The organism is Simplicispira lacusdiani (assembly GCF_003604195.1).
Classification (GTDB): Bacteria; Pseudomonadota; Gammaproteobacteria; order Burkholderiales; family Burkholderiaceae_C; genus Simplicispira; species Simplicispira lacusdiani.
Window position 1 is genome coordinate 1 of the sequence record NZ_QXGR01000006.1, and the last position, 56,131, is coordinate 56,131.

Annotated in this window: 51 protein-coding genes and 1 riboswitch (1 of these 52 cut by a window edge); of the genes, 16 read left to right on the forward strand and 35 right to left on the reverse strand. The window is 68.2% G+C overall.

From position 1 onward, the window contains the following. From D8S75_RS09535 to capB, 13 genes are all read right to left on the reverse strand, one after another. The coding region (locus D8S75_RS09535) for an aldehyde dehydrogenase family protein (protein ID WP_119966118.1) at positions 1 to 317 on the reverse strand (317 nt) is incomplete at its 3' end. A 104-nt stretch (positions 318 to 421) separates the two neighbouring features. Further along, a complete protein-coding gene (locus D8S75_RS09540) occupies positions 422 to 706 on the reverse strand; it encodes a cupin domain-containing protein (protein WP_198673185.1) in 285 nt (94 codons plus the stop codon). Positions 707 to 797: 91 nt separating this feature from the next. After that, positions 798 to 1,613, reverse strand: coding sequence for an ABC transporter permease (locus D8S75_RS09545; RefSeq protein WP_119966120.1), 816 nt, complete (start codon positions 1,611 to 1,613; stop codon positions 798 to 800). A 21-nt stretch (positions 1,614 to 1,634) separates the two neighbouring features. Further along, on the reverse strand, positions 1,635 to 2,894 hold the full coding sequence (locus D8S75_RS09550) for an ABC transporter permease (protein ID WP_119966121.1): 1,260 nt from the start codon (positions 2,892 to 2,894) through the stop codon (positions 1,635 to 1,637). 33 nt (positions 2,895 to 2,927) lie between these two features. After that, a complete protein-coding gene (locus tag D8S75_RS09555; protein WP_119966122.1) occupies positions 2,928 to 3,971 on the reverse strand; it encodes an ABC transporter substrate-binding protein in 1,044 nt (347 codons plus the stop codon). A 43-nt stretch (positions 3,972 to 4,014) separates the two neighbouring features. Further along, entirely contained in the window at positions 4,015 to 5,091 is a 1,077-nt protein-coding gene (locus tag D8S75_RS09560) for an ABC transporter ATP-binding protein (protein WP_119966123.1), read from the reverse strand. A gap of 309 nt (positions 5,092 to 5,400) precedes the next feature. Next, entirely contained in the window at positions 5,401 to 6,612 is a 1,212-nt protein-coding gene (locus tag D8S75_RS09565) for an ABC transporter substrate-binding protein (protein ID WP_119966124.1), read from the reverse strand. A 47-nt stretch (positions 6,613 to 6,659) separates the two neighbouring features. Further along, positions 6,660 to 7,721, reverse strand: a complete 1,062-nt coding sequence (locus D8S75_RS09570; RefSeq protein ID WP_119966125.1) for a branched-chain amino acid ABC transporter permease — start codon at positions 7,719 to 7,721, stop codon at positions 6,660 to 6,662. Between the two features lie 29 nt (positions 7,722 to 7,750). Next, positions 7,751 to 8,665 (reverse strand): branched-chain amino acid ABC transporter permease, encoded by a 915-nt coding sequence (locus D8S75_RS09575; RefSeq protein WP_119966126.1) that lies wholly within the window; start codon positions 8,663 to 8,665, stop codon positions 7,751 to 7,753. Positions 8,666 to 8,693: 28 nt separating this feature from the next. Continuing rightward, positions 8,694 to 9,437: an ABC transporter ATP-binding protein gene (locus D8S75_RS09580; protein WP_119966127.1), complete on the reverse strand. Its 744-nt coding sequence runs from the start codon at positions 9,435 to 9,437 to the stop codon at positions 8,694 to 8,696. Next, the gene (locus tag D8S75_RS09585) at positions 9,434 to 10,213 is read right to left on the reverse strand and encodes an ABC transporter ATP-binding protein (protein ID WP_119966392.1); all 780 of its coding nucleotides are present in this window, start codon (positions 10,211 to 10,213) and stop codon (positions 9,434 to 9,436) included. Before D8S75_RS09585 ends, D8S75_RS09580 begins: the two co-directional genes overlap by 4 nt. A gap of 17 nt (positions 10,214 to 10,230) precedes the next feature. Continuing rightward, positions 10,231 to 12,309 carry a caprolactamase subunit alpha gene (gene capA / locus D8S75_RS09590; RefSeq protein WP_119966128.1) on the reverse strand — a complete coding sequence of 693 codons (2,079 nt, stop codon included), beginning with the start codon at positions 12,307 to 12,309 and terminating at the stop codon, positions 10,231 to 10,233. Positions 12,310 to 12,348: 39 nt separating this feature from the next. Further along, positions 12,349 to 14,097: a caprolactamase subunit beta gene (capB, locus tag D8S75_RS09595; RefSeq protein WP_119966129.1), complete on the reverse strand. Its 1,749-nt coding sequence runs from the start codon at positions 14,095 to 14,097 to the stop codon at positions 12,349 to 12,351. Between the two features lie 276 nt (positions 14,098 to 14,373). On the opposite strand from capB, the gene D8S75_RS09600 reads away from it, so the two are divergent. Then, positions 14,374 to 14,661: a PepSY domain-containing protein gene (locus D8S75_RS09600; RefSeq protein WP_119966393.1), complete on the forward strand. Its 288-nt coding sequence runs from the start codon at positions 14,374 to 14,376 to the stop codon at positions 14,659 to 14,661. 77 nt (positions 14,662 to 14,738) lie between these two features. Here D8S75_RS09600 and D8S75_RS09605 read toward each other — a convergent pair whose 3' ends face one another. Together D8S75_RS09605 and gabT are read right to left on the reverse strand one after the other, a co-directional pair. Continuing rightward, positions 14,739 to 15,707: an AraC-like ligand-binding domain-containing protein gene (locus D8S75_RS09605; RefSeq protein ID WP_119966130.1), complete on the reverse strand. Its 969-nt coding sequence runs from the start codon at positions 15,705 to 15,707 to the stop codon at positions 14,739 to 14,741. A 240-nt stretch (positions 15,708 to 15,947) separates the two neighbouring features. Continuing rightward, complete coding sequence (gabT, locus tag D8S75_RS09610) at positions 15,948 to 17,249, reverse strand: 4-aminobutyrate--2-oxoglutarate transaminase (protein ID WP_119966131.1); 1,302 nt, start codon at positions 17,247 to 17,249, stop codon at positions 15,948 to 15,950. 167 nt (positions 17,250 to 17,416) lie between these two features. On the opposite strand from gabT, the gene D8S75_RS09615 reads away from it, so the two are divergent. The 3 genes from D8S75_RS09615 to D8S75_RS09625 all read left to right on the forward strand — a co-directional run bounded on the left by D8S75_RS09615 (position 17,417) and on the right by D8S75_RS09625 (position 24,541). After that, entirely contained in the window at positions 17,417 to 18,808 is a 1,392-nt protein-coding gene (locus D8S75_RS09615) for an aminotransferase-like domain-containing protein (RefSeq protein WP_119966132.1), read from the forward strand. Between the two features lie 67 nt (positions 18,809 to 18,875). After that, complete coding sequence (gene alaS / locus D8S75_RS09620) at positions 18,876 to 21,524, forward strand: alanine--tRNA ligase (RefSeq protein ID WP_119966133.1); 2,649 nt, start codon at positions 18,876 to 18,878, stop codon at positions 21,522 to 21,524. 56 nt (positions 21,525 to 21,580) lie between these two features. Beyond that, positions 21,581 to 24,541, forward strand: a complete 2,961-nt coding sequence (locus D8S75_RS09625; protein WP_119966134.1) for an HD domain-containing phosphohydrolase — start codon at positions 21,581 to 21,583, stop codon at positions 24,539 to 24,541. Positions 24,542 to 24,576: 35 nt separating this feature from the next. On the opposite strand, the gene D8S75_RS09630 is transcribed toward D8S75_RS09625, so the two are convergent. From D8S75_RS09630 to D8S75_RS09650, 5 genes are all read right to left on the reverse strand, one after another. Next, positions 24,577 to 25,608, reverse strand: coding sequence for a GGDEF domain-containing protein (locus D8S75_RS09630; RefSeq protein WP_119966135.1), 1,032 nt, complete (start codon positions 25,606 to 25,608; stop codon positions 24,577 to 24,579). 20 nt (positions 25,609 to 25,628) lie between these two features. Continuing rightward, entirely contained in the window at positions 25,629 to 26,438 is an 810-nt protein-coding gene (gene trmB, locus D8S75_RS09635; protein WP_119966136.1) for a tRNA (guanosine(46)-N7)-methyltransferase TrmB, read from the reverse strand. Beyond that, entirely contained in the window at positions 26,396 to 27,370 is a 975-nt protein-coding gene (gene gluQRS, locus D8S75_RS09640) for a tRNA glutamyl-Q(34) synthetase GluQRS (protein ID WP_119966137.1), read from the reverse strand. The genes trmB and gluQRS overlap by 43 nt, the downstream gene beginning before the upstream one ends. Further along, a complete protein-coding gene (locus tag D8S75_RS09645) occupies positions 27,367 to 28,425 on the reverse strand; it encodes an NAD(P)/FAD-dependent oxidoreductase (protein ID WP_119966138.1) in 1,059 nt (352 codons plus the stop codon). Before D8S75_RS09645 ends, gluQRS begins: the two co-directional genes overlap by 4 nt. A gap of 82 nt (positions 28,426 to 28,507) precedes the next feature. After that, entirely contained in the window at positions 28,508 to 29,446 is a 939-nt protein-coding gene (locus D8S75_RS09650; RefSeq protein ID WP_119966139.1) for a LysR family transcriptional regulator, read from the reverse strand. Between the two features lie 104 nt (positions 29,447 to 29,550). Between D8S75_RS09650 and D8S75_RS09655 the strand changes: the two genes are divergently transcribed. Further along, positions 29,551 to 30,252, forward strand: a complete 702-nt coding sequence (locus tag D8S75_RS09655; RefSeq protein WP_119966140.1) for a pirin family protein — start codon at positions 29,551 to 29,553, stop codon at positions 30,250 to 30,252. Between the two features lie 31 nt (positions 30,253 to 30,283). On the opposite strand, the gene D8S75_RS09660 is transcribed toward D8S75_RS09655, so the two are convergent. Genes D8S75_RS09660 through D8S75_RS09670 form a run of 3 tightly spaced genes read right to left on the reverse strand, consistent with a single transcriptional unit; the run spans position 30,284 to position 33,630 of the window. Then, positions 30,284 to 31,120, reverse strand: coding sequence for a MinD/ParA family protein (locus tag D8S75_RS09660; protein ID WP_119966141.1), 837 nt, complete (start codon positions 31,118 to 31,120; stop codon positions 30,284 to 30,286). A 10-nt stretch (positions 31,121 to 31,130) separates the two neighbouring features. Continuing rightward, positions 31,131 to 31,904: a GGDEF domain-containing protein gene (locus D8S75_RS09665; RefSeq protein ID WP_119966142.1), complete on the reverse strand. Its 774-nt coding sequence runs from the start codon at positions 31,902 to 31,904 to the stop codon at positions 31,131 to 31,133. Positions 31,905 to 31,938: 34 nt separating this feature from the next. Continuing rightward, positions 31,939 to 33,630, reverse strand: coding sequence for a SulP family inorganic anion transporter (locus D8S75_RS09670; protein WP_119966394.1), 1,692 nt, complete (start codon positions 33,628 to 33,630; stop codon positions 31,939 to 31,941). Between the two features lie 93 nt (positions 33,631 to 33,723). On the opposite strand from D8S75_RS09670, the gene D8S75_RS09675 reads away from it, so the two are divergent. The 3 genes from D8S75_RS09675 (at position 33,724) to D8S75_RS09685 (ending at position 36,105) form a co-directional block, all read left to right on the forward strand. Further along, the gene (locus tag D8S75_RS09675) at positions 33,724 to 34,959 is read left to right on the forward strand and encodes a PLP-dependent transferase (protein ID WP_119966143.1); all 1,236 of its coding nucleotides are present in this window, start codon (positions 33,724 to 33,726) and stop codon (positions 34,957 to 34,959) included. Between the two features lie 112 nt (positions 34,960 to 35,071). Then, complete coding sequence (locus D8S75_RS09680; RefSeq protein WP_119966144.1) at positions 35,072 to 35,854, forward strand: DUF2189 domain-containing protein; 783 nt, start codon at positions 35,072 to 35,074, stop codon at positions 35,852 to 35,854. Positions 35,855 to 35,919: 65 nt separating this feature from the next. After that, positions 35,920 to 36,105 carry a hypothetical protein gene (locus D8S75_RS09685; protein WP_119966145.1) on the forward strand — a complete coding sequence of 62 codons (186 nt, stop codon included), beginning with the start codon at positions 35,920 to 35,922 and terminating at the stop codon, positions 36,103 to 36,105. A 13-nt stretch (positions 36,106 to 36,118) separates the two neighbouring features. On the opposite strand, the gene D8S75_RS09690 is transcribed toward D8S75_RS09685, so the two are convergent. Then, positions 36,119 to 36,766, reverse strand: coding sequence for an arylesterase (locus D8S75_RS09690; protein ID WP_232828999.1), 648 nt, complete (start codon positions 36,764 to 36,766; stop codon positions 36,119 to 36,121). A 15-nt stretch (positions 36,767 to 36,781) separates the two neighbouring features. On the opposite strand from D8S75_RS09690, the gene D8S75_RS09695 reads away from it, so the two are divergent. From D8S75_RS09695 to ribB, 4 genes are all read left to right on the forward strand, one after another. Next, positions 36,782 to 37,477, forward strand: coding sequence for an ABC transporter ATP-binding protein (locus D8S75_RS09695; protein ID WP_119966147.1), 696 nt, complete (start codon positions 36,782 to 36,784; stop codon positions 37,475 to 37,477). 94 nt (positions 37,478 to 37,571) lie between these two features. Then, a complete protein-coding gene (gene rlmB, locus D8S75_RS09700; protein ID WP_119966148.1) occupies positions 37,572 to 38,318 on the forward strand; it encodes a 23S rRNA (guanosine(2251)-2'-O)-methyltransferase RlmB in 747 nt (248 codons plus the stop codon). Between the two features lie 9 nt (positions 38,319 to 38,327). Next, positions 38,328 to 39,110, forward strand: coding sequence for an SIR2 family NAD-dependent protein deacylase (locus tag D8S75_RS09705; RefSeq protein WP_119966149.1), 783 nt, complete (start codon positions 38,328 to 38,330; stop codon positions 39,108 to 39,110). 3 nt (positions 39,111 to 39,113) lie between these two features. Continuing rightward, positions 39,114 to 39,302, forward strand: a riboswitch (FMN riboswitch). 132 nt (positions 39,303 to 39,434) lie between these two features. Continuing rightward, complete coding sequence (ribB, locus tag D8S75_RS09710) at positions 39,435 to 40,112, forward strand: 3,4-dihydroxy-2-butanone-4-phosphate synthase (RefSeq protein WP_232829000.1); 678 nt, start codon at positions 39,435 to 39,437, stop codon at positions 40,110 to 40,112. Between the two features lie 40 nt (positions 40,113 to 40,152). Here the strand turns inward: ribB and D8S75_RS09715 are convergent, their stop codons facing one another. Further along, complete coding sequence (locus D8S75_RS09715) at positions 40,153 to 40,743, reverse strand: c-type cytochrome (RefSeq protein WP_119966150.1); 591 nt, start codon at positions 40,741 to 40,743, stop codon at positions 40,153 to 40,155. A gap of 232 nt (positions 40,744 to 40,975) precedes the next feature. Between D8S75_RS09715 and D8S75_RS09720 the strand changes: the two genes are divergently transcribed. Both D8S75_RS09720 and D8S75_RS09725 read left to right on the forward strand, forming a co-directional pair. Then, positions 40,976 to 42,142: an ABC transporter substrate-binding protein gene (locus tag D8S75_RS09720; RefSeq protein WP_119966151.1), complete on the forward strand. Its 1,167-nt coding sequence runs from the start codon at positions 40,976 to 40,978 to the stop codon at positions 42,140 to 42,142. 174 nt (positions 42,143 to 42,316) lie between these two features. Beyond that, positions 42,317 to 46,675, forward strand: coding sequence for a PAS domain S-box protein (locus D8S75_RS09725; RefSeq protein WP_157982627.1), 4,359 nt, complete (start codon positions 42,317 to 42,319; stop codon positions 46,673 to 46,675). Positions 46,676 to 46,691: 16 nt separating this feature from the next. Here D8S75_RS09725 and D8S75_RS09730 read toward each other — a convergent pair whose 3' ends face one another. The 3 genes from D8S75_RS09730 to D8S75_RS09740 form a co-directional block, all read right to left on the reverse strand. Next, a complete protein-coding gene (locus D8S75_RS09730) occupies positions 46,692 to 47,600 on the reverse strand; it encodes a diguanylate cyclase domain-containing protein (RefSeq protein WP_119966153.1) in 909 nt (302 codons plus the stop codon). A gap of 181 nt (positions 47,601 to 47,781) precedes the next feature. Next, positions 47,782 to 48,375, reverse strand: coding sequence for a chromate transporter (locus D8S75_RS09735; RefSeq protein WP_119966154.1), 594 nt, complete (start codon positions 48,373 to 48,375; stop codon positions 47,782 to 47,784). Further along, entirely contained in the window at positions 48,372 to 48,953 is a 582-nt protein-coding gene (locus D8S75_RS09740; RefSeq protein ID WP_119966155.1) for a chromate transporter, read from the reverse strand. Before D8S75_RS09740 ends, D8S75_RS09735 begins: the two co-directional genes overlap by 4 nt. 157 nt (positions 48,954 to 49,110) lie before the next feature. Here D8S75_RS09740 and D8S75_RS09745 point away from each other — a divergent pair, with 157 nt between their 5' ends. Next, complete coding sequence (locus D8S75_RS09745) at positions 49,111 to 49,956, forward strand: fumarylacetoacetate hydrolase family protein (protein ID WP_119966156.1); 846 nt, start codon at positions 49,111 to 49,113, stop codon at positions 49,954 to 49,956. Here D8S75_RS09745 and D8S75_RS09750 read toward each other — a convergent pair whose 3' ends face one another. Both D8S75_RS09750 and D8S75_RS09755 read right to left on the reverse strand, forming a co-directional pair. Next, entirely contained in the window at positions 49,957 to 50,241 is a 285-nt protein-coding gene (locus D8S75_RS09750; RefSeq protein WP_119966157.1) for a 7(1) septoil knot domain-containing protein, read from the reverse strand. It abuts the gene before it with no gap. Between the two features lie 132 nt (positions 50,242 to 50,373). Continuing rightward, positions 50,374 to 50,778 carry a hypothetical protein gene (locus tag D8S75_RS09755; protein ID WP_198673177.1) on the reverse strand — a complete coding sequence of 135 codons (405 nt, stop codon included), beginning with the start codon at positions 50,776 to 50,778 and terminating at the stop codon, positions 50,374 to 50,376. Between the two features lie 175 nt (positions 50,779 to 50,953). Here D8S75_RS09755 and D8S75_RS09760 point away from each other — a divergent pair, with 175 nt between their 5' ends. Then, positions 50,954 to 51,577 (forward strand): hypothetical protein, encoded by a 624-nt coding sequence (locus tag D8S75_RS09760; RefSeq protein ID WP_119966158.1) that lies wholly within the window; start codon positions 50,954 to 50,956, stop codon positions 51,575 to 51,577. Positions 51,578 to 51,599: 22 nt separating this feature from the next. Here D8S75_RS09760 and D8S75_RS09765 read toward each other — a convergent pair whose 3' ends face one another. From D8S75_RS09765 to D8S75_RS09785, 5 genes are all read right to left on the reverse strand, one after another. After that, entirely contained in the window at positions 51,600 to 51,815 is a 216-nt protein-coding gene (locus D8S75_RS09765; protein ID WP_119966159.1) for a YjfB family protein, read from the reverse strand. A gap of 65 nt (positions 51,816 to 51,880) precedes the next feature. Further along, positions 51,881 to 52,483: an IMPACT family protein gene (locus tag D8S75_RS09770; protein ID WP_119966160.1), complete on the reverse strand. Its 603-nt coding sequence runs from the start codon at positions 52,481 to 52,483 to the stop codon at positions 51,881 to 51,883. A gap of 40 nt (positions 52,484 to 52,523) precedes the next feature. Beyond that, positions 52,524 to 53,879, reverse strand: a complete 1,356-nt coding sequence (locus D8S75_RS09775; RefSeq protein WP_119966161.1) for a phospholipase C/P1 nuclease family protein — start codon at positions 53,877 to 53,879, stop codon at positions 52,524 to 52,526. A gap of 20 nt (positions 53,880 to 53,899) precedes the next feature. Beyond that, positions 53,900 to 55,462 carry an FGGY-family carbohydrate kinase gene (locus D8S75_RS09780; RefSeq protein ID WP_119966162.1) on the reverse strand — a complete coding sequence of 521 codons (1,563 nt, stop codon included), beginning with the start codon at positions 55,460 to 55,462 and terminating at the stop codon, positions 53,900 to 53,902. Positions 55,463 to 55,522: 60 nt separating this feature from the next. Further along, positions 55,523 to 56,131: the end of a glycerol-3-phosphate dehydrogenase/oxidase gene (locus tag D8S75_RS09785; RefSeq protein ID WP_232829001.1), read on the reverse strand. Its footprint extends 987 nt past the window's final position; 609 of the gene's 1,596 nt are visible here — the last part of the coding sequence; its start codon lies off the right edge, out of view; its stop codon occupies positions 55,523 to 55,525.

Consider the following 56,131-nt stretch of genomic DNA (forward strand, 5'->3'; position numbering starts at 1 on the left):
CCCTGCTCGGCGGTCATGATGCGGCCCAGGTCGTCCTGGTTGGCCATGAGCAGGTCATACCACTTGCGCAGCAGGATGGAACGCTCCTTGGCGGTCTTGGAGCGCCAGGCAGGCCAGGCGGCGTTGGCGGCGGCGATGGCGGCTTGGGCGTCCTGGGGGCCCAGGTTGGCGACCTCGGCCAGAAGCTGGCCGGTGGCCGGGTCGTGCACGGCGAAGCGGCTGGCGCCTGCGATCCATTGGCCGTCGATCAGCGCGTCGGTCTTGAGCAGGCTGGGGTCCTTGAGCTGGGCGAGGGGGCTGTGGGCGGTGGGGGACATGAAGGCTCCGACGGTGCGAATAAAAAGGAATGCGGAAACTTACCGCAAATGGCGAGGACCGAAGTAAACACAGGTGACGTTGACCCTGCGTGCCATCGGTGCTTCTACAGGAATTCGATCTCGATGAAGGCCACTTCCTGGCCCGTGGGGTTGATGACGTTGTGCGCCGTGCCCACGGGCCGGGTGTACGACTGGCCGGGCGAGAGCGGAACGCGGCGCTCGCCCTCGGGCGTCTCCAGCAGTAGCTCGCCGCCGGTGGTGGGCACCACCACGTAGTCGTGGCCGTGCGTGTGCCAGCCGGTCTCGGCGCTGGGCGGGAAGCGCCATTCGGTCACCACGGTGCGGGCGTTGCGGATCTGCTCGGTGGCGATGGCGGCGGGGCGCGGCAGGGTGGTGGTCATTGTTTGCTATTAAAAATGTAGCTATTGGCGCTTTGTGGACGAGTGCTGGAGGCCATTTTTGCTTGAAATCCGGCGGGGCTCACTTGCGCCGCCCGCGCAGCCACTCCAGCGTCATCATCAGCGCGGTGGTGAACAGCGTGAGCAGCGTGGCCACGGCGGCGATCACGGGCGAGATGTTCTCGCGGATGCCGGTGAACATCTGGCGCGGCAGCGTGACCTGCTCGGGGCCGGCGAGGAACAGCGTGACCACCACTTCGTCGAACGAGGCCGCGAAGGCGAACAGCGCGCCCGAGATCACGCCCGGCGCGATGACGGGCAGGGTGATCTTGAAGAAAGTGCGCACGGGCCCGGCGCCCAGGCTCAGGCTGGCCTTGACCAGGTTCTGGTTGAAGCCCTGCAGTGTGGCCAGCACCGTGGTCACCACGAAGGGCGCGCCCAGCGCCGCGTGCACCAGCACCAGGCCCAGGTAGGTTTCCGACAGGCCGACGCGGGCGAAGAACAGGTAGGTGCTGACGGCCACCACGACGATGGGCACCACCATGGGCGAGATCAGCAGGCCGCTGATGAGCCCCTTGCCGACAAAGCGCGTGCGCGCCAGCCCCATGGCTGCGAGCGTGCCCAGGGCCGTGGCCAGCAGCGTGGCCAGCGGCGCGACGATGAAGCTGTTGCGCGCGGCGCGCGCCCATTCGGCCGAGGCGAACAGTTCCTCGTACCACTGCAGCGACCAGCCCGGCAGCGGGTACGACAGGAAGGAACCGCTGCTGAACGACAGCGGCACGATGACGATGATGGGCAGCAGCAGGAACAGCAGCACGCCGGCGCAGAAGGCGCGCAGGGCCAGCCAGCCCAGCTTGTCGGCCAGGCGGTAGTGCGCGGGGAAGTAGGCAGTTTTCATGGTGGATAGTCCGCGCGGCGTTCAGCCCAGATTGAGTTCGGCCTTGCCGAACTTGCGGTAGATGGCATACAGCACCAGGGTGGTCACCAGCAGCACCGAGCCGAGCGCGGCCGCCATGCCCCAGTTGACCTCGACGTTGGTGTACTGCGCCACGTAGTAGCTCAGCATCTGGTCCGTGGGGCCGCCCAGCAGCGCCGGGGTGACGTAGTAGCCGATAGCGGTGATGAACACCAGCAGGCCGCCCGCGGCCACGCCGGGGTAGGTTTGCGGCACGTAGACGCGGAAGAACGCGGCCAGCGGCGTGCTGCCCAGCGAGATGGCGGCGCGCAGGTAGTTGGGCGGGATGGACTTCATCACGCTGTACAGCGGCAGCACCAGGAAGGGCAGCAGGATGTGCACCATGGCGATGACGACGCCGAGCCGGTTGAACAGCAGCGGCACGGGTGTGTCGGTGAGGCCGATGGAGATCAGGAAGCGGTTGACCAGGCCGTTGCTTTGCAGCAGCACGATCCAGGCGGCGATGCGCACCAGCACCGAGGTCCAGAACGGCACCAGCACCAGGATCATCATCAGGTTGGCGCGGCGCTCGGGGAGCGTGCTGAGCCAGTAGGAGAGCGGGTAGCCGATGAGGATGGCCAGCAGCGTCACCGTGGCGCTCATCTCGAAGGTGCGCACCAGGATGTCGCGGAACGCGGCCGCCTCGGACGGCACGGCCACCACGTCGCCCTGCGCCGTGCGCTGCAGGTCCACGGCGGCCAGCAGGTAGTCGGGCGTCCAGCGCGAGGCGTTCTTGGCGATGGCCAGCCAGTACGGAAGTTCGGCCCAGCGCGGATCGAGCGCCAGCATGCGCTCGCGCACTTCGGCGTCGGTGAGGCCGGTGCCCAGCGGCAGGGCCCGGTAGGTGCCCATGATGAGCGAGCGCGCGCCGCTGATCTCGCTGTTGAGGCGGCGCGCCAGGGCGCCGGCCTGCGCGGTCTCCTGCAGGGCCGAGAGATCCCGCGCCAGCGCGGCGTAGGCCGCGTCGGGCGGGGCGCTCTGGCGGTCCCAGCGCTTGAGCGCGGTGCCGGTGTGCACCAGCGTGTCGGCCACCTCGGGGTTCTCCACGGCGCGGATCAGCAGCCCCGCGAGCGGCACCATGAACACCACCAGCAGGAAGGCCAGCAAGGGCAGGGTCAGCGCCATGGAGCGCAGGCGGCGCCTGCGTTCGGCGGTGCGCAACTGGCGCCCCAGATCGGGGGGCGTTTCCTGGTCCTGGGGGACGGCCATGGTGGCGGTGCTCATGCGGATGCCTTCATGCGAGGTGCTTGCCCGTGCTTACTGTGCGGCCCAGGCGGCGAAGCGCTTCTCCAGGGCCTCGCCCTGGTCGGCCCAGAAGGCCACGTCGAAGCGCAGCGCATCCTTGCTGTTGGCGGGCGAGGTGGGCAGCAGGGCCTGGGTCTTGGGGTCGATCTTGGCCATGGCCTTGTTGTTGGTCGGGCCGTAGGAGATGTGGCGCGCGTACTCGGCCTGGGCGTCGGCGCTGCTGGCCAGGGCGATGAATTTCATCGCTGCCTCCTTGTTGGCCACGCCCTTGGGCATGACCCAGAAGTCCAGGTCGTAGATGCCGCCGGTCCAGGTGATCTTGAGGTTCTGGCCCTCGCGCTGCGCTGCGTCGATGCGGCCGCTGAAGGCGGTGGTCATGGCCACGTCGCCCGCCACCAGGAACTGCGGGGGCAGCGCGCCGGCTTCCCACCACTGGATATGGGGCTTGAGTTCGGCCAGCTTCTTGAAGGCGCGGTCGGCGCCGTCCTTCGAGGCCAGCACCTTGTACACGTCGGCGGCCTTCACGCCGTCGGCCATGAGCGCGAATTCGAGGTTGTATCGCGCGCCCTTGCGCAGGCCGCGCTTGCCGGGGAATTTCTTCACGTCCCAGAAATCGGCCCAGCCGGTGGGGGCGGTCTTGAGCTTGTCGCCGTTGTAGGCCAGCACGGTGGACCAGACGAAGGCACCCACGCCGCATTCATGCACGGCGGCGGGCAGGAAGTCGGACTTCGCTCCGAGCTTGCTCCAGTCCATGCGCTCGAACAGACCCTCGTCGCAGCCGCGGCTGATGTCCGGACCTTCGACCTCGACCACGTCCCAGGTCACCTTCTTGGCCTCGACCATGGCCTTCACGCGGGCCTGCTCGCCGTTGTATTCCACCTGGGTGATCTTGCCGCCGGTGGCCTTCTCGTAGGCCTCGAAGTAGGCCTTCTTCTGGGCCGCGCCGTTGGCGCCGCCGAAGTTCACGACGGTGATGGTCTGCTGTGCCAGCGCGGGCAGCGCCAGGGCGGCGGCGGTGGCCAGCAGCAGGGGTTGGAAAAGCTTCTTGTGGTTCATGGTTGTCTCCTCGGGGTTGGGTGTGGAAAAAAGGGGCAGGGAGTTAGCGGTACACACGCATGTGCTGCGCCGGCGCGTGCAGGTGGACGGTGCGGCCGGGCGTGGGCACGGCGGCGTGGTTGAGCGAGAGCTTGACCATCACCTCGGACTCGCTGGCCATCTTGCAGCGCAGGCGCAGGTGGTCGCCAAAATAGATCACGTCCATCACGGTGCCGCTCAGGGTGTTGTCGCTGGCGCCATCGGCCAGCTGGATGCGCTCGGGCCGCACGCTGCACTGCACCGCGTCGCCGACGGCGGCACGGTTGACGTTGAGGCCGCGCAGGCGCACGCCGTCCTTCAGAACCACTTCGCACTCGTCGCCGTCGGTGGCATGCACCTTGGCTTCGAGCACCGCGTTGTCGCCCACGAAGTTGGCGACGAAGCGGTTGGTCGGGGTTTCGTACAGGCGGTCCACGCGGTCGATCTGCTGGATGCGGCCGTCGTTGAACACCGCCACGCGGTCGGACATGGTCAGCGCCTCGGCCTGGTCGTGCGTCACGTAGACGAAGGTCACGCCCAGGCGGCGGTGCAGGGCCTTGAGCTCGATCTGCATGTGCTCGCGCAACTGCTTGTCGAGCGCGCCCAGCGGCTCGTCCATCAGCACGAGCTGGGGGTCGAACACCAGCGCGCGCGCCAGGGCCACGCGCTGCTGCTGGCCGCCCGACATCTGCGCCGGGTAGCGCATGCCCATGGTGTCCATTTGCACCATCTCCAGCGCGCGTGCCACCTTGGCCTCGCGCTCGGCCTGGGGCAGCTTGCGCACCCGCAGCGGATAGGCGATGTTCTCGGCCACCGTCATGTGCGGGAACAGGGCGTAGTTCTGGAACACCATGCCGAAGTTACGCTTGTGGGGCGGCGTGCGGGTGATGGGCACGCCGTCGAGGCTGATTTCGCCCGCCGTGGGAGACTCGAAGCCGGCCAGCATCATCAGCGTGGTGGTCTTGCCCGAGCCCGAGGGCCCCAGCAGCGACAGGAACTCGCCGCGCTGGATGTCCAGGTTCAGGTCGCGCACCACCAGGCTGGTGCCGTCGTAGGTCTTTTGCACCCCTCGGAACGTTACGAGTGCGTCGCTTGCGGTCATGGCAGGTGTCAGGTTGTGGATGCGTTGGCGTGAACTGTAGGGCGTTCATGCGCGGGCCGACATATACAGAAGCCCGCCGTGCGGTGCGCACTGTGCAGTACAGCAAGCCTCTACATAGAAACCCTTGGTGCCGCAACAGGGCACCGCAGGCCTCTGGTAGACCACGGTTGCTATATTTTGTATAGCTAAAGGCGCTTTCTGCTAAAAGCTTTTCCGGTGTTCTTGACCTTCCTCAATCAAACCTGCCTCGTGGCCGCACGCCGATGCCAGGGGAGAGGGCCGGCACCGGCATGCGGGTATCCCTGGGGGTCAGCGCTTGAGCAGCACGGGCAGCGGCACCGGGTTGGAGATCGTCCACTCGTCCACGATGCCGGGCTTGCCCGCCTTGACTTCCGAAATCAGCAGGCGCGCCTGGTTCTGGTGGTGGATGTCCTTGCTGAAGGTGCGGGGGCCGAACAGCGTGGGTTCGTTGCGCATCTTTTCCAGCTCGGCGGTGACCTTGTCGGCCTCCAGGCTCTGGGCGCGTTGCACGGCCTTGGCCCAGACGTCGATCAGCACGTAGCCCGGATAGGCATAGGTGTTGGACGGGCGGGCGCCGTAGCGCGTGGCGAAGGTCTTGTTGAAGGCTTCGACCTGGGGGTTCGGGTCGTCGCCATGGACCGAGCCCTGCACGGGAACGGCGAAGTTCGACAGTCCCGGCACCGAGTCGAGCCAGTAGCTGCCATCCACGGCGGCGCCGTTGAGGATCAGTGACTGGATGCCCGCAGCGCGCAGTTGGCGCACGGCGCTGGCGGCTCCCGGAATGTAGGAGCACAGCATGATCGCGTCGGGCTCCTTGGGCAGCGCCTTGATGCGCGAGATCTGCGCGGCGATCGATGCGTCGCCGTTCTTGAAGTTGTCGCGCCCGACGATGGTCACGCCCTTGAGCTGGGGCGCCATCCAGTCGAAGCCGGTGCAGATGCCCTTGTTGTATTCGATGGTGGTGTCCAGCAGCACGTAGGCCTGGCGCATGTTGCGCTTGTTGTAGGCCCATTCGGCCATGGTGGCGCCCTGCACGGCCGCCAGCACCGAGGAGCTGAAGGCGTTCTTGCCCACGCCCTGCACGCCGGCCTTGATGTCCTCGGCGCAGAGGAAGAAGGACACCTTGCCCTTCTTCTGCGCCTCCAGGGCGGCGGGTGCGCCAAAGTCATAGTCGCAGCTCACCACGAGCAGCTCGGCGCCCTGGTCCAGGGCTTCGAGACCCGCCTTGGCGCTCTGCGCGCGGTCGGACTTGGTGTCCGTTTCGATGACCTTGATCTTGCGCCCGAGCAGGCCGCCCGCCGCGTTGATTTCGTCGATGCGGATCAGCGCGGCGCGGCGCGCTGGCGTGTCGTAGGCCTCCACCCAGCCGGACTTGGCATTGGCGAAGCCGATGACGATGTCTTTGCCGGCCTGTGCATAGGCCAGGCCGCTGGCCAGCAGGCCGGCGCACAGGGCCGGCAAGGCGCGGCGCAGGGGGGATGAAATGGGGGGGCTTGTCATGGAGGGTCTCCTGGTGGTTGTCGTTGAAAAAAGGGGGGGCGGGATGCTCATCGGGCCTGCATCTCCAGCGGCGCGGAGGAGGCGGGCGTTGTCGGGCGGGCCAGGCGCGGCCATTGCCAGTCGCGCCCTTTCATCAGGCCGGTGGGGCGCCGGATGAGGGCCAGCACCATGGCCAGGCCGGTGACGATCTCTTGGCTGCCGCCGGGCAGCTGGACGGCCATGCCGCCGAGCGAAACGCCGGTTTCCAGGCGGATCAGCAGTTCCATCAGCACCGACAGCGCCAGCACGCCGGTGACGGCACCGCTCAGGCTCGCGCTGCCGCCGATCACCAGCATGGTCAGGCAGGTGAAGGTGCGGCCGAGGTAGTAGGCATCGGGGTTGACCACGCCGAGGAACTGCGCGTCCAGCGCGCCGCCCAGGCCGCAGACGAAGGCGCTGAGCACGAAGGCCACCAGCAGCTGGCGCCAGGCATTGATGCCGCAGCTGCGCGCGGCCACGGGTTCCTCGCGCACCGCGCGCAGGGCCAGGCCGAAGCGCGAGATGCCATGCCAGTGCGCCAGCGTGATCGCCAGCGCGGCAAAGGAGAAGGCCTGCCACACACCCACTGGCGTGGGAATGCCCACGATGGAGCTGGAGCCGGCGGTAACGCTGTCCCAGTTGGAATACACCACGTTGAAGATGGCCAGCAGCGAGAACGTGGCGATGGAGGCCGCGATGCCGTTCAGCCGCAGGATCACCGCGCCCGCCAGCAGCGCCACGCTGGCGGCCAGCACGCCGGCCAGCAGCGAGGCGGGCACCCAGGGCAGGGCGGCCTGCTGCAGGAAGTCGGGCAGGCCCGTCAGCACGTACTGCTTGATGGAGGGCTCCATGGTGGTCCAGGCCACGCCATAGGCGCCGATGCCGACGAAGGCCATGTGGCCGAAGCTGATGAGCCCCGAGTGGCCGATGAAGATGAACATGCCCACCACCATCACGACGCGCACCAGTACTTCGGTGACGGTGCGCTGCAGGCCGCTCGACCCGGCCAGGGACAGGGCGGCCAGCACCGCCAGGGCCAGGCACAGCAGAGCGGGGGTTTCGAGGCGATGGCGCTGCAGGAAGTTGTTCATAGCGTTCGGAGGGGATTGGGGGGCAGACATCAGACGCGCTGGCGCGAGGCGCCAGTGATGAAGAGGCCGTTGGGGCGCCACAGCAGCAGGGCGATGACGCCGAGGTAGACGAAGGCGTCGCGGAAGGCGCGGGCGTCGAGCGGTAGCCAGGCCTGGAGGGCCGTGCTGACGAAGCCGATGAGGAAGCCACCGAGCACGGCGCCCATCAGGCTGCCCAGGCCGCCGATGACGGTGGAGACGAAGGCCACGAGCATCATGGGCGCGCCCATGCGGATGTCCACCAGCCCGGTCTGGTTCACCATGAACAGGCCGATGAGCGCGGCCAGCGCACCGCTCATGCCGAAGGCCACCAGGATGACGCGGTTGGCCTTCACGCCCAGCATGCGCGCCATGTCGAAATCCTCGGCGGCGGCGCGCATCTCCAGGCCGGCACGGGTGTGCCGCAGCATCCACGCCAGGCCCAGCAGCAGCGCCATGGTGATGCCGATCATCAGCAGCTGCAGCGCCGGCACGCGCGCGCCCCACAGGTCCACCGGCAGGTTGAGCTGCGGCCACAGGTTCACGGCCTTGGCGCGGCTGCTGTGCAGGGCCAGCAAGGTGTTCTGGATGACGAAGCCCAGTGCGAACGCGGCCATCATGGTGGCCGCGGGCGTGGCATGGCGCAGGTGGCGGAAGACGGCCAGTTCGGCCAGCACCGCCAGGGCCGCGCCCACGCCCAGCACGGTGAGAACGATCAGTGGCGTGGCCCAGGCGCCCACCCACAGGGGGGCCACGGCCTCGGTGGTGGGCGCGATCAGCACGAAGATGGCGAAGGTCATTACGTCGCCATGGGCGAAGTTGACCAGGCGCATGACGCCGAAGATCAGCGCGATGCCCAGGGCGCCCAGCGCGTAGAGGCTGCCCAGACTCAGGGCGTCAAACAGGTATTGGAGTGCGGCGGTCATGGTGTGGTGCGGCGTGGGGTGGGGAGCTTTAGGCGTGTATGGCCGCTGGCGTGGCGTCGTAGCCGAAATAGGCCTGCTGCATCTGCTGCGCCGTGATCTGGCGCGGGTCGCCTTCGAGGACGATGCCGCCCTCGTGCAGCATGACCATGCGGCCGCCGGTCAGGAGGGCGCGGCTGGCGCTCTGCTCGACGATCAGCAGCGTCAGGTCGCGCTCGGCGCGCAGGCGCAGCAGGGCCTCGTACACCTGGTCGGTCACGCGCGGCGCCAGGCCGAGCGAGGGTTCATCGATGGCCAGCAGGCGCGGCGCGGCCATCAGGGCGCGGGCGATCACCAGCATCTGCTGCTGTCCGCCCGAGAGCAGTCCGGCCTGCCCGTGGGCGCGTTCGCGCAGCAGGGGGAACACGTCGAGCAGGTATTCCAGGTCGGCGGCCACGGCCAGGGCGTTGCGGCGCAGGCCGGTGCCGATGCGCAGGTTTTCCAGCACGGTCATCGAGCCGAAGACCTGCCGGCCCTCGGGCACCAGCGAGAAGCCGCTCGCGGCCACGGTCTCCGGCGCGCGGCCGGTCGTCAGCTGGCCGTCGAAGACGATGCGGCCCTGGCGTGGCTTGACCAGGCCGGCGATGGCCTTCATCAGCGTGGACTTGCCCGCGCCATTCGGTCCGGTGACCATGACGGTCTCGCCGGCGTGGATGGTGAGGTCGAGACCGCGCAGCGCGGCGATGCCGCCATAGCGCACATGCAGGTCCTGGATGCTCAGCAGGGGCGTGGTCATGCGCAGGCCTCCTCGGTGGTGGGCGCGGGCAGCGCGGCGTCGTCGCCATCGGCCGTGCCCATGTAGGCGTGGCGCACGCGCTCGCTGCCTCGGATGGCGTCCGGGTCGCCCTGGGCGATCACCTCGCCCGCGTCCATCACCACGATGTGGCTGCAGATGCTCAGCACCAGGCGCACGTTGTGCTCGATCAGCAGCACGCCGCAGCCGATGTGCTCGACGAGCTGGGCGATCGTGGCGCGCAGGTCGCTGGCCTCGTGGTCGTTCATGCCGGCCGCCGGTTCGTCCAGCAGCAGGAATGCTGGGCCACCGACCACGGCGCGGGCAATGCCCACGCGGCGTTCGTCGGTGTAGGGCAGGGCGCTGGCGGGCATGGTGGCCAAATGCCCCAGACCCAGCCATCGCAGGATGCGCCGCGCCTCGGCGCCGGCGTCGCGGCGCGACATGCCCAGGCCGACACCGGCGGCCTCCAGGTTGTCCTGTACCGACAGGTTGCGAAAGAGGCGCCCCCCCTGGAAGGTGCGGGCCACGCCCAGGCGCCGGAACATGTCCGCACCCAGTCCATGCAAGGGGCGATCGTCCAGCAGCACCTGGCCGGCGCCCGGCGGGTTGAAGCCGCTGAGCACGTTGACCATCGTGGTCTTGCCGGCGCCGTTGGGACCGATCAGGCCCAGTACCTTGCCGCGTTCGAGCGACAGGCTCACGGCCTTGAGCGCGCGCACGCCCGAGAACGTGAGGCTGACCGTATCGGCGCGCAATTGATGGGGAAGGGCGGACATGGCGGCGGTGCGTGGCATCAGAGCGCGTTCCGGGTGACGACGTAGGTGCCGCTCTCGTCGAGGCGGGCCGTCCAGCCGGGAGAGATCACCACGGTGGTGGTGGGCTCCTCGATCACGGCGGGGCCGGTGACGATGTCCCCCGCGCCAAGCTGTTCACCGTCGTACACCGGGGTCAGGGTGGCGCAGCCTTCGGCGCTGAAGATCATCTGCCGGCGCGTGCGGATGGCTTGCAGGGCCTGGCCACCGGGCTGCATGCGCGGCGGCGGCATCAGCGCGCCCTTGCCGTACACGGTGGACTCGATGTTCACCACCTCGACCAGGCTGTCGGGCTCGTCGTAAGTGAACAGCTGCTTGTGCAGGTTGTGGAACAACTGCTTGATGTGCTGCAGGTTGGCGGCGTTCACCGGGGTGTTTCCGATATCCACCGTGCATTCGTGCACCTGGCCGACGTAGCGCATGTCGATGCTGCGCTTGAAGGCGATGCGGTTGAGCGGGATACCCTCGGCCTGCATGGCGGTGATGCCGTCGTGCTCCAGCGAGCGGAAGCGGTTTTCCAGGTCCGCCAGCAGGGCGCGGTCGTCCAGCCTCATGGGGGTGGCCGCCATGTAGTTGTATTTGATGTCCGACAGCAGCTGGCCGAAGGCGCACAGGCCCGAGGCCAGCTTGGGCACCAGCACGGTGCGGCAGCCGATCTCCTCGGCCAGGGCCGTCAGGTGCAGGCCGGTGGCACCGCCCGCGCCGATCAGGGCAAAGTCGCGCGGGTCGTAGCCGCGCTCGATGGACACGCGGCGGATGCCGTTGACCATGTTGTTGTTGACGATGCTGAAAATGCCGTAGGCGGCTTTTTCCACGCTGATGTAGAGCGGCTCGGCCAGGTGGTGCGAGATGGCCTGGCGTGACGCCAGGGCATCGATGGGCAGGCGGCCGCCCAGCAGGGATTCCGGGTTCAGGTAACCCAATGCCACATTGGCATCCGTCACCGTGGGCAGCGTGCCGCCGCGCTGGTAGCAGGCCGGACCGGGCATGGCTCCAGCCGACTGCGGGCCGACGTTGAGCACGCCCATCTGGTCGATCCAGGCGATGGAGCCGCCGCCCGCGCCCAGCGTCTCGACCTGGATCATCGGGGTGCCGATGCGGTAGCGCAGGAAATCGATGTCCTTGTCGATGTTGGTCTTGTCATCGTGCGTGAGCGTGATGTCGAACGAGGTGCCGCCCATGTCCACCGTGATGAAGTTCCGGATGCCCAGTGGGCGCGTGATGTAGCGCCCGGCCATCGGGGCCGATGCCGGGCCAGAGTTGATCGCGTTGACGGCGCGCGAGACCATCACATCGCGCGCGGCCATGCCGCCGTTGGATTGGAAGTAGCGCACGGGCACCTTGGTGCCTTGCTCGCGGTAGAACGCGTCGATGCGCTCCACATAGTCCTTGAGCACCGGCCCGAGGTAGGCGTTGACCACGGCGGTGGAGGTGCGCGTGTATTCGCGCATCTGCGGGAACACCTCGATGCCGACGGACACGTACACATCGGGCAGCAGTTCGCGCACGATCTGCGCGGCGCGGCGCTCATGGGCATCGTTGGACACCGACCACAGGAAGGAGATGGCCACGGCCTGCACGCCTTCCCGGCGGAACAGCTCGCAGGCCGCGCGCACGTCTTCCTCGTGCAGCGGGGTGCGGACACGGCCGTCGGCCAGCACGCGCTCGCGCACCGGCACGCGCAGGTGGCGCTCCACCAGTTGCCGCGCCGGCGGGTACTCGGCGTCGTAGCGGTAGCCTTCCTCCTTGTGGCCGAGGCGGATTTCCAGCGAGTCCTCGTGGCCTGCCGTGCAGATCAGGCCGGTCTTGACCCCTTTGTGCTGGATCAGCGCGTTGAGGGCCACGGTGGTGCCGTTCACGCACAGCTCGGTGTGCGACAGGATGTCGTGCATCGGCCGGCCGAGTTTCTCGGCGATCTGCCCGAAGCCTTCGGCGATTGCGCGGGTGCCGTCCTCGGGGGTCGAGGTGGCCTTGAAGAGGTGGGTATTGCCCTGGTCATCGGCCAGGACGAAGTCGGTGAAGGTGCCGCCAGCGTCCACGCCCAGTCGGTAGGTAGTCATGTGTGTCTCTCAGTTGTTCGTGTCGGTTCAGGGGCGGGCTCAGGCCTTGGCGAGGCGCGCGCCGCAGGCGGTGCCGGTCCAGGTGGCGGTGTCCACGGCGACGCCGTATTCGCGGGCCGCAGCCTCCAGCGAGACATAGCCGTTGCGCACGTCGTGCACCACGCGGGATATTTCGCGCTCCAGAGGGTTGCCCCAGCCTCCGCCGCCCGGATTGGTGGTGGCGACGCGCTCGCCCGGCTGCACGGTCAGGATGGCGTTGCTGCGCATCACCTCGGTGATGTCCTCGCCCTGCTTGCGCTCGACGCGTCCGAGCTTGAGCTCGGGGCAGGCGCTTTGCGCGCCGTTGGCACCCAGTGCCGGGTACAGACGCCCTTCACCGAAGCTGATGGCGGTCATTTCATGGTCCAGCGGCTCCACCTCCCATACCGTGGCGCAGCCGCCTCGGTGGTAGCCCGCGCCGCCGCTGTCGGGCACCAGTCCGTAGCGGTGGATCTGGATGGGATAGGAGTACTCCATGATCTCGATGTCGCCCGAGCTCAGCGCGCCGAAGCAGCACTGTGGGCCGACCGAGTTCCAACCGTCGAGGTGTGCCGTGGCACCCGCGCCGCCGATCAGCGATGCCAGGATCATGGTCACGTAGGGCTCACCGGTGCGCTGGTCGTGGCCGGCGATGTTGATGCCGCTGGCATGGCACCAGGAGCCCACGGCGCGTTCGGGTGCGGCCTGCTCCAGCGCCAGGCGCACGGCGTCGGTCAGCGTCTCCATGGGCGTGGTGGTGCAGTTGACGTGCGGCGCCGGTTCGGCCGCGTTGCACAGCGTGCCCTTGGGGCCCATGTCCACCGTCACGCAGCGGTACAAGCCTTCGTTGTACGGTGGCGGCACCTTGGCGAACATCATCAGGCCCAGGTAGACCCCGGAGTACGAATTGCCTTCGTAGGAGTTGATGAAGTAGGGCACCTGGGGCGGGCTGTCGATGCGCACATGGCAGCTGTCGCCCGCGATCGTCACCGTGGCCTTGATGGTCAGCTCGCCCAGGCCGTGGCCCGCGTCCTCCAGCACCGCGCTGGCTTCGTAGGTGCCGTCGCGGGTGTTGGCGAACAGGTTGCGCATGGAGCGCTCGGCCATGTCCATCAGTTCGTCGATGCAGGCCTGGACTTCCTCCACGCCGTACTTGTCGAGCAGCGCGAGCAGGTTGCGCTCGCCGATCTGCACGGCGCCGTACTGGGCGCGCAGGTCGCCTTCCCAGTCGCGGCGCGAGCGCACGTTGGAGAGGATGAAGTTGATGACGTCTTCGCGCGGCTGGCCCTTGTCCCACAGCTTCACGGGCGGGATGCGCAGGCCCTCGGCGTAGATTTCCTTGGCGTCGGGGTTGTAGCCCGCCGGCACGGGGCCGCCGATGTCGGTCACATGGCCCTTGCACACGCTCCAGAACACCAGCTTGCCCTGGTGGAACACGGGCTTGTACATGCAGCAGTCCAGGATGTGGCTGCCCATCATCACGGGGTCGTTGTGGTAGATCACATCGCCTTCGTGGATGTCGTCGCCGAAGTACTTTGCCACCGCCTTCATCGCGGGCATCAGGCCGCCGAGGTGGATCGGGATGTCCTGGCCCTGCAGGATCATTTCGGCGCGGTGGTTGAACAGTGCGTTGCTGTAGTCGTGCGCCACGTTGAAGACGCTGGAGCGCGCCGTCTTCTCCAGGGTCAGGGTCATTTCGCGCTGCGTCGTCTCCAGTGCCCCGCGCACCACGGCCAGCGTGATCGGGTCGACTTTTCTCGGGTTCTTCATCGGTTCTCTCCTGTGCGCGCCGCGAGCCAACGGCGTGCGATCCATGGGTCGTTTCGAGGGGCTGAAACGAAGCTCGGTACAGGAGAAATTCTGGGTTTGGAGCCCTTTTCTGGCTTGTGTCTGCGTGCACCACGGCTTGTGGTGGCGTGCACTGCCCGTCGGGACTTACCCTATCCCGCCGGGCCCCGCAGGGCGGCCCTGCCGTTCAGACGATCTTCAGGTGGCGTGCCCAGAATTCCTGCCATGCCAGTCCGGCATGCCAACCAGGAGATCGCCATGAACACCCGTTACTTTCAAATCGCCGCAGCCGCCTTGTCGTTGCTCGCCACCTCCGCATACGCCGACTCCCGCTGCACGAGCGCGCCATCGGCCACCGCGGTGACCCAGGAGACCGTGCTGCGCCAGCTGGCCGACGCGGGCCACACGATCGAGCGCTTCGAGGTGACCAAGGGGCAGTGCTACAAGATGCGCGGCTGGGACAAGGCGGGCAATCGCGTCAAGATGGTGTTCGACCCGGCCGATGGCCGGATCGTGAAGTCGGAGCTGCATTCCCGCGCTTCATGAGGCCCGCGCGAGTGGCTCGGTCACGTTCCCGGCAAGGCACTGCCACGGCAGTGCCTTGCCGTTTTGGGGTGTCGGTGTCAGCCTTGGTGGGGCGCCGGAGCAGGGCGCCGCTTCAGTACGTCGCTGGGCGTTTCACCGTAGCGCCGCTTGAAGGCATGGCTGAACTGGGTTTGATCGTTGAAGCCGCAGGCATAGGCGATTTGCGCGACGGAACTGCCCGTGGGGGCCAGGGACAGTTGCTCGTAGGCCGATTGCAGGCGCAGGTCACGGATCCATTGCGATACGGTCTGTCCCGTGTCCTTGAAGAGGTCGTGCAGGTAGCGCAACGAGATGCCGTTCTCGGTGGCGATGGCTTCGGGATCGAGGTGCGGATCGGCCAGTTGCTGCCGGGTGTAGGCCTCGATGCGGGCCAGATGGGCCGTGCGCACGATGGACAGCGAGGACTGCAGGACCGAGGGCGCTTCCTTGAGCGCGATACCGAGCAGTTCGATCAATTGCATGCCCATGAGCGCCAGGGCGCCCTGGCTTTGCTGGGGGGTGCAGTGCCGGGTGATCAGCTGCAGGTAGTCGCTGAAGAGCTTGCCCATGCCCGTGGTGGTGTCGAAATGCTGGGCGCAGAAGCGGTTGGTGTTGCCCACGCGCGCCTTGAGCGCGGTATCCGGCAGCTTGAGCACCCACATGTCGTTGTGGGCGGCGTGGCTGAATTCGTAGGGCTCGTCGCTGTGTTCCAGGATGAACTGACCGGGCGCGCAACGGGTCTGGCGCCCGAGCTGGGAGAACTCCACCTCGCTGCGCAGGGGGACGGTGACCAGGATCTGCGGCGCGCCGGCCCGGCAATGCTGGTTCAGCCGCTGGTATTGCAGCGCGCTGCAATCGAGCCGCGACAAGGACACCAGCCCCAGATCCCAGGATTCCAGGGTGCCGCTGAACTGGTGGTGGTCGCGGAAATTGAGCTGAAGATGGAAGTAGGCGTTGGCAATGACATCGCGCCAGAAACCGAATTCATGGTTTTTCGGGACATCGGCCGTGGAAAAGCGCTGGTACATGGCGCATGCCTCAGGAGTGACGGACAGCCTGTCTGCCGGGCATCTGCTTCGATGTGCGGGTGGAGTCTTGCCGTGGGGTAGGGCCGACTCTAAAGGTGGAAAATCTTCGGGTCATTGGGTTTTCTACCTATCCGCTGGCGCCTTCCCTGCCGGGGCGCTGGAACGGCCACAGCCCGGTGCGGCGCGGGCCGCATCGGGCTGGGCGTGGCCTGCAAGGCAGGCCTGGCGAGGAGGGATGGTTTAGCGTGCGCCGCCGACGGCCTCCAGGGAGGCGCCGATGATGGCCAGGCCTTCGTCCAGCAGCGCGTCGCTGGCCGTCAGCGGCACCAGGATGCGGATCACGTTGCCGTAGGTGCCGCAGGTCAGCAGGATCAGACCGCGCTTGGCGGCTTCGGCCGACAGGGCCTTGGCCAGGGCAGCGTCGGGTTGGTGTGGGTTGCCGTCCTGGCACAGTTCCATAGCCACCATGGCGCCCAGGCCGCGTACTTGCGCCACGCAGCGGTGCTTTTGCGCCAGGGCCTGCAGGCCACCCACCAGGCGCAGGCCCACGTCTTCGGAGCGTTGCAGCAGGTTTTCCTTCTCGAACACATCCAGCACGGCCAGCGCCGCAGCGCAGGCCAGCGGGCTGCCAGCATAGGTGCCGCCCAGGCCGCCGGGGGCGGCGGCGTCCATCACATCGGCACGGCCGACCACGGCGGAAATCGGGAAACCGCCCGCCATGGACTTGGCCATGGTGATGAGATCCGGGGCCACGCCGCTGTGCTCGATGGCGAACCACTTGCCGGTGCGGCCGGCGCCGGTCTGCACCTCGTCGGCGATCAGCAGGATGCCGTGCTGGTCGCAGATGGCGCGCAGGTGCTGCAGCAGCGCGGGCGGCGCGATGTTGAAGCCGCCTTCACCCTGCACCGGCTCGATGATGATGGCCGCCACGCGGCTGGGCTCGATGTCGTTCTTGAAGATGCTTTCCAGCGAGTCGATGGCGTCCTGCACGCTCACGCCATGCAGTTCGGTGGGGAAGCGTGCATGGAAGATCTCGGCCGGGAAGGGGCCGAAGCCTGCCTTGTAGGGCACGACCTTGCCGGTCATGCCCATGGTCATCATGGTGCGGCCGTGGTAGCCGCCGGTGAAGGCAATGATGCCGGAGCGGCCGGTGTGGGCGCGCGCGATCTTCACGGCGTTTTCCACGGCCTCGGCGCCGGTGGTGAGGAACAAAGTCTTCTTGGCGAAGTTGCCCGGGGCCTTGGCGTTCAGGCGCTCGGCCAGCTCCACGTAGGGCTCGTAGGCCAGAACCTGGAAGCAGGTGTGGGTGTAGCGGTCGAGCTGGTCCTTGACGGCCTGGATGACGGCGGGGTGGCGGTGGCCGGTGTTCAGCACCGCGATGCCCCCGGCGAAGTCGATGTAGCGACGGCCCTCGACGTCCCAGATCTCGGCGTTGTCGCCGCGCTCGATGAAAATCTGGTGGGAATGACCGACGCCGCGCGGAATGGCGGCCTCGCGGCGGGCAAAAAGGGCGGCGTTGTTCAGATGGGGGTCGCGTTGCATGGGGGTCCTTCGGGTGCGATGACAAGAGATTTCTGATCCTGGCGCCACTGTAGGAGTCCCCCCGCGCGGCTAACATATACAGATACCTTGCAAGCAGGAATGCACTGTGCTGTCCGGGCCACCTGTACAGACAAACCCTTGGTTGCAGGTGCAATGTCTGGTACCCCATGTTCTCTTTGAATCCCCAAGCATCGACGCCGCTGGTCCTCCAGGTTGTGGAGGGCTTCCGGCAGCTCGTCGAAGATGGCACGCTGCGTGCCGGAACCAAGCTGCCGTCGATACGGCAGTTCGCCCATGCCCATGGCGTGAGCGTTTACACGGTGGTCGATGCCTATGACCGCCTGGTGGCGCAGGGCTACTTCGTGTCGCGCCCGCATTCGGGTTTTTTCGTGCGCCGGCGGGCCGATACCGCGCAGGCCGCGCCCGGACCGGCGGGCCAGTACAGCTTCGACTCCATGTGGTACATGCAGCGCATCTTCGAGAACCGTGCGCTGCGGCTCAAGCCCGGCTGCGGCTGGCTGCCCGGCGACTGGCTGTTTTCCGAGGGCGTGCGGCGCGGCCTGCGCGCGCTGGCCGCCGAAGAGGTGGACCTGGGCGGCTACGGCGAGCCCAAGGGCTACCTGCCGCTGCGCCAGCTGGTGCGCGACCTGCTGGCCGAGCATGAGGTCGTGGCCACGGCCGAGCAGGTGCTGCTGACCCAGGGGTCGAGCCAGGCGATGGACCTCGTCGCGCGCCAGCTCGTGCGCGCGGGCGACGCCGTGCTGGTGGACGAGCCGGGCTATGCCAACCTGCTGTCGTCGCTGCGCTTCCTGGGCGCGCGCCTCGTGGGCGCGCCACGCACCCCGTCGGGCTATGACCTGGATGTGCTCGAAGCGCGCATCCAGGAGCACCGCCCCAAGGTCTTCTTCACGCAGCCCCGGCTGCAAAGCCCCACCGGCTCCACGGCCCAGGTGGCGCACCTGTACCGCCTGCTGCAACTGGCCGAAAAATACGATTTCGTGGTGGTGGAAAACGATATCTACGCCGACCTGGACCCCGAGCCGCGCCCCACCTTGGCCAGCCTGGACCAGCTGCGCCGCGTGGTCTACATCAGCAGCTTCTCCAAGACCATCTCGCCCAACATCCGCGTGGGCTACCTGGCCGCGCACGCCGACCTGCTCGAAGAGCTGGCGCGGCTCAAGATGATCTCGGGCCTGACCTCGTCCGAGTTCACCGAGCGCCTGGTCTACGGCGCCTTGCTCGATGGCCGCTGGCGCAAGCACACCAAGGCCCTGCGCGACCGCCTGGCGGTGGCGCAGCAGCGCGTGGCCGCGAGCCTGCTGGATCTGGGCTTCGAGCTGTTCGTCGAGCCCAAGGCAGGCATGCTGCAGTGGGCGCGCCACCCGGCGATCGAGAATTCCAGCGAACTGGCCTACAAGGCGGCCGAGCAGGACATCCTGCTCGGACCCGGCCATCTGTTCATGCTCGATCTGCAGCCCAGCCCCTGGCTGCGTTTCAACGTGGCGCACTGCCAGGACGAAACCGTGTTCGCATTCCTGCGCAGCCAGACGACGGGCTGAAAAACCCTAAAATCACCGGTTCGCCTGTTTTTTCAGCGCCGCCGCTCTCCCTTCCGAGAAGAAAACCATGACCCCCAGCTTCACCGTTGCCGACATCCGCAAGACCTTCCTGGACTTTTTCGCCTCCAAGGGCCACACCGTCGTGGCGTCCAGCCCCCTGGTGCCGGGCAACGACCCGACGCTGATGTTCACCAACTCCGGCATGGTGCAGTTCAAGGACGTGTTCCTCGGTACCGACAAGCGCCCCTACGTGCGCGCGGCTTCGGTGCAGGCCTGCCTGCGCGCCGGCGGCAAGCACAACGACTTGGAGAACGTGGGCTACACCGCGCGCCACCACACCTTCTTCGAGATGCTGGGCAACTGGAGCTTCGGCGACTACTTCAAGCGCGAATCGCTCAAGTGGGCCTGGGAGCTGCTGACCGAGGTCTACAAGCTGCCGGCCGACCGCCTGCTGGCGACGGTGTACGAAGAGGACGACGAGGCCTACGACATCTGGACCAAGGAAATCGGCCTGCCGCCCGAGCGCGTGATCCGTATCGGCGACAACAAGGGCGGGCGCTACAAGTCCGACAACTTCTGGATGATGGCCGACACCGGCCCCTGCGGCCCGTGCTCGGAAATCTTCTACGACCATGGCGACCACATCCCTGGCGGCCCCCCGGGCAGCCCCGAGGAAGACGGCGACCGCTTCATCGAGATCTGGAACAACGTGTTCATGCAGTTCAATATGGCGGAAGACGGCTCGGTGACGCCGCTGCCCGCGCCTTGCGTGGACACCGGCATGGGCCTGGAACGCCTCGCCGCCATCCTGCAGCACGTGCACAGCAACTACGAGATCGACCTGTTCGACCAGCTCATCAAGGCCGCGGCCCGCGAAACCGGCGTGACCGATCTGGACAACAAGAGCCTGCGCGTGATCGCCGACCACATCCGCGCCACCGCCTTCCTGGTGAGCGACGGCGTGATTCCCAGCAATGAAGGGCGCGGCTACGTGCAGCGCCGCATCGTGCGCCGCGCTATCCGCCATGGGTACAAACTGGGTCAGAAGACGCCGTTCTTCCACAAGCTCGTGGCCGACCTGGCGCGCCTGATGGGCGATGCCTATCCCGCGATCCGTGCGCAGGAGCAGCGCATCACCGAGGTGCTCAAGGTCGAGGAAGAACGCTTCTTCGAGACCCTGGCCAACGGCATGGAAATTCTTGAAACTACAGTCTATGGACTTGAGTGGAATGGAACATCCAAGCCAAAAGTTGGGCGAGTTCTTGGGGAGGTCGCGTTTAAGTTGCACGACACCTATGGATTTCCACTTGACCTTACGGCAGATGTCTGTCGCGAATGGGATGTCGAAGTGGACAAAGACGGTTTCGTCGCAGCCATGGAAAAGCAGAAGGCCCAGGCCCGCGCTGCCGGCAAGTTCAAGATGGACAAGGCGCTGGACTACACCGGCGCTGGCAACGAGTTCGTGGGCTACGAAAAGCTGGAATCTGCTGCAAAAATCGTAGCTATCTACGTTGATGGCACCAGCGTCGCAGCGCTGAAAGAGGGGCAGAACGGCGTGGTCGTGCTCGACACGACGCCGTTCTACGCCGAGAGCGGCGGCCAGGTGGGCGACGAGGGCGTTCTCACCAGCGGCTCGGCCCGCTTCGCCGTGGGCGACACGCTCAAGATCAAGGCCGACGTGTACGGCCACCACGGCACGCTGGAAGCCGGCACGCTCAACGTGGGCGACCATGTGACCGCGGCGGTGAACACCGCCGTGCGCGCCGCCACCGTGCGCAACCACTCGGCCACCCACCTCATGCACAAGGCGCTGCGCGAGGTGCTGGGCAGCCATGTGCAGCAGAAGGGCAGCCTGGTCAATGCCGAGCGCACGCGCTTCGACTTCGCGCACAACGCGCCCGTGACCGACGCCGAGATCCGTGAGATCGAACGCCGCGTCAACGATGAAATCCTCGCCAACGCCGCCGCCCAGGCGCGCGTGATGGACATCGAGTCGGCCCAGAAGACCGGCGCCATGATGCTGTTCGGCGAGAAGTACGGCGAGACCGTGCGCGTGCTCGACATCGGCTCCAGCCGTGAACTGTGCGGTGGCACGCACGTGCAGCGCACGGGCGACATCGGCCTGTTCAAGGTGGTGGCCGAGGGTGGCGTGGCCGCCGGCGTGCGCCGCATCGAGGCGGTGACGGGCGCGAACGCGCTGGCCTACCTGCAGCAGCTCGAAGACACGGTGAACCAGGCCGCTGGCGCGCTCAAGGCGCCCACGGCCGAACTGACGGCGCGCATCGGCGGTGCGCTCGAACAGATCAAGGCGCTGGAGAAGGAAGTGGCCGCGCTCAAGGGCAAGCTCGCTTCCAGCCAGGGCGACGAACTGGTCGGCCAGGCCGTGGACGTGAAGGGCCTCAAGGTGCTGGCCGCCCGCCTGGAAGGCGCCGACGCCAAGACGCTGCGCGACACCATGGACAAGCTCAAGGACAAGCTCAAGACCGCCGCCATCGTGCTGGCCGCCGTGGACGGCGACAAGGTGCAGCTCGCCGCTGGTGTGACGCAGGACGCCATTGGCAAGGTGAAGGCGGGCGATCTGGTCAACTTCGTCGCCAGCCAAGTTGGCGGCAAGGGCGGCGGCAAGCCCGACATGGCCATGGCCGGCGGCACCGATGCCTCCAAACTGGCCGGCGCACTGGCCTCGGTCGCGGATTGGGTGGCGCAGAAGGTGTGATGCCTGCGGACAACAGCCGGGTGACTTAGGGCGGGCTTTTCCCCTACATTGGGTGCATGGACTCCATGCGCCAGCAACCCGGGCCGGTGCCCGCCAGCCGCCGTGCCGCGCCCGTGGACGCGGAAGATGTGCATTGGTGGCACCGGATCACGATCCCTTCCGGACTGCTGATCAGCTCGCTGGTGGTGGCCGCCATGCTGTTGCTGTCTGGCCTGCTTGCCTACCAGGCCAGCACCACGGCCCGCGAGGCCATCCTGGCCGCTTCCGAGGACAGCGCGCAGCGCATCAGCCTCATCATCAGCGAGCGGGTGCGCCGCATCGTCGACCCGGCCGATGCCATCATCCGGCAACTGGCCTTCGATCCCATCACCTCGGCGACGACCTTGCCCTCGCGCATGCGCCGGCTGCCGGTGCTGGCGCGCGTTCTGGAGCAGAACGCGCTGTTGTCCGCGGTCTTCATCGGCTATCCGGATGGGCAGTTCCTGCTGGTGCGGCCGTTGCGCGACCCGGCGTTGCGCCAGCGCCTGGGTGCACCCGACACGGCGGCCTTTCTGGTGCAATCCATGTCCAGGGAGCGGGGCGCGGCGGATCTGGTGGGGCGCTGGGGGTTCTACAGCGCTCAGTTGCGGCCTGTCGCGTCCGTGGTGCGCCCGGACTACCGCTATGACCCGCGCACCCGCCCCTGGTACCAGGAGGCGCTGGAGCAGAACGGCCAGATCCTGACCGCTCCCTACCTGTTCTTCACGACACGCGAGGTGGGCGTGACCCTGAGCCAGCCCAGCGAGGATGGGCGCGCCATCCTCGGGCTGGACGTTGCGCTGCCCGATCTGGGGCGCGAGATCGAATCCCTGCGCCTCATCCCCGACACCGAGATCGTGGTGGTGGACCGGGACCAGCGGGTGCTGGCCTATCCGGACATGTCCCGGGTGCTGGAGTCCGGCGATGGACCGAGCCTGAATCTGCGCACGCTCGACAGCCTGGGCATTCCCAGCCTGTCGGAAGTGCACCGGCTGGACATCCAGCCCGGGGAGTCGCGGCGCTTCACGGTCCACGGCAGGGAGTGGCTGGGGCAGGTGCAGCCGCTGCAATCGCTGCGCTGGCGGGACCTGAATATCCTGATGGCTGTTCCCACGAGTGAATTGCTGTCGGGCATCGACGAGAGCCTGCGGCGCCATGCCTGGGTGGCCGCCAGCAGCATTCTCTTCATGGTGTTCCTGGGGGCGCTCGCTGGACGGCGCGTGGGGCGCAGCCTCTCCATCCTCGCGGCACAAGCCGAGGCCCTGGCGCGCTTCGACTTCCGCCGGTTCGAACGTCCCCGGTCCTATGTGCGCGAGATGCGCGATCTGGGGCGGGTGATGGACAGCATGTCCGAGACCATCGCCAAGTTCCTGGACATCACGCACCACATCAGCGCCGAGTCGCGGCTCGACCTGATGCTGTCGAGCGTGCTGTACGAACTGGTGCGCACCACCCACTGCAGCAGCGGTGCGGTGTACCTGGTGGCGGGCGATGGCAAGGGACTGGAGCGCATCGCGCGCTATTGCGAGGACCCGGAGGAGCATGTGCACTATCCCGATCGCCTGCCCATGGCGCATTTCATCAACCATGCCGATGCGCTGGATGGCGACCAGGATGGCAGGGGCGGTGATGGCGGGCGCCGGCATCCGCTGCGTGTGCAGTTGCGCACCCGCGATGGCCAGCCCCTGGGGGTGCTCTCGCTGCGCTATGTGTCCGACTACCGCATGGACGATGCCAACTTCCGCGTCTTCGTGGAAAAGCTCTCCGGCACCCTGTCGGTGGCCATCGAAACGCGCAACCTCATCGAAGGGCAGAAGCGGCTGTTCGACGCCATGATCCGTTTGCTGGCCGATGCCATCGACGCGAAGAGCCCGTACACCGGCGGCCATTGCGAGCGCGTGCCGCAGCTGGCGGAGATGCTGATGCAGCGCCTGTGCGAGGCGCGCGAAGGCGCGTTCGCCGCGGTGCGCATGACCGAGGCCGAGCGCGAGGAATTCCGTTTGGGTGCCTGGCTGCACGACTGCGGCAAGGTCACCAGCCCCGAGCATGTGATCGACAAGGCCACCAAGCTCGAAACCCTCTACAACCGCATCCACGAGGTGCGCATGCGCTTCGAGGTGTTGTGGCGCGATGCCGAGATCAGCTACTGGCAGCAGCGCGAGGCCGGGATCGATGCCGATGGCCTGGGTGCGCACCTGCGGGCGCAGCAGGCCCGGCTGCAGGAAGAATTCGCCTTCGTCGCACGCTGCAATGTGGGCGGCGAGGCCATGGCGGACGCGGATATCGTGCGCCTGGCGGCCATCGGTGCCCAACCCTGGCAGCGCCATTTCGACCACCGGCTCGGCCTTTCGTCGGCCGAACTCGACCGGCTCGGCGCCTCCGGCACCGGTCCGCTGCCCGCCACCGAGCGCCTGCTGGCCGACCGGCCCGACCATATCGTTCCCTGGGGCGAGCGCCGGCCTCCGGTGGAGCGGGACAACCCCGCCAACCGCTGGGGTTTCGACATGGTGCTGCCCGCGCAGGCGGCCCACCTGGGCGAGCTGCACAACCTCTCCGTGCGGCGCGGAACGCTCACCGAGGAGGACCGTTTCAAGATCAATGAGCACATCGTCCAGACCATCATCATGCTCAGCAGCCTGCCGTTTCCGCCGCACCTGGCCCGCGTGCCGGACATCGCGGGAACCCACCACGAGAAGATGGACGGCACGGGGTACCCGCGCGGCCTGACCGGGGAGCAGCTCACGCTGGCCGACCGCGTGATGGCGCTGGCCGACATCTTCGAGGCCCTCACGGCAGCGGACCGGCCCTACAAGCCGGCCAAGACGCTGTCGGAGTCACTGGCCATCATGGCCACCATGGCGCGCCAGCAGCACATCGATGCCGAGGTATTCCGGTTCTTCCTGCGCAGCGGCGTGTGGCGCGAGTATGCCGAGCGTTTCCTTTCGCCGCTGCAGCGCGACACGGTGGATGTGGATGCGCTGGAGGGGGCGTTGGGCTGAGCTTTTGCACAGGCTCCAAGAACGTAAAAACGTTCTTAGAACAGCTCGACGTCGTCGTTGCTGACCTTGGCCTGCAGGTGCCCCTCGGCCACGAGGTCGTCGTAGAAGCGCACCTGGTTGCGGCCGTTTTCCTTGGCGAAATAGAGCGCCTGGTCGGCCTGGCCCAGGATTTCGACCGGCGAGCCGTTGGCCGTGGACACGAAGCCCACGCTGACCGTGACCTGGCCGACCTGCGGGAAGTAGTAGTCCTCGACGTTCTTGCGGAAGCGGTTGAAGACCTTGTGCGCCGTGGACAGGCTGGTCGAGCGCAGCAGCACCACGAATTCCTCGCCGCCGAAGCGGAAGATCCGGTCGTGGCTGCGGAAGGATGAGCGCAGGATATTGGCCACGAGGATCAGCACCTCGTCGCCATACAGGTGGCCGAAGCGGTCGTTGACCTGCTTGAAGTGGTCGATGTCCACGACCGCCAGCCACTGGTGGGCGGCATCGTCGATGGTTTCGCTGTCGCTCGGGATGGGCTGCCGCTCGCTCGCCTCCGGGGAGGTGAAGCGCGAGAACTGTTCGTCGAAGGTCTTGCGGTTGAACAGCCCGGTGAGGGCATCGCGTTCACTGTAGTCCAGGAGGCTTTGGTAGTTTTTGTAGACGTGGAAGACGCTGGTGATGATGTCGATCTTCTGCGACGAGAAGGGGCGCGACTGGATGACTTCCAGGCAGGTCGTCACCTTGTCCTGCATCCAGACCGGCAGCCACATGCAGTGGCGGCCCTTGCCCAGCATGGCGATGGCATGGGCGGCGCGCGATTCGATGCACTCGTGCAGGGCCGGGATCTGCGCGATGGCCTGGGCCTGCGGGTCGGTGGCCGCCTCGGATTCGGCCGACATCCACTGGCCGTTGTCCATCCAGGTGCGCGGGCGCATGAAAAGCTCGCCGTCCCGGGTGAAAACCTCCAGGGAACGCACCTGCACGATGCTGCTGAGCGATTGCAGCGTGGAGAGCACCGACACCTCCAACCGCAAGTGGTCGCGGTGGCCGGTCATTTCTACCAGGTTCTGCAGGATGGGCTTCATGCGCTCAGGGCTTCCGTGGATTACGTGCGTCGCTGGAACACCAAATCCCACACGCCATGCCCGAGCCGCAGCCCCCGGTTCTCGAATTTGGTGAGCGGGCGGTAATCGGGCTGGGGGGCATAGCCCTCGGCGGTGTTGGTCAGCAGCGGTTCTGCGGCGAGGACCTGCAGCATCTGCTCGGCATAGGGTTGCCAGTCGGTGGCGCAGTGGATGTAGCCACCAGGCTTGAGCCGCGCGGCCAGCTTGGCCACCAGCGGCGGCTGGATCAGGCGGCGCTTGTTGTGCTTCTTCTTGTGCCAGGGGTCGGGGAAGAAGATGTGCACGCCGTCGAGGCTGCCGGGTGGCAGCATGTGGTCGATGACTTCGACCGCGTCATGCTGCAGGATGCGGATATTGGTCTGGCCCTGCTCGCCGATGCGCTTGAGCAGCGCGCCGACGCCGGGTTCGTGGACCTCGCAGCAGAGAAAGTTGTCCTGCGGCCGCACGCGGGCGATGTGGGCCGTGGCCTCGCCCATGCCGAAGCCGATTTCGAGCACCAGGGGAGCGCTGCGGCCAAAGGCGACCGGGGCATCCAGCGGCGCGGGAGCATAGGGCAGGATGAAGCGGGGGCCCAGGTCCTCGAAAGCCTTGGCCTGGCCCGTGGTGGTGCGGCCAGCGCGGCGCACGAAACTCTTGATGGTCTTGGGGTGGGCGATGCCCGCAGGGGCCTGGCCTGTCAAGGGCGTGGCGGAATCCGGCTGCGAGGGGGAAGTGGGGCCCGTCGGGGCCGCGAAGGAAGGCTGTTCTGTCACGATGATTGATTGTAGAGATGCATCCATGCCTTGACCCATTGGAAAAGGGCCTCATTCAGCGTGGTGTTGCGGGGATGCACCAATTTGGGTAGTCCCAGCAGGGCCGCCGCGGCTTCCAGGGCCAGCACCGGGTCGCCCAGGTCCAGCGGCGCCGCGCCATGCTGCTTGGAGAGCTTCTCGCCATCGGCGCCAAGCACCAGGGGGGTGTGCAGGTAGCGCGGCGTGGGCAGGCCCAGGGCCTGCTGCAGCAGGATCTGGCGCGGCGTATTGTCGGCCAAGTCCTCTCCGCGAACGATGTGGGTGATGCCTTGGGCGCCATCGTCCACCACCACGGCGAGCTGGTAGGCCCAGAGACCATCGGCGCGGCGCAGCACGAAGTCGCCCACGCTGCGCACCACGTCTTGCTGCTGCGCGCCAAGCCGGCGGTCCTGCCAGTGCAGGGTGCTGGATGCTATAAAAAAAGGAGCTATTGGCGCTTTGTGGATAGGCTCTGGAGGCCGTTTTTGCATAAAGTCCGTGGTGGCAAAGCGCCAGGCGCGGGCCGGACGGCCCCGCAGCCCGGCGCGGCAGGTACCGGGGTAGGGCAGTTCGGTGTGGCGTTGGCGCGCGTGCCCGGCGGCGGCGTGGGCTTGCTCGATGTCCTTGCGCGAGCAGGCGCAGGGGTAGGCCAGGCGGCGTTCCACGAGGCTGTCGAGCGCCTGCTGGTAGCGTGGTCCGTGCCGCGACTGCCATGCCGGTGGCTCGTCGGGCTGCAGGCCGCAGGCGGCGAGCTGGGCCAGGATGCGTTCACCCGCCCCAGCCTCGCAGCGCGGCGTGTCCACGTCCTCGATGCGTACCAGCCAGCGTCCGCCGCGTCCGCCGTTCCAGGCGCGGGCATCCAGCCAGCTTGCCAGGGCCGCCACGAGGGAGCCCGCATGCAGCGGGCCGGTGGGGGAGGGCGCGAACCGGCCGACGTAGCCGCCTGCCGTCATGCCACGGCGAGCGCGAGTTCCAGGCCGGAAATAAAGGCGTCTTCCAGGCGGTGGCCCAGGCACCAGTCGCCGCAGGCGCCGATGCCGGACTTGGCGTTCCACAGATGGCTGCGGCCCAGGGCCTTGGTGGTCTGGGCGTAGCGCCAGCGGCGCACATCGGCGTGGGCCGGCACGGCGCGGATGCCCGTGACTTCGGAGAAAGCCTTGATGAGCTTGGCTTGCACGCGCTCGGCATCGTCCTCCAGGTGCTCGGCCGACCAGGCCGGGCTGGCCTGCACGGTCCAGCGTTCGATGATGCTGCGCCCGGGCTTGGACGATTCGCGCGCCAGCCAGGCGATGCGGTGGTGCGTGCTGCGCGCCGCGTTCCATTGCGGCCCCAGCGTGGTGAGGCCGGGGCGCACGGCCTGCGGGAAGGCGAGCATCAGGGTCCAGCACGGTGCCGTCTCCACGCCGGCCATGGCCTGCGCCAAGTCCGCGCCCACGCCACTGCTGCCGAGCAGGGCCTGGGCGGGGGCGGCGGGCTGGGCCAGCAGCACGGCATCGAAGCCGGCGAAGACCTGCTGGGAGCCGTCGGCCGACTGGGTTTGCAGTTGCCAGCGGTTCGGGTCCAGGCGGTCGGGCTCGATGCGCAGCACATGGGTGCCCGTGCGCAGCTGGCCCGCCTGCAGCAGGGGCAGTGCCCAGGCATCCACCAGGCTGCCCATGCCGGGGCGGGCGACCCAGTGCGGATCGTTGGGAGCGGGGCTGGCGGCGACCACGCGGCCAGCGGCGTCGAGCACGCGCACGGTGTTGGCGCTCCAGGGGCGGCACAGGCCTGGAACGGTGGCCAGGGCCTGGGTGAAGCGCTCGTCGCGCACGGTGAAATACTGTGCTCCGGCATCGAAGCCGCCAAACGGTGTCTGGAGCGTGGTCGTCCGGCCGCCGGCATGGCTGGCCTTCTCGAAAACTGTGACCTGGTGCCCGGCCTGCACGAGCGTGCGGGCGCAGGCCACGCCGGCCATGCCGGCGCCGATCACGGCGATGCTGCGGGGACGGGAAGGTTTGCGAGAAGGCATGTGCGGTCTTTCGGTCAGGAGCCAGTGAAGGGATATGCGTGCGCGACCCATCCACTCTACACGCCCGGCGCGTGCTTGCGCGTCAAAAGTGGTGGTGGTTTTCCAGCAAGGCGCGGCGTGTCGTGGGGCTTTGCAGTTGGGTCAGCCACCATTGCAGCGCGCGGCCGGGCGCGGTGAAACCGGGGCCGCCCCAGGCGTAGTGCATGCGGATGCTGCGTTCGGGCCGGGCCACCTTGCGTTCCACCAGGTGGCCGGCCTCCAGGTAGGGGCGCACCATGGGCTCGGGCAGGAAGCCGCCGCCCATGCCGCGCAACTGCACCTGGACCTTGGCCTGCATGGTGTCCACGGTCAGCACGTCCTGTCCGCCCAGCAGGCCCATGGTCAGGCCGCCGCGCTGCGCCGAGTCGGCCACGGCCACGGCGCGGTGTTCCCGCAAGGTGGCATCGGTGATGGGCTCGGGGGCGCTGGCCAGCGGATGGTGTGGCGCCACCACGTAGATGAACAGCAGATCGCCCAGGGGCGCCTGCTGTAGTCCGGCGACATTGGAGCCCGCCACCGAGACGCCGATCGCCAGGTCGGCGCGGCCCGAGGTCAGCGCCTCCAGGGTGCCGCTCATGATGCCGTCGCTCAGCTTCAGGCGCGTGGGAGGGGCCAGCGCATAGAAGGCCTCCACCAGTTCGAGCAGGGTGTGCGGCGAGACCACGCCGTCCACCGAGATCGTGAGCTGCGGCTCCCAGCCCGTGGCGACACGGCGCACGCGGTTGGCCACGGCATCCACATCGCGCAGCAGCCGCGCGCCCTCGCGCAGCAACTCGGCCCCGGCCTCGGTGGGGCGTGCCTGGCGCGCGCTGCGGTCGAACAGCAGCACGTCGAGCGCATCCTCGATCTGGCGCACGCGGTAGGTCAGGGCGCTGGGCACCAGGCCCAGTTGCCGCGCGGCCGCGGCGAAGCTGCCGGCCTCGGCGATGACCTGCAGCATGGTGAGGTTCTCGGGCGTCAGGGCATCGCGCGTGTCTTGCATGGCGGCTGGCTGGGAGTTCAGATATTTTGAATTGTTCCATCAATCCCGCAGGCCCACGCGGCGTCACGCCGGTTCTACAGTGGAATCCAGAAAGGAGCACTCACATGCTGACAGTGCGCAAATCACAGGACCGGGGCTACGCCGACCATGGCTGGCTGCAGTCGTTCCATAGCTTTTCGTTCGCCGGTTACCACGATCCGCGCCACATGGGTTTTGGCAACCTGCGCGTGATCAACGAGGACCGCATTGCCCCGGGGATGGGCTTCGGCACGCACGGCCACCGCGACATGGAGATCATCAGCTATGTGCTGTCAGGCGAGCTGGCCCACAAGGACAGCATGGGCAACGTGACGGCCATTCCGCCTGGCGAGGTGCAGCGCATGAGCGCGGGCACGGGCGTGATGCACAGCGAGTTCAACCATGCCGAGGGCCAGACCACGCATTTCCTGCAGATCTGGATCCTGCCCCGCGCGCAGGGCGTGGAGCCGGGCTACGAGCAGAAGGCCTTTCCCCTGGAGGAAAAGCGCGGCACATTGCGCCTCGTGGTATCTGGCGATGGCGCCCAAGGCTCGGTGAGCATCAACGCCGATGCGGCCCTGCATGCCGGGCTGTTCGATGCCGGTGAATCGGCCGCGATGGCGCTGGACCCCGCGCGCAAGTACTACGTGCACCTGGTCCGTGGCCGTCTGCATGCGAATGGCCAACCCCTGGCGGCCGGCGATGCGGCGCTGCTGACAGGGGAGCAGCGCCTGGTGCTTGACCAGGGCGAGGATGCGGAAGTGCTGGTGTTCGACCTGGAACCCTGAGGCAGCTCGCGGCGCGCCGCGCCGCGGTGCTTCAAGCCTTGCGGATCAGCAGGGCTTCCTCGATCTTGTTGGCCAGTTGGGAAATGGCCAGCGCCGCAGGGCAGCCCGGCACCTGCAGCAGCAGCAGCTGGCGGCGCATCACCGCGTCGCGCACGGTCAGATCGGCTGGGATGTCGCCCATGTGGATCAGGCGCAGCGGGCGGCCGGAGTCGGTGGCCACGAAGCGCTCCAGCACCTGCTGGAGCTGGCTGGTGATGGCCCGGCCGTCTCCCGGGCGCGCGGCCTGGTTGACGACCATGCGCACATGCTGGCGCTTTTGCTGCATGGCCAGCACCTTGATGGCGGCGTAGGCGTCGGTCAGCGAGGTGGGTTCGGGCGTGGCCACGATGAGCACCTCGGAGGCCAGCGAAACCGAGAACAGCACCACGTCGGAAATGCCGGCGCCGGTGTCGAGCAGGATCACGTCGAAGCGTGGGGCCAGGGTCTGGATGACGTTCAGGAACTGGTTGCGCACCTCGGGCGTGAGGCGCGAATACTCGACCATGCCCGATCCCGCCAGCACGACCGAGAAGCCGCCCGGCGCGGGGATCACGGCATCGTCCAGGCTGGCCTTGCCGGTGAAGACGTCGTGCAGCGTGATCTTGGGGTGCAGGTTGAGCACCACGTCCAGATTGGCCAGGCCCAGGTCGGCATCGAGGACCAGCACGCGCTGGCCGCGCCGTGTGAGCGCCGCGGCGAGGTTGGCGGAAACGAAAGTCTTGCCGACACCACCCTTTCCGCTGGTCACGGCGATGATGCGCGCGCCCGGGGCGCCCGGAGCGGAGGTGGTGGACGAAGGGAGGGTGGAGGGGGACGGCGCGTCGCTCATCTCTTTGCTTTCAGTGGGCGCTGTCGTTGAGGTTCATGGCGGTCAGGTCGCCCCAGCCCGAAGGTGTGTAGAGAGGGCCAAAAAGCATGCCCTTCTCTTCGGCGGTGACGGTGCTGTCGGGCTGCTGCTCGATGCACACGCGGTTGCGGCCATCGAGCTTGGCCTGGTAGAGCTGGTGGTCGGCGCGGTCGGTCCACAGCGGCGTGGTCGAGCGTATCCACTGCAGGGCATAGGCCCCGCCGATGCTGATGGTGATGTCGAGCACGGTGGTGCTGTCGATGCGCACGGGCGTGGCCGCGATGGTGCGGCGGATGCGCTCGGCCACGGCCTTGCCGAAGGCAGCCTGGCAGGCTGGCAGCACCACGGCGAATTCCTCGCCGCCGTAGCGCGCCAAGGTGTCCATGGGGCGGACGCATTCGCTCAGCGTGCGTGCCACGGCCTGCAGCACGCGGTCGCCGGCGGGGTGGCCATAGGTGTCATTGACCTGCTTGAAGCGGTCGATGTCGAGCATCAGCAGCAGCGCGGCCTCGCCCGAGCGGGTCACGCGGTCGATCTCGCGCTCCAGCACGGCCTGGAAGTGGCGGCGATTGGCCAGCCCGGTCAAGGGGTCCTTGAGCGAGAGATCGCACAGCCCGTCGATCAGCCTTTGCAGGTACTGGGTGGGTGTAGGCGTGGGCGTGGGAGGGGCTGGATGTGCGACAGCGTCATGGCCGACCAGCGATATGGCCGTGTCCAGGCGGAGGTCGCGCAGATCGACGATTGGGGAAGACGCGGTGTGGGGCACGGATGATTACGGTTCAGTCTGCGAAGTGTAACCTTCACGCGGTCTCTACCGGCATGGTTGTACCAATTTGTTGCAGGGCCTGGAGCGTCTCCGCATCGGTGCGGTAGGTGCGCAATTGCGGTCCGGCGGCGAGCATGCCCGCGCGCTCCAATGCCTGTTCCACGGGCAGCTTGAGCCCGCTGATATGCAGCGTGCAGCCGTGGCGCTGCACCAGGGCGCGCAGGCGCGCGAAGGTTTCCACGCCGGTGACATCCACGCGGTTGATGGGCTGGGCGAACAGGCAGACATGGGCCAGGCCGGGCAAGTCCGCCATGCGTTCGGACAGGGTGCGCTCCAGGGCGCTGGCCGAGGCGAAGTCCAGCTCGGCGTCCATGCGCAGGGCCAGCAGGTGGGGCGCCAGCGGGGGCAGGTGCCACAGGTGGCGGTCGCGCAGGCTGCCGTCGGGGTGCAGGCCAACCTCGATGATGCGCGGGTGCAGCCGCTGGTAGAGGAAGTGGCTCAGGTTCACCACCAGCCCCGCCAGCACGCCCCAATAGAGGTTGGGCGCCGCCGCCAGCGTGATGGCGAAGGTGAGCAGGCCGATCACGGCCTCGACGCGCGAGATGCGCCAGAGTTGCGGCAGCAGGGCGGGCTTGATGAGGCCGGTGATGGCCGTCACCACCACGGCCGCGAGCACCGCCTGGGGCACGTGGTACAGCGCCGGAGTGAGCCACAGCAGCGCCACCAGCACCAGGGCGCAGGCGAAGATCGTGGCCCAGCCGGTGCGCGCGCCGGCATAGAGGTTGATCGCCGAGCGCGAGAAGGAGGAACTGGTGGTGAAGCTGCCGCACAGCCCGGCGCTGATCTTGGCCAGGCCCTGCGCGATCAGGTCCTGGTTTTCGTTCCAGCGCGTGCCGCCATCCTGGTGCTCCACCTTGGCGCTCGATGCCGTTTCCAGGAAACTCACCAGCGTGACCACCAGCACCGGCATGATGAGCGCGCCGAGCGTGCTCCAGGGCAAGGCGCCGGGCCAGTAGGGCTGGGGCAGGCCGGCGGGCAGCGCGCCCACCACGGCGCCGCCGCCTGCGGCATAGCCCAGGGCCTGGCTGGCCAGGGCTGCGGCACCCATCACGACGATGACGGCCGGGAAGCCTGGCCAAAAGCGCTTGGCCAGCGCCAGCGCGGCGATGCTGCCCACCCCCATGCCGGCGCCCAGGAGGTCGAAGTGCCGCAGTGCCGGGCTGGCGAGCAGTTCGCCCAGCGGCACGCGCAGGCCGGCGAGGGCGGGCAGTTGCGAGGCCAGGATCAGCAGCGCCGCGGCCTGGGTGAAGCCACTGAGCACCGGCGAGGTGACGAGGTTGAGCAGCCAGCCGAAGCGCACCAGGCCCAGCAGCAGCTGCAGCACGCCCGTCAGCAGGGCCATCCAGGCGGCCAGCGCCACCCATTGCGCGCTGCCGGGCTCGGCCAGGCCGGTGAGCGAGGCGCCGATGAGCAGGCTGGTCAGCGCCGTCGGGCCCACGCTCAACCGCGATGACGAACCCCAGAGCACGGCTACCAGCGCGGGGATGAGCGATGCATAAATGCCCGTCACCAGCGGCATGCCGGCCAGAGCGGCATAGGCCACCCCCTGGGGAACGAGCATGAGCCCCACGGTCATGCCGGCCCAGAGCTCGCCCCGCAACAAGGTCGCGTCTGGGCGGGGCCAGGCCAGGAAAGGAAACCAGCGGACGAGGGAAGCGGAAAACATGGCCGCCATTGTCGCGCGGCCGCCGGCCCGCCACTGTCGCGAGCAGGCGGGGACGCATGCGGGAATCGCCGCGCGGTGCCTTAGGATCGCGGCATGAAAGACACAGAACAAACCCTGGATCTGACCACCCGCATCGTCCACCACGACTATCAGCCGCCGTCCGGCTTCGTGGCCCCGCAGCCGGGCGTGTTCAAGGCGTCGACCGTCATCTTTCCGAACGTCGCCGCCATGCGCACCCGCGAATGGAAGGACAAGAGCGGCTACACCTATGGCCTGCATGGCACGCCCACCACCTTCATCCTTGAAGAGCGCCTTTGTGCGCTGGAAGGCGGTCTGCAGTGCGTGCTGGTGCCCAGTGGCCTGGCGGCCATCGGCAACGTGTCGCTGGCGCTGCTCAAAGCCGGCGACGAGGTGCTGGTGCCCGACAACGCCTACGGCCCGAACAAGGGCATGAGCGTGGCCACGCTGGCGCATTTCGGTATCCGCGCCGTGCTTTATGACGCGCTTGATCCGACCGATCTGGCCGGGCGCATCACGCCCGCCACGCGCCTGGTCTGGCTGGAGGCGCCCGGCTCGGTGACACTGGAGTTCCCCGACCTTCCGGCCTTGGTGCGCATTTGCCGAGAACGCGGCGTGACCACGGCGCTGGACAACACCTGGGGCGCGGGCCTGGCGTTCGCGCCCTTCGACCTGACCGGCGATGGCAGCCTCGGTGTCGACATCTCCGTCCACGCCCTGACCAAATACCCCAGCGGCGGTGGCGACGTGCTCATGGGCAGCGTCATCACGCGCGACCCGGCGCTGCACATGCAGATCAAGCTGTTGCACATGCACCTGGGCCTGGGCGTGGGAGCCAACGATGCCGAGGCCGTGCTGCGCGCGTTGCCCAGCATCGGCCTGCGCTACCGTGCCCACGACCAGGCCGCTCGCGGCCTGGCGCTGTGGATGCAGCAGCAGGCGTCCGTGGTGCAGGTGCTGCACCCGGCGCTGCCGGGGTCGCCCGGCCATGTGCACTGGAGCACGCTGTGCGGCGCCGCCAACGAAGGGCAGGGCGCCGCAGCGGGGCTGTTCAGCGTGGTGATCGATCCGCGCCACACCCAGGCGCAAGTGGATGCCTTCTGCGATGGCCTGCGCTTCTTCAAGATCGGCTATAGCTGGGGCGGGCCGATGAGTCTGGTGATGCCCTACGACTTGCACGGCATGCGCCGGCTGCCGACGCCGCACCTGCACCCGGGCACCCTGGTGCGGTTTTCCATCGGTCTCGAAGCCGTGCAGGACCTGCGGATGGACCTGGAGCAGTCCCTGCGCCAGGCCTTCGCGCCGCGGTAAGCCGGTCCGGCGCCGGCAGCGCCTATGCCCTACTGATGAAGTGGGATATTTTTTGAGCTAAATCAATGATTTGGTGCGCGTCCTACAGTGGGTCTATCACTCCTGTCGCGCCATGAACACCACCACCGCACCGGATACCACCGCCAAACCCATCGCCCTGCGCGCCCTGCAATGGTCCGACCCCTGGCGCTGGCTGCGCCAGGGCCTGCGGGATGTCCAGGCCGCGCCGGGCATCGCCCTGTTCTATGGCGCCTGGTTCTGGGGCATGGCCCTGGTGCTGGGCTGGGTGTTCCGCTCGCGGCCGGAATACGTGATGTCGATGGCCAGCGGCTGCCTGCTGGTCGGGCCGTTCCTGGCCATGGGCCTGTACGACACCAGCCGCCGGCGAGAGGCGGGCCTGGCGCCCGACTTGGGCCAGTCCATCACCTGTTGGGACCGGCACCTGGGCAGCATGGGCATGCTCGTGCTCGTGCTCGTGGTGCTGGAGCTGCTCTGGGGACGCGCCTCGCTGGTCGTCTTCGCCGTGTTCTTCAACACGGGCATGCCCTCCACCACGGGCGTGGTGCAGGCCATCTTCAACCCCGAGAACTGGAGTTTCGTCCTGGTCTACATGATGGTGGGCGGCATTTTTGCCGCGCTGGTGTTCTCCACCACGGTCGTGTCCATTCCGATGATCCTCGACCGGGACACCGATGCGCTGACCGCCGGCATCACCAGCATGCGCGTGGTGCTGGAAAACACCGGCGTGATGCTGCTTTGGGGCGTGCTGATCACCCTGCTGGTGGCCGCATCGCTGTGGGCCTGGGGCGCGGGGCTGCTGTTGGTGGGCCCGCTGCTGGGGCATGCGAGCTGGCACGCCTACCGCGCGGCCGTGAAAGCGCCGGACCCGGCCTGAACCCCATGGGCGCCAAGGCAGCATGCTGTTACAGTGGGTGTCAACCACTTTAGAAAGCACGCACCTTGGCCACACCCAACTACGGATACGAAAAACGCCAGCGCGAGCTCGCCAAGAAGCAGAAAAAGGAAGACAAGCTGCGCGCGAAGGCTGCCAACGCGCGCCAGGCCGCTGCCGCAGCCGAAGCCGGCGAAGGCCCGGCCAATTCCGCGCCCACGGATACCCCGGCCGCCGAAGGCCCGGCGGCCTGATTCAGCGGCGGCCTCAGCGCAACAGCGGCCGCAGCGCCGGCCAGACGTTGTCGAGCATGCGCGGGTGTGCCTGGGCGCTGGGGTGGATGCGGTCAGGCTGGAACATCGTGGCCGCGTCGGCACCGTTGGCCACTCCCTCCAGGAAAAACGGCACGAGCGCTGTCTTGTGCTCGCGCGCCACCACCTCGAAGGTGCCGGCGAAGCGCCGGGCGTAGTCGGTGCCGTAGTTGGGTGGCACCTGCATGCCCACCAGCAGAACGCGCGCGCCGGCTTGCTGCGCTGCCTTGACCATGGTGCCGAGGTTGTCCTCGGTGTTCTTGAGCGGCAGCCCGCGCAGCGCATCGTTGCCGCCCAGTTCGATGACCACCACCGTTGGCTTGTGCTGCGCCAGCAGACCGGGCAGCCGGGCGCGTCCGCCCGCCGTGGTGTCGCCGCTCACGCTGGCATTGATGATGGTGGCGGGCCGCTTTTCGGCGGCCAGGCGTTTTTCCAGCAGCGCCACCCAGCCCGTGCCCCGGGGCAGGCCATATTCGGCGCTCAGCGAGTCGCCCAGCACCAGGATGGCCGAGCCTGAGGCCAGGGCCGGCAGACTGCAAAACCCCGCGAGCGCGCCGGCCGCCGCGCTCAGGATAAAGTGACGCCGTAGCCGATCTCGTATCACAGAACAAAACCTTTCATGTCCGAAGCCTCTACCTCGCCCGTGCAGCCCATTATTGCCGTGGAGCATGTCTTCAAGTCGGTCTCCGATTCCACCGGAACACTCGACATTCTGCGCGACATCGATTTCCAGCTGGCGCCGAGGGAAACCGTGGCCATCGTTGGTGCCTCGGGCTCGGGCAAGAGCACGCTGCTGTCCATCATCGCCGGGCTCGACACTCCCACGCGCGGCACGGTGCGCCTGGGTGGGCAGGATTTGTTCGCCCTGACCGAGGACGACCGCGCCGCGCTGCGCGCGCAGAAAGTGGGCTTCGTGTTCCAGAGCTTCCAGCTCATGGGCAACCTCACGGCGCTGGAGAACGTCATGCTGCCGCTGGAACTGGCCAACCAGCGCGATGCGCGCAAGCGCGCCGCCGAGATGCTGGCGCACGTGGGCCTGGGCCAGCGCCTGGGCCACTACCCCAAGGTGCTGTCGGGGGGCGAGCAGCAGCGCGTGGCGCTGGCGCGGGCCTTCGTGGTGCAGCCCGCCGTGCTGCTGGCCGACGAGCCTACCGGCAGCCTTGATTTCGCCACGGGCGAGACCATCATGCAGCTCATGTTCGACCTCAACCGCGAGCAGGGCACCACGCTCGTGCTGGTCACGCACGACCGGGGCATCGCCGAGCGCTGCGAGCGGCGCATCACCATCGAGGCCGGGCGCGTTTCCGGCGCGTGACGTCGTTTTGAGCGTTTTTTGCCTCCAGCGCTTTGTGGTAAAGCGCTGGCAGCTATTGAATTGATAGCGGTTGGACGGAGCGGATAATTGCCCCATGTCCAGCCCCAAAGTCCTGTTCGGCTTCCATGCCGTGGGCGTGCGCCTCAAGACGGCGCCGCAATCCATCATTGAAATCTATTACGAGGCCACGCGCCGCGACGCGCGCATGCGCCAGTTCCTGGACCGCGCCAAGGAGGCCGGCGCCCGCCTGATCGAGGCCGACAGCCTGCGCATCGCCAAGCTTGCCGGCAGCCACGGCCACCAGGGCGTGGCCGCGCGCGTGGAGCCGGTGGCGCAGGTGACCTCGCTCGACGAACTGCTGGAACAGCTCGAAGCCGACGGCGTCGAGCAGCCCCTGCTGCTGGTGCTCGACGGCGTGACCGACCCGCACAACCTCGGCGCCTGCCTGCGCGTGGCCGATGGCGCCGGCGCCCATGCCGTGATCGCCCCGAAAGACCATGCCTCGGGCATCAACGCCACCGTGGCCAAGGTGGCCAGCGGCGCCGCCGAGACCATGCCGTACTTCATGGTGACCAACCTGGCGCGCACGCTCAATGAGCTGAAGGAGCGCAACATCTGGATCATCGGCACCAGCGGCGACGCGCCCCGCAGCATCTACCAGGCCGACCTCAAGGGCCCCGTGGCGCTGGTGCTCGGCGCCGAGGGCGACGGCATGCGCCAGCTCACGCGCAAGACTTGCGATGAGCTAGTGGGCATTCCCATGAAGGGCGCGGTCGAGAGCCTGAACGTTTCCGTGGCCAGCGGCATCTGCCTCTACGAGGCCCTGCGCCAGCGCGGCTGAGACCCGGCCATGGAGGACGGCGCCCCGTTGGAGACCGTGCGCGGCTGGCTGTGCGCGGCGCACCGCATCGCCGTGCTCACCGGCGCCGGCATCAGCGCCGAATCGGGCGTGCCCACCTTCCGTGACGCGCAGACCGGCTACTGGGCACAATTCCGCGCCGAGGACATGGCCACAGAGGAAGGCTTCCGCGCCCATCCCGGGCGTGTCTGGGGCTGGTACCAGCACCGCCGCCAGATGCTGGCGGGCGTGCAGCCCAACGCCGGCCACCGGGCGCTGGCCGAATTCGCGCGGCGGCATCCCGGGCGCCTGACCCTCATCACCCAGAACGTCGACGGCCTGCACCAGCGTGCCGGCAGCACCGATGTGCTGTGCCTGCACGGCGACCTGATGGAAGACCGTTTTCTCGATGTTCCGCGCGCGTGCTGCCACCCCGATACGGTGGAGGCGGGCAGCCCGCCGCACTGCCCGCGCTGCGGCAACATGCTGCGGCCCGGCGTCGTCTGGTTCGGCGAGAACCTGCCGCTGCGCACGCTGGAGGCTGCGCAGCAGGCGGCCCGCGCCTGTGACCTGATGCTGGTGGTGGGCACCGCCGGCGCCGTGTACCCGGCGGCGGGCCTGGCGCGCATCGCGCGCGACGCCGGGGCGCGCGTGGCCATCGTCAATCCGCAGCCCACCGAACTCGACGCCGTGGCGCACATGGTGCTGCGCGGCACGGCGGCGCAGGTCCTGCCCGTGCTGCTGGCCCCGGCCGGTAGCGGGGGTGACAACGGCCCTGTACCCGCCACGCCATAATCACGGGGTCTTCAGGGCGGGGTGGAATTCCCCACCGGCGGTAGGCGGCGCGCATGGCCATCCTTGCGCACCGCGAGCCCGCGAGCGCCCTGGCCGCTTCGGTGGCCAGGGGTCAGCAGACCCGGTGCGAGGCGGCCCCTGCCGCTTCCAGTCCGGGGCCGACGGTCACAGTCCGGATGAAAGAAGATGTGCCGAACGGGCGCCGCGCGCGCCCGCTCGGCCATGCGCTGCGCGCTTGTTTCCGCCGTGGGCGGGAGCGTGCGCGCGGGTGCTTCTTGCATGCAAGCCTTGGGGCGTTTCTTTCAATCTTTTGAGGAGCGTTTCATGCCTTTTTCCGATTCCTTGGATTCCCCCGTTGCCTGTCCTGGCGCCACGCAGGAGGCCGTCGTGCTCGCGCCGCTGCCCGAGGTGGTCGCCGCCATCGCGACGGGCCGCCCGGTGCTGGTGCTCGACGATGCCGACCGCGAGAACGAGGCCGACCTGGTCTGCGCCGCCGCCAATATGAGCGAGGCCACCATGGCGCTGATGATCCGCGAGGGCAGCGGCATCGTCTGCCTGTGCCTCACGCCCGGGCATGCCCGGGCGCTGGGCCTGCGGCCCATGGTGGAGGTGAACCGCTCGGCGTTCTCGACCGCTTTCACGCAGTCCATCGAGGCTGCGCATGGCGTGAGCACCGGCGTTTCGGCCGCCGACCGGCTGCAGACCGTGCGCTGCGCCCTGCGCATTCCGGCGCCGGGCGCGGCGCCCGAGGTGGTGAGCCCGGGCCATGTGTTTCCGCTGGTGGCGCGTCCGGGCGGTGTGCTGGAACGCAGCGGCCATACCGAGTCCGCCGTGGACCTGGCCGTGCTCGCCGGCCTGCCGCCCGCGGGCGTGCTGTGCGAGCTGATGAACCCCGATGGCAGCATGGCGCGCGGCACCCAGGTGGCGCGCTTCGCGCAAGCGCACGGCCTGCTGTGCACCACGGTGCGGGCCTTGGCGGACTACCGGCGCACGCAGGCCTGAGCCGGGCGCCCGGGCCGTGCGCGGCCCGGGCAAGGCGGGGTCAAGGCAACTGCGACAGGTAATCCGCCACGGCCTTGGCTTCCATCTCGGTCAGGCGCGAGGCCACCAGGTGCATGGCCTCGTTGTCGTTGGTGCGGGTGCGCAGGTTGAAATCCTTGAGCTGCGACAGCAGGTAGCGCGCGTTCTGCCCGGCCAGGCGTGGCAGGCTGGCGGTGCCGCTCGCGTTCTCGCCATGGCAGCTGGCGCAGGCGGGCACGCCCGACCAGCTGTTGCCCTTGGTGTAGATGTAGCGGCCCACCGGAATGATGTCGGCGTCGGCGACGCGGTGCGTGCGCGCCTTCTTGGCGGCGAAGAAGTCGGCCAGGCCCGCGATGGCCTCTTCGGACAGATCGGCCACCTGCGGGGCCATGGTTTCGCTGACACGCTTCTTGGACTTGAAGTCCTGCATCTGCTTGACCAGGTATTCGCGGTTCTGCCCCGCCAGCGACGGGAAGATCGGCGAGGTGGCATGCCCTTCGGCACCATGGCAGGTGGCGCAGCGGCTGTTGACCAGGGCCTCGGCGGTGGGCTCGGCGGCCCAGGCGGCGGGTGCGATGAAGGCGCAGGCGAGCGCGAGAGTGTGCAGTTTCATGGGATGTGCGGCGCTAGCGGAAGGATCGAGACGGCGTCCATTGTTCTACCAATCGCCAGGCTTTGCAGCAGAGGGATATGTCTTGATCCGCGTCATGTGTTTTCCGTGCCGTGGGGCTGGAAGATGGCTGGTGGATGGGGGAAAACGCTGAAGCTGTCACGAAGCTGACAGTGTGAACCTGGCATTTGCCGATAGCCTGCGCCACCTTTCGTTTTTGAGGCGTAACCCCACCATGAGCCGTCGTCAATTCCTCTTGCGCGCCACGCAGGCGCTTGCCGCCACCGGTCTGCCCGCCTGGGCCCACAGCGCCCGCGCGGCGGAGATCGAGGTGCCCGCCCGGCAGATCGCGCTGGGCTGCTCCATCGCGCTCACGGGGCCGCTGGGTGCGGCCGGTGTCGAGCAGCTGGCCGGCATGAAGGCGGCGTTCGCCGAGGTGAACCGCCATGGCGGCATCCATGGCCGCGAGATCCACATGGAGGTGAAGGACGATGGCTACGTGCCCGCCAACACCCTGAAGAACGTGACCGAGATGGTGGAGTCGCAGTCGATCTTCGCGCTGATCTCGCCCCTGGGCACGGCCAATACCGCGGCCATCCTGCCGCTCATCGAGGGCAAGGGCATTCCAACGGTCGGTCCCATCACGGGCGCGCCCTCGGTGCGCAGCGCCGACCAGCGCAACATCTTCTTCGTGCGCCCCAGCTATGCCGACGAAGCCCGCCGCCTGGTGCAGCAGATGGTGGCCATGGGCCTGCGGCGCATCGCCATCGTCTACCTCGACAACCCGTTCGGCAAGGAGGTGCTGGGTTACATGTCCACGGCACTGGACGAGGCCAAGGTCGAGCGCGCCGGTGCCTTCGCGCTGGCCGTCGATGGCAAGAATGGCGAACAGGTCGCCGAGAAGGTGTTCGCCGACGGCCCCGGCGCCGTGCTGCTGGCCACCACGGGCGTGGCCAACACGGCGTTCGTGCTGCCGTTCCGCGCGCGGGCCAAGGGCGTGCCGCTGGCCGGGCTGTCGGTCACCATCTTCCCGTCCGAGCTGCCCAAGCTGGGCGAGGGCACGCGCGGCATGGCGGCGGTGCAGGTGTTCCCCGATGCCACGTCGAGCAAATCGATGATGGTGCGCAAGTTCCAGTCCACGATGAAGGCCACCGGGGGCAATCCGGATTTCTTCACCAGTGGCAGCAGCCTGGAGGGTTGGATCAACGCGCAGGTGATGATCGAAGGCCTGCGCAACGCTGGCAAGGACCTGAGCCGCGAGCGGCTTCGCGCGGGCCTGGCCGGCATCCGCGCGCTTTCGTTCGGCGATTTCAGCGTCGGCTTCGGCAACAAGACACCCTATGTGGGTTCCAATTCGATCTACCTCGCGGTCTACGCCGAGAACGGCCGGCGCCTGAGCTGACGCGCCGCCCGCCCTGCGCCCGGGCTTGCGCTAGCTCAAACAGGCGCGGCAAAGGCCGCCCGGATGGCGGTTTGCCACGTTGACGGCGCCTCGGACCGCTGCTGATACTGGCCGCGAACCGCTGGCGGGACGGGACGCACGGCCCGTTTGCCGCGGCACGCCACAGGAGGGGCCATGGAACCATCCCAGGGTACGCAAGCCGCGTTGCGGCAGGAGCTGGACCGCCTGGAGCAGGCGAACCGGACGCTGCAGGTGCAACTGGCCGAGGCCTCCGGCGCGCTGCAGGAGGCGCGCGCCACGCTGGCGCGCAGCGCGGCCTACAACAAACGGGTGTACCAGGACGCGCCGGTGCCCATCGTCATCATCGACCCGGCCATCGGCATCGTGGACTGCAACATGGCGGCGGTGCGCATCTACGGCTTTTCCTCGCGCGACGAGGTGCTGGGCAAGATGCCGCTCGACTTTTCGGCCCCCACCCAGTACGACGGTACCGACACCCAGACGGCGGGCGAGGAGATCACCCGCACGATCTTCGAGCACGGCATCGCCAACTTCCTTTGGCGCGCGCGCCGCGCCAATGGCGAGATCTTCGACGCCGAGGTCAACCTCATGGCCTTCGACTGCGGCGGCCGCATCCTGCTGCGGTTCACCGTGGACGATGTCTCAGAAAAGCGCCGCGCCCGCCGGGAGATCGACCGCCAGCAGGCCGAGATCCGCAAATTGCTGGAAGAGCAGCAGGTGATTTTCGAGAACGCGCCCAACGGCATCTGCTACACGGCCGATGGCGTCATCCTGCGCGCCAACCGGCGGCTGTGCGAGCACATGGGCGTCAGGCTCGAAGACCTCATTGGAAAGCCGGTGGCGCAGTGCATGTTCCGCACGGCCACGAGCTACGAGGCGTTCTCGGCCATCGCCGCCCCCTTGCTGGCGCAGGGCAAGGAGGTGCGCACCGAGTGGGAGTTCATGCGCGACGACGGCTCGCTGTTCGTGGCCATGGTGTCGGGCCAGGGCATCCGCATCCCGGGCTTCGAGCGCTCTGCCGTATGGATCTACGAGGACATCACCGAGCGCAAGCGCCTGGAAAAAGACCGCCAGGAGAACGAGGAGCGCCTGCGCCGCATCCTGGAGAACAGCCCGGTGGGCGTGATCATCGGCACCGAGGACGGGCGCCTGGTCTTCGCCAACCGCCAGCACGCCGAGATGCTGGGCGTGCGCCCCGAGGACCTGGCCTCGCACCACGCCAGCCGCACCTGGCGCAACCCCGCCGACCGTGAGCGTTTCATGGCCCAGTTGCGTCGCGACGGCTCGGTCAAGGGCTACCAGGCCGACTTCGTGCGCACCGACGGCACGCCGCTCACGGTGCTGCTGTCGTCCATCCTGCTGGACTTCTCGGACGGGCGCTACCTGGTCTCGTGGATCAACGACATCACGGAGCGCCAGATCGTCGAGCAGCGGATCGCGCGCAGCGAGGAGCGCCTGAACCTCGCGCTGCGCGGCGCCAACCTGGGCATGTACGACTGCGCCATCGATGACCAGCGGCGGATCGTGGATGTCGCCGTCAACGACATCTGGGCCGAGATGCTGGGCTACGAAAAGAGCGCCTTGCTGTCACGCTACCCCGACCACATGGCCTGCTGGGCCGACCTGATCCATCCGGACGACCTCGCACGGGTGCGCGAGCGCCTGCGCCGCTTTCTCCACAACGAGGCACCGGACTACACGGAAACCTTCCGCATGCGCACCGCCGATGGCGACTGGCGCTGGATTCTCGACATCGGCCACGCGGCCCTGCGCGGGGCCGACGGCTGCCCGCGCCGCTTGGTGGGCATCAACCAGGACATCACCGAGCAGAAGGCCGCCGAGGCCAGCCTGCGCGCCAGCGAGGCGCACAACCGCAACCTGCTGGCCGAGCAGCGGATGATCTTCGACAACGCGCCCAACGGCATCATCCACACCGCCGACGGCGTGATCCTGCGCGTCAACCAGCGCATGGGGGAATGCCTGGGGTACCAGCCCGAAGAGCTGATCGGACAGCCAGGAAGCATCATCTACCACTCGCCGGAAAAATACGCCGAGTTCGGCGCCATGGTGGGCCCTCTGCTGGGGGCGGGCAAGGATGTGAACGTGGAATGGGAGTTCGCGCGCAAGGACGGCGGCACCTTCGTGGCCCAGGTGTCCGGGCGTGCCATCCACGCGGCCGACCACCGCCATGTGACCATCTGGGTGTTCGAGGACATCGCCGAGCGCAAGGCCACCGAGCGGGCCATGGAGGAGGCGCGCCGCGTGGCCGAGGAGGCGGCCCGGGCCAAGAGCGAATTCCTGGCCAACATGAGCCACGAGATCCGGACCCCGATGAACGCCATCATCGGCATGTCCCACCTGGCGCTGCAGACCGCCCTGGACGCCAAGCAGCGCAACTATGTGGAGAAGGCGCACCGTTCGGCGGTCGGCCTGCTGGGCATCATCAACGACATTCTCGACTTCTCCAAGGTCGAGGCCGGCAAGATGGTGCTGGAGCAGACGGGATTCCGCCTGGACGAGGTGATGGACCACCTGGCCAACCTCATCGGCATCAAGACGGAGGACAAGGGGCTGGAGCTGCTGTTCAACGTGGCACCGGACATTCCGGGCGAGCTCGTGGGCGACCCGCTGCGCCTGGGGCAGATCCTGGTGAACCTGGGCAACAACGCCGTCAAGTTCACCGAACGGGGCGAGGTGGTCATCGGCATCGAGAAGGTGGACGAGGAGGGCGGTGGCGTGGAACTGCACTTCCGGGTGCGCGACACCGGCATCGGCATGTCGCCCGAACAGTGCGCCAAGCTGTTCCAGCCCTTCAGCCAGGCCGACAGCTCCACCACGCGGCGCTACGGAGGCACCGGTCTGGGGCTGGCGATCTCGCGCGCGCTGGTCGAGCAAATGGGCGGGCGCATCTGGGTCGAGAGCCAGCCGGGCCAGGGCTCGGAATTCCATTTCACGGCGCGCTTCGGCCTGCAACCCGCGTTGCAGGCACCGCGCCGGCCGGGGCGCGAGGCGCTGGAGGCCATGCACGTCCTGGTGGTGGACGACAACGAGTCCGCGCGCGAGATCACCGCCGGCATCGCGCGCAGCCTGGGCCTTCACGTGCAAACGGCGGCCGACGGCCGCGAGGCGCTGGAGGCCGTCGACGGTGCGCAGCAGCACGGCCGGCCCTTCGACCTGGTGCTCATCGACTGGAAGATGCCAATGATGGACGGCATCGAAACGCTGCGCCACATGCACGAGCGCCAGCTGGTCCATGTGCCCGCCACCATCATGGTGACGGCCTACGGCCGCGAAGAAGCGCTGGGCGCCGCCGAACGCCAGGGGGTGGCGCTCAAATCGGTACTCACCAAGCCGGTCATGGCCAGCCAGCTGCTCGATGCCATCGGCTGCGTCATCGAGCGCAAGGGCCTCACGGAAAACCGCGCCGCCTTGCTGGCGCAGGACAGCCTGGAGGCCATGCGCCAGCTGGCCGGCGCGCGCGTGCTGCTGGTTGAAGACAACGAGCTGAACCAGGAACTGGCGCTGGAACTGCTGCGCCATGCCGGGGTGGAGGCGGTGCTGGCCACCAACGGCCAGGAGGCGCTGGACCGGCTCGCGCAGGACGCGCGCTTCGACTGCGTGCTCATGGATTGCCAGATGCCGGTGATGGACGGCTACGAGGCCACGCAGCACATCCGCGCCAACCCGGCGCTGCGCGCGCTGCCCGTGATCGCGATGACCGCCAACGCCATGGCCGGCGACCGCGAGCGCGCGCTGGCCATGCGCATGGACGACTACATCGCCAAGCCGCTGGACGTGGGCACCATGTTCGGCACCATCGCGCGCTGGGTGGCCAAGGCGCGGCCGGTGCCAGCCGCTGGCGCGCCGGCGCACCGGCCGCAGCCGGCGGTGCCCGGGCCGGGTGCCGGTCTGCCGCCACTGCCCGGTATCGACACCCAGGCGGGCCTGGCGACCAGCATGCACGACGAGCGCCTGTACCGTTCGCTGCTCGCCAAGTTCCACGCCAGCCAGGCGCGGTTTCTGGAGAGTTTTCGCGGTTCGCAGTCGGGAGCCGATGCCTCGGCCCCCGAGCGCCTGGCCCACACGCTCAAGTCGGTGGCGGGCAGCGTGGGCGCGCGCGGCGTGCAGGCGGCCGCAGCCGGGCTGGAGCGAGCCTGCCGGGCGGGCGACCCACCGGAGCGCCTCGAACCCCTGGCGGCGCTGGTGCAGGCCGAGCTGGGGCCGGTGCTGCGCGGCTTGGAGGCGCTTCTTCCCACGCCGGGTGGCCCGCAAGCAGACACCGGGCCAGCGCCGGACAGGGCGCGCGTGGAGGCGTTCGATGGCCAGCTCCAGGCGCTGCTGGCGGAGGGGGACGCGGGATCGCTCGACCTGATCGGCACCGAGGCCGCGCTGCTGGCCGCCGCCTATCCTGGCCGCCACGAGGCCATCGGGGCGGCCATCCAGGGCTTTGACTTCGAAACCGCGCTGGGGCTGATCCGCGAGGCGGGCTCCGCTGTGGGCGTCAGCGGCTGACGGGCGGCCGCGCCGGTCAGCGGCTGCGCGTCACGTAGCGGTTGCGCCCGGCGCTCTTGGCTTCGTACAGTGCGGCGTCGGCCAGGTCGATCAATACCTGCGCGCTCTCGTCGGCCCGGGGCACGGCGGTGGCCACGCCCAGGCTGATGGTGATGTAGCTGTGCGTGGACGAGTGTGCGTGCTCCAGGCACTGGGCCACGATGCCCGCGCGCATCTGCTCGGCCAGGCGCTCGGCACCGCCGCTGTCGGTGGCCGGCAGCACGCAGGCGAACTCCTCGCCACCGCAGCGCGCCACCAGGTCGGTGGTGCGCGTCACGCACGATGCCAGCGCCCGGGCCACATGGATCAGGCAGTGGTCGCCACGGGGGTGGCCGTAGTGGTCGTTGAAGGCCTTGAAGTGGTCGATGTCGATGGCGATCAGCGAGAGGGGGGTTTGCTCGCGCGCGGCGCGGCGCCACTCTGCCGCCAGGTAGTCGTCGAAGCGGCGCCGGTTGCTGATGCCGGTGAGGTGGTCCTGCGTGGTCAGGCGCTCCAGCAAGTCGCGGCTGCGCTTGAGGTCGATGTGGTTGCGCACCCGTGCCTGCACGATGGACGGGCGGATGGGCTTGACGATGTAATCGATGGCGCCGAGTGAGAGCCCCCGGGCCTCGTCCTCTTCCTCGTCGCGCGAGGAGATGAACAGCACCGGAATGCGCGCCGTCGCCGGGTTGTGCTTGAGCCGCGTGCAGACCTCGTAGCCATCCATGCCGGGCATCATCACATCGAGCAGGATGAGGTCGGGCGGTTCGGCCGCCGTGGCCAGCGCCAGGGCCCGTTCGCCATTGATGGCCACCTTGACCTTGTAGTGCTCCTTGAGCACGGCCGAGATCACCTGCAGGTTCTCGGGGGAGTCGTCCACCACCAGAATGCTTGCCTGTGGTTCCATCGCCTGCCTCCATGGCATACCCGTTTGGGCCGAGCCTTCACCGTATGCTTTTCCGGGGGAAATGCCTACGTGGTTTGCCCCGGCGGGGCACGGGAAAACAGCGGTGGGCTGCGCTGGATCAATGCGCATCCATGACGGGCGAACAAGGTGCGGAAGCAGGTTGACGCAATCGCCGCATGGGTCACACCCAGCCCAGCACCCCCAGCAGCGCGCCCGCGCCCAGCATCCACAGCAGATGCAGCCGGGTGCGCCACACCAGCAGCGCGGCGGCGGCCGTCAGCAGCCACAGCGGCCAGTCGGTGGCGGGCTGGCCCTGGGCCCGTCCCAGCACCCAGGTGGCCGCCATCAGCAGGCCGATGACCAGCGGCGCCATGCCCTGCTTGAAGGCGCGCACCGCGCGGCGCTCGCGGTTGCGGTGCGCCCAGCGCGTGGCCAGCCAGGTCAGCGTGGCGCTGGGCAGCATGATGCCCAGCATGCACAGTGCCGCGCCCAGCAGCCCGTAGGCCCAGCCCATGGCGCCGGGGCCGCCGGCGTTCAGGCCCACATGCCAGCCCAGCAGGGCGATGAACAGCACGTTGGGTCCCGGCGCGGCCTGGGCGATGGCGATGCTGGCGTTGAACTGCATGTCGGTCAGCCAGGCATTGCGGTCCACCAGGAAGCGGTGCATGTCGGGCGCCGTGGCGATGGCGCCACCCACCGCCAGCAGCGAAATGGAAAGGTAGTAGAGGAACAGGTGCAGCCAGTCCAGCGGCTGCAGGGTGATGGCGTGCGTCATGGCGCGAGCTTTCGCCAGGTCAGCACGCAGGCCGCGCCGCCCACCACGAGCAGCAGCCCGTACAGCGGCACGCGCAGCCACACGATGGCGGCGAACGCCACCGCCGCGATCACCGCGCACGGCACCGGACCCAGCGGGTGCGTGCGCAGCGCGGCGGCCAGCTTCAGGCCCATGCCGCCGATCAGCCCGGCCGCCACCGCGCCCATGCCGCGCAGCGCCCCGGCCATGGCCGGGTGCGTGGCCCACTGCGCATAGACCAGCGCCACCGCCAGCGCGATCGCCAGCGGGAACGACAGCATGCCCGCCAGCGCCGCGAAGGCGCCGCGCAGGCCGAAATGCCGGTCGCCGATCATGATGGAGAGGTTGACCACGTTGGGCCCCGGCATCACCTGGGCCACGGCCCAGTCCTCCAGGAACTCCTCGTTCGTCATCCAGCGCTTCTTCTCCACCAGCTCGCGCTGCACCACGGCCACCACGCCGCCAAAGCCCTGCAGGGCCAGCCAGGTGAAGGACCAGAACAGATCGGCCGGGTTGCGAGGCCGGGGGCGGGTATCGGGCGGCAGAGGATCGGGGACCATGGGTTTGAATGAAAAATGGCCTTGGCGCCCATGGGTAAAGCGCTATAAGCTATATAAATAATAGCATTTCAGTTGAATGCTATGTGTCCCAATGGTACGCTTGCGCGCACCCGCCAGCCGCGCTGGCGCCCCTTTCCATGCTTGCAGGACTTCCCCCATGAAACTCATCCGTTACGGCCAGCCCGGTGCCGAGCGCCCGGGCCTCGTCGACGCCCAGGGCGTGCTGCGCGACCTCTCCATGCTGCTGGCCGACATCGGTCCCGCGCAGCTGGCCCCCCGCACCCTGGCGGCGCTGGCCGCCATCGATGCCGCGCGCCTGCCCGCCGTCGAAGGCCAGCCGCGCCTGGGTTGCCCGGTGGGCGGCGTGGGCAAGATCGTCTGCGTGGGCCTGAACTACCGCGACCACGCGCTCGAAGCCGGCATGCAGCCGCCCGCCGAACCTGTGCTGTTCATGAAGGCCGTCACGGCCATCGCCGGCCCCAACGATGCGCTGCGCATCCCGCCCGGTGCGCTCAAGACCGACTGGGAGGTGGAGCTGGGCATCGTCATCGGCACGCGCGCCCAGCGCATCGCCGAGGCCGACGCGCTGGGCCATGTGGCGGGCTACGTGCTGGCCAACGACGTGTCCGAGCGTGCCTGGCAGATTGAGCGCGGCGGCCAGTGGGACAAGGGCAAGAGCCACGACGGCTTCGCCCCCATCGGCCCATGGCTGCTCACGGCCGACGAGGTGACCGACCCACACGCCATCGACCTGTGGCTGGAGGTGAACGGCCGGCGCGTGCAGGACGGCAGCACGCGCAACTTCATTTTCGGCGTGCCCACGGTGCTGGCCTACATCAGCCAGTTCATGACGCTGGAGCCCGGCGACATCGTGCTCACCGGCACGCCCGCTGGCGTGGGCCTGGGCCAGAAGCCCGCGCCCTGGTTCCTCAAGCCCGGCGACGTGCTGCGCCTGGGCGCCACGGGGCTGGGCGAGCAGTCGCAGATGTGTGTGGGCGGCTGATCAGCCCAGCTTCCCGCGCAGCGGGTGGTCGGTGTCGCGCCAGCCGGCCTTCTCGATCAGCCCGACCTTGAAGATCTTGAGATCCGCCTGGTTTTCGTGCTTGACCCGGAAGATCTTGAAGCTGGCCCGGTTCCCGTACTGCACGAAGAACCAGTTCGCATCGCCCGTGGCCTGGGTTTCATAGGCGGCCTCGTGCCAGCACAGATCGGCCTGGCTCTCGTGGTGCACCTCGCAGACGGTCGCGTCGGCCAGATTCGCGTACCTGACTTCCAGGATTCTTGCCATGGGCGCCCCCTTCCAGGGATGAAACAAATGTCAGCGCTGATGCAGTGGGCCGGGTGCGCTGCCATGGAGACAGGGTAGCGAAAAAATGCCGACGCTGCGATGGGGATGTACCCACATCTCAAACCGATGCCGTCAGCCCCGCCAGGCCGTGCCTCCCTCCACCTGCACGGCCTGGGCGCGGCCCAGGGCTTCGAGGGTTTGCAAGAGCGTGGGCAGGCCCTTCTTCCACGGGCCGCGGCCCTTGAAGCGTCGCTCGATGGCGCTCCAGGACAGCGGCGTGGGGCTGGCGGCCAGGGCGGCGGCCACGGCGCGCACCTGCTCGGGCAGGGTGGGGGGCCAGGGGTACTGCGCGGGTTTGGTTTGCTCTTGTTTTGATAGCTGTTTTTCACTATCGAAATCAGCCTCTTGCGCTTGTTTTCCCTGCGGTAGCAGCTCCTGTTTTTGTAGTGAATTTTGCGGATTTTTAAACTCGGAGCGCAGCCAGCGCACGCGGCCCTGGGTTTCTTCGGCTGCGTTGTGTGTTGAGTCGAGGCTCAAGGCGTGAGGGTCGGCATGGCGAGCCTCGAAGAGGTTATTGCGCTCGCAATACTGGCGCGCCACTGCTTTTGATCAAGAGGCCAGCATCTTTTGCTTTCTGGGCCAGGGGCCGGGCGATAGACTGGGTTACGGTCTGTTTCAGAAAGGGGTTTTCATGCTGCGATCACTGTCTTTGATGGCACTGGCTCTGTGGGCGGGGGCGGTGTCCGCCACGCCCCGCATTACCTCGTACAACGCGGAGTGCCATGCGTGCGGCGAGAAGCGGGTGCAAATGGGCAGCCACAGTTTTTGTGCCCTGTCGTATGTGCACAGCGGGGGCTTCAACAGCTATTGCGCTGTGGGCGGCTCTCCAAAATCCTGGTTTCTGATCGCCAAGGACCCCGACGCGGGTGAAACGCAGGCCTGCGGCGCTGTGTGCATGGACCTGGACGACTCTGCCGGTGGCGCCGATCCGGTGGTGGCTCCACCGTCGCCTCCGCCCGTTTCGCGCCCCACGCCCGCGCCCGTGGATCGCCCCGATCCTGCTCCGGGTGGGGTGCCCGACACGTTTGGCCCCTACCAGTCGACGTTCGGCACGCTGACGATGCAGCGCAGTGGCAACCGTGTCACGGGCACCTATACGCACAAGGGTGGTCGCGTGGAGGGCTCGCTCAGCGGCAACACGCTGACCGGGCGCTGGACCCAGACCAATGGCGAGGGCCGCATGGTGTTCCGCTTCAACCCGGATTTTTCAGGTTTTACCGGCATGTGGAGCTACGGCGATGCCGCGCCCAACCAGGAGTGGAACGGGCGCCGGTGAGTCTCGGATCGGTAGCAGGCTCTCAGGCGTAGGTATTGAGCTGCGTCCCCAGCGAGCCCGAGGTGGCGAGCTGGGGCTGTGGCACGGACTGCACCATGGCTTCGATCATGGTGTCGGCGGCGGCCTCCTGTACGTCGAGTGCCTTTTTCAGCATGGCGATGTTGACGGCGTCGGACGTCTTGGCGCTGGCCATGGCGGTGGCGGTGCTGACGATGTTGTTGGCGAGGGACACATCCATGGGGCAACTCCAGGCAGGGGATGCGTGGTTATCGGCGCGCGCGCCGGTTTCTGTAGGGTATTCCGTCAGGGGGCCTCTGCGGGGGGATCTTCCCAGCCCACGCGGCCCTGGCCGATGTCGTTGATTCGCTGCACGAAGGCGGCGGCCTGGGCCTCGGGCAGACGCAGCCGCAGCGTGACCAGGCTGCCGTGCCGCACCTCCAGCAATTCCGCGCCAGCGGCGTCGATCTCGCGGCGCAGCAGGCCTTCCTGGGCGTAGGGCACCACGCATTGCAGGGTTTTCATGCGCTGCAGCGGCACCTTGGGCGCCGTCAGCAGGGCCTGGGCCACGGTGTCGGTGTAGGCGCGCACCAGGCCGCCCGCGCCCAGCTTGACGCCGCCGAAGTAGCGCACCACGGTGGCCAGCACGCCTTCAAGATCCTGGTGGCGCAGCACGTCGAGCATGGGGCGGCCAGCCGTGCCGCCGGGCTCGCCGTCGTCCACGGCGGCGGACTGGCCGCCCGCCAGCAGCGCCCAGCAGATGTGGGCGGCGCCGGGGTGCTGTTTCCACAGCGCATCGACATGCGCCTGGGCGCTGGCGCGGTCGGGCATGGGCTGCACGCAGCCGATGAAGCGGCTTTTCTTGATGATGAGTTCGCTGTGCGCGGGGGCGGCCAGGGTTTGGGGCATGGGGGCGATAGCTTACTCCGGCCCCACGGCTGCGGCGCGATCAGCGCGGCGCCGCATTGGCCAGAATGCCCCGCACCATGTTGCGGCTGTGCGCGCCAAAGTTGCGCATCAGCGTGGCGATGGTGGATTCCAGCACCTGGCGGGGCGCGTCGCCCTGGCGGGCGACCTCGGCCACCAGGTCGATGTCCTTGGCATGCACGCCGAAGTCGAAGCCGGGGTCGTCCACATAGCCCGATGGCACGCTGGCGAGCATCTGGCTGGTCACCGTGGTGCCCAGTCCATGGGCCTGATGCGCCACGGTGTCGCGCGGGTAGGCATCGGACCAGGCGGGGTGGCCCGCGTCGGTGCTGGTGTCGCGCAGGGCCAGGTCCACGGCGCCCTGCTGGCGGGCCTGGGCGGCGGCCTGGATCATCTGGCTCTCGTAGCGCTCCAGCACGAAGTGGCGGTTGGACAGCAGGATCACCATGTCGTTCTTCGCGCCGGGCATGCCCAGCGTGGCCAGCAGGTTGATGCCGATGAGCCGCGCGGCCGAGAAACCCGGCGCCAGACTGGCATGGTAGGGCTGGGTCAGGTCCTGCAGGTAGTGCAGCGCCAGCCCCGCGAAGCGCCAGCCCCAGTAGGGGTGGCCGGTGCGGAAGGCCAGTTCGGACAGGCTGGCGTACTGGTGGATGCGCAGCAACGGGTAGGTGCGCTTCAAGAACCCCGCCGCCATGTAGATGACGGGGGATTCGTGGTGGTAGCCCATGTGGAAGGGCGCCTGGGTGGAGAAGCTCAGGTTGGGATTGCCAAAGGGAATCTTGCCGAAGCCGTAGGCGGGGCCCCATTCCGAGGGGCTGTCCGCCCAGAGGTTGAGGTCCATGCCGTAGTCGGGCTCGTCGCTGGCCGAGGCCAGCACGGCCAGGGGCGCCACGCTCTCGCCCGGGCGCAGGCGCACGAAGACATGGCCGCCGCCGTCCTTGTCGCGGGCGGGCAGGGCGCTGACGGCGTCGTGCTCCAGCCGCGCGGCGGGGTCCGGGGCCGGCGCCCAGGGATCGGGCTGCACATAGAGCGCCAGGCGACTTTCGGGCGAAGCGCGCAGCGCCGTCAGGAAGGCCTTGCGCAATGCCTCGGGGCCTTGCCGAGCCACCTGTGCATCGAAGCGCAGCGGTGCGGGCAGCGGCGGGTAGTGCGCGATGTGGGCCTGTGCCCAGGCGTCCTCGCTGGCGAGCAGGGCCTCGACGGGGGCGGCTTGCGCGCGCAGGAAGTCCTCCAGCGGTTCGGCGGCCACGGGCGCGGCCTGGGCCACCTCGGGCAAGGCCTCGAAGGCGCGGTAGCTGGCCAGGGCGTGGTTGCTCCAGGCGAGCGCGGGGCTGGCGGTGCCCAGGGCCAGCAGGGCGGCGATCAGTATCTTTTGCATGGCGGTGCTCCGGATGGAGTTCAGTCCTGTGAAGGGTAGCCGGTGATGGCGCGGATGTCCCGGTACAGGGGCTGCAACCTTTCATACATGCGGCAATAGACGCGCCGGTAGAGCTGCTCGTAGGTGCGGGCGTGCTCCGGCTCGGGCAGGAACACCTGGCCGGTGCGTGTCATGGCGCGCACGGCGGTGGCGAAGTCGGGGTGCAGCCCCAGGCCCACGCTGGCGATGATGGCCGCGCCCAGGCCGCTGGTCTCGTACAGGTGCGGGCGCTCGCAGGGCAGGTTGAAGATGTTGGCGGTGATCTGCATGGCCGCGTCGCTCTGCGAGCCGCCGCCTGACACGCGCACACGCTCGATGCGCGCGCCGCCGCGCTTTTCGATGCGCTCCTTGGCCTCGCGCAGCGCGTAGGCCAGGCCTTCGAGGATGGCGCGGTACAGGTGGGCGCGGGTGTGCACGTCGCCAAAGCCGATGACGGCACCCTTGGCCTCGGGGCCGGGCACCTTGATGCCGGGGTTCCAGAAGGGCTGCAGCATCAGGCCCTGCGCGCCGGGGGGCACGGCGTTCACCAGGGCGTCGAACAGGCTCTCGGGCGGCACGCCGCGCTCGTCGGCCAGGCGCTGCTCGTGCTGGCCGAACTGCTCCTTGAACCAGCTCACCATCCAGAAGCCGCGCGTGATCTGCACCTCGGTGTTGTAGTGGCCCGGCACGGCGGCCTGGTAAGGCGGGATGAAGGGCGTGGCCTCCAGGTAGCGCGGCGTAGTGGTGTTGATGGTGGCGGCCGTGCCGTAGGACAGGCAGGCGATCTCGGGCGTGAGGCAGCCCGCGCCGATCACCTCGCAGGCCTTGTCGGCCGCGCCCGCCACGATGGGCAGCCCGGCGGGGATGCCGGTGTCCTGCGCGGCTTGCGGCGTGACGGCGCCAATCACCGTGCCCGCAGCCACCAGCTCGGGCAGCATGGACGGGCGCACGGGCAGGGCGTGCCATTTCCAGTCGTGCGGCGGCGCCCAGCGGCCTTTTTTGTAGTCGAACGGCACGTATCCGACCTGCGAGGCCACTGAATCGACCATGCGCCCCGCCAGGCGCCAGTGCAGGTAGCCCGAGAGCAGCAGGAACTTGTCGGTGCGCGCCCACAGATCGGGCTGGTGCTGGGCGATCCAGTTGGCCTCGGCCTCGCGCTGGAAGTGGCGCACGGTATCGCGCATGCCGATGGCGGCAAACGCCGTCTCCCACCACCAGGGCAGGCGCGGGGCCAGCTCGGCGCGGCGCTGGTCCAGCCAGATCATGGAGGGGCGCAGCGGCTGCCCGTCGGCGCCCAGCGACACCGTGGTGCCGCGCTGCGTGGTGACGACCACGCCCGCAATCGATTCCTTGGGCACGGAGGTGCTGGCCCACAGGCGCTGGCAGGCCTGGCAGAGCGTTTGCCAGAAGGCCTCGGGGTCGTTCTCCATCCAGCCGGGCTGGGGGGACTGGTAGGTGGTGATGGGCACCTGTGCCTTGTCCACCAGGTTGCCGTGCAGATCGAACAGCAGGGCCCGCACGCTCTGGGTGCCGTTGTCGATGGCCAGCAGGTAGGGCTTGGTCATGGGGTCTCCTGGAGTCGATTGCTATTTTTTTGATAGCTTATTGCGCATAATGGATAAGCGCTAGAGGCTAATTTTGTTTAAATCCGGTAGCTGGTAATGGGCGGCGACCAGTTCGCGGTAGCGGGCGATTTCTGTATCCCAGCGCGCATCGCTCCAACCCAGGTGGGGCGCGCACCGCAGGCGGATGCGCTCCAGCAGTGCCAGCGCTCCGTTCGGCAGCAGCAGCCCCAACCGCGTGCGGCGCAGCAGCAGGTCGTCCAGGTGCTCCACGGCCTCGTGGCGGGCGGCCAGGGGCAGCTCGATCCACAGCGTCTGCGTGCCGGGGATGCATTCCAGGTCTTCAGCGTGCGCATCGGCGCACAGGTGGGCGGCCAGGCTGCCGTAGCGTGCCAGCAGGCGCTGGCGCACGGCGGGGCTCCAGCGCGGGTTCAGGGGGCCGGCGGGGGTGAACAGTGGCGTTTCGTTGCGCGCGAAGGGTTGGCCCACATGCGGCGCGGCCAGGGCCAGCGCGTCCTGCGCCATCAGGCGGAAGGTGGTGAGCTTGCCGCCGGTCAGCGTGACCAGGCCCGATTCGTCCCGCACCACATGGTCGCGCGTGGCCTTGGAGGCGTTCTTCTGGCCGTCATCAATGACCGGGCGCACACCGGCATAGCAGGCGCTGATGTCGCT

Coding starts and splice junctions, on each gene's coding strand:
- D8S75_RS09545 (WP_119966120.1), bottom strand. CDS start 1,613: ATGAAAACTGCCTACTTCCCCGCGCACTACCGCCTGGCCGACAAGCTG.
- D8S75_RS09550 (WP_119966121.1), bottom strand. CDS start 2,894: ATGAGCACCGCCACCATGGCCGTCCCCCAGGACCAGGAAACGCCCCCC.
- D8S75_RS09555 (WP_119966122.1), bottom strand. CDS start 3,971: ATGAACCACAAGAAGCTTTTCCAACCCCTGCTGCTGGCCACCGCCGCC.
- D8S75_RS09560 (WP_119966123.1), bottom strand. CDS start 5,091: ATGACCGCAAGCGACGCACTCGTAACGTTCCGAGGGGTGCAAAAGACC.
- D8S75_RS09565 (WP_119966124.1), bottom strand. CDS start 6,612: ATGACAAGCCCCCCCATTTCATCCCCCCTGCGCCGCGCCTTGCCGGCC.
- D8S75_RS09570 (WP_119966125.1), bottom strand. CDS start 7,721: ATGAACAACTTCCTGCAGCGCCATCGCCTCGAAACCCCCGCTCTGCTG.
- D8S75_RS09575 (WP_119966126.1), bottom strand. CDS start 8,665: ATGACCGCCGCACTCCAATACCTGTTTGACGCCCTGAGTCTGGGCAGC.
- D8S75_RS09580 (WP_119966127.1), bottom strand. CDS start 9,437: ATGACCACGCCCCTGCTGAGCATCCAGGACCTGCATGTGCGCTATGGC.
- D8S75_RS09585 (WP_119966392.1), bottom strand. CDS start 10,213: ATGTCCGCCCTTCCCCATCAATTGCGCGCCGATACGGTCAGCCTCACG.
- capA (WP_119966128.1), bottom strand. CDS start 12,309: ATGACTACCTACCGACTGGGCGTGGACGCTGGCGGCACCTTCACCGAC.
- capB (WP_119966129.1), bottom strand. CDS start 14,097: ATGAAGAACCCGAGAAAAGTCGACCCGATCACGCTGGCCGTGGTGCGC.
- D8S75_RS09600 (WP_119966393.1), top strand. CDS start 14,374: ATGAACACCCGTTACTTTCAAATCGCCGCAGCCGCCTTGTCGTTGCTC.
- D8S75_RS09605 (WP_119966130.1), bottom strand. CDS start 15,707: ATGTACCAGCGCTTTTCCACGGCCGATGTCCCGAAAAACCATGAATTC.
- gabT (WP_119966131.1), bottom strand. CDS start 17,249: ATGCAACGCGACCCCCATCTGAACAACGCCGCCCTTTTTGCCCGCCGC.
- D8S75_RS09615 (WP_119966132.1), top strand. CDS start 17,417: ATGTTCTCTTTGAATCCCCAAGCATCGACGCCGCTGGTCCTCCAGGTT.
- alaS (WP_119966133.1), top strand. CDS start 18,876: ATGACCCCCAGCTTCACCGTTGCCGACATCCGCAAGACCTTCCTGGAC.
- D8S75_RS09625 (WP_119966134.1), top strand. CDS start 21,581: ATGGACTCCATGCGCCAGCAACCCGGGCCGGTGCCCGCCAGCCGCCGT.
- D8S75_RS09630 (WP_119966135.1), bottom strand. CDS start 25,608: ATGAAGCCCATCCTGCAGAACCTGGTAGAAATGACCGGCCACCGCGAC.
- trmB (WP_119966136.1), bottom strand. CDS start 26,438: ATGGGTCAAGGCATGGATGCATCTCTACAATCAATCATCGTGACAGAA.
- gluQRS (WP_119966137.1), bottom strand. CDS start 27,370: ATGACGGCAGGCGGCTACGTCGGCCGGTTCGCGCCCTCCCCCACCGGC.
- D8S75_RS09645 (WP_119966138.1), bottom strand. CDS start 28,425: ATGCCTTCTCGCAAACCTTCCCGTCCCCGCAGCATCGCCGTGATCGGC.
- D8S75_RS09650 (WP_119966139.1), bottom strand. CDS start 29,446: ATGCAAGACACGCGCGATGCCCTGACGCCCGAGAACCTCACCATGCTG.
- D8S75_RS09655 (WP_119966140.1), top strand. CDS start 29,551: ATGCTGACAGTGCGCAAATCACAGGACCGGGGCTACGCCGACCATGGC.
- D8S75_RS09660 (WP_119966141.1), bottom strand. CDS start 31,120: ATGAGCGACGCGCCGTCCCCCTCCACCCTCCCTTCGTCCACCACCTCC.
- D8S75_RS09670 (WP_119966394.1), bottom strand. CDS start 33,630: ATGTTTTCCGCTTCCCTCGTCCGCTGGTTTCCTTTCCTGGCCTGGCCC.
- D8S75_RS09675 (WP_119966143.1), top strand. CDS start 33,724: ATGAAAGACACAGAACAAACCCTGGATCTGACCACCCGCATCGTCCAC.
- D8S75_RS09680 (WP_119966144.1), top strand. CDS start 35,072: ATGAACACCACCACCGCACCGGATACCACCGCCAAACCCATCGCCCTG.
- D8S75_RS09695 (WP_119966147.1), top strand. CDS start 36,782: ATGTCCGAAGCCTCTACCTCGCCCGTGCAGCCCATTATTGCCGTGGAG.
- rlmB (WP_119966148.1), top strand. CDS start 37,572: ATGTCCAGCCCCAAAGTCCTGTTCGGCTTCCATGCCGTGGGCGTGCGC.
- D8S75_RS09705 (WP_119966149.1), top strand. CDS start 38,328: ATGGAGGACGGCGCCCCGTTGGAGACCGTGCGCGGCTGGCTGTGCGCG.
- ribB (WP_232829000.1), top strand. CDS start 39,435: ATGCCTTTTTCCGATTCCTTGGATTCCCCCGTTGCCTGTCCTGGCGCC.
- D8S75_RS09715 (WP_119966150.1), bottom strand. CDS start 40,743: ATGAAACTGCACACTCTCGCGCTCGCCTGCGCCTTCATCGCACCCGCC.
- D8S75_RS09720 (WP_119966151.1), top strand. CDS start 40,976: ATGAGCCGTCGTCAATTCCTCTTGCGCGCCACGCAGGCGCTTGCCGCC.
- D8S75_RS09725 (WP_157982627.1), top strand. CDS start 42,317: ATGGAACCATCCCAGGGTACGCAAGCCGCGTTGCGGCAGGAGCTGGAC.
- D8S75_RS09730 (WP_119966153.1), bottom strand. CDS start 47,600: ATGGAACCACAGGCAAGCATTCTGGTGGTGGACGACTCCCCCGAGAAC.
- D8S75_RS09735 (WP_119966154.1), bottom strand. CDS start 48,375: ATGACGCACGCCATCACCCTGCAGCCGCTGGACTGGCTGCACCTGTTC.
- D8S75_RS09740 (WP_119966155.1), bottom strand. CDS start 48,953: ATGGTCCCCGATCCTCTGCCGCCCGATACCCGCCCCCGGCCTCGCAAC.
- D8S75_RS09745 (WP_119966156.1), top strand. CDS start 49,111: ATGAAACTCATCCGTTACGGCCAGCCCGGTGCCGAGCGCCCGGGCCTC.
- D8S75_RS09750 (WP_119966157.1), bottom strand. CDS start 50,241: ATGGCAAGAATCCTGGAAGTCAGGTACGCGAATCTGGCCGACGCGACC.
- D8S75_RS09760 (WP_119966158.1), top strand. CDS start 50,954: ATGGCACTGGCTCTGTGGGCGGGGGCGGTGTCCGCCACGCCCCGCATT.
- D8S75_RS09765 (WP_119966159.1), bottom strand. CDS start 51,815: ATGGATGTGTCCCTCGCCAACAACATCGTCAGCACCGCCACCGCCATG.
- D8S75_RS09770 (WP_119966160.1), bottom strand. CDS start 52,483: ATGCCCCAAACCCTGGCCGCCCCCGCGCACAGCGAACTCATCATCAAG.
- D8S75_RS09775 (WP_119966161.1), bottom strand. CDS start 53,879: ATGCAAAAGATACTGATCGCCGCCCTGCTGGCCCTGGGCACCGCCAGC.
- D8S75_RS09780 (WP_119966162.1), bottom strand. CDS start 55,462: ATGACCAAGCCCTACCTGCTGGCCATCGACAACGGCACCCAGAGCGTG.